At 40.2% G+C, this 57,671-nt stretch carries 48 protein-coding genes, 3 pseudogenes and 1 riboswitch (1 of these 52 running past the window's edge); of the genes and pseudogenes, 17 read left to right on the plus strand and 34 right to left on the minus strand.

Annotated features, from left to right (window positions below):
• The coding region (locus tag EP737_RS19720; RefSeq protein WP_165350868.1) for a Gfo/Idh/MocA family protein at window positions 1–616 on the minus strand (616 nt) is incomplete at its 3' end.
• Window positions 617–820: 204 nt separating this feature from the next.
• On the opposite strand from EP737_RS19720, the gene EP737_RS19725 reads away from it, so the two are divergent.
• Window positions 821–1,657 carry a helix-turn-helix domain-containing protein gene (locus EP737_RS19725; protein ID WP_129730168.1) on the plus strand — a complete coding sequence of 279 codons (837 nt, stop codon included), beginning with the start codon at window positions 821–823 and terminating at the stop codon, window positions 1,655–1,657.
• Window positions 1,658–2,305: 648 nt separating this feature from the next.
• On the opposite strand, the gene EP737_RS19730 is transcribed toward EP737_RS19725, so the two are convergent.
• From EP737_RS19730 to gltC, 5 genes and pseudogenes are all read right to left on the minus strand, one after another.
• Entirely contained in the window at window positions 2,306–2,767 is a 462-nt protein-coding gene (locus EP737_RS19730) for a (2Fe-2S)-binding protein (RefSeq protein ID WP_129730254.1), read from the minus strand.
• A 2-nt stretch (window positions 2,768–2,769) separates the two neighbouring features.
• Complete coding sequence (locus EP737_RS19735) at window positions 2,770–3,609, minus strand: FAD binding domain-containing protein (RefSeq protein WP_129730170.1); 840 nt, start codon at window positions 3,607–3,609, stop codon at window positions 2,770–2,772.
• Entirely contained in the window at window positions 3,606–5,945 is a 2,340-nt protein-coding gene (locus tag EP737_RS19740; RefSeq protein ID WP_129730172.1) for a xanthine dehydrogenase family protein molybdopterin-binding subunit, read from the minus strand. The genes EP737_RS19735 and EP737_RS19740 overlap by 4 nt, the downstream gene beginning before the upstream one ends.
• 82 nt (window positions 5,946–6,027) lie before the next feature.
• A pseudogene (locus EP737_RS19745) lies at window positions 6,028–6,293 on the minus strand (cation:proton antiporter domain-containing protein); the annotation flags it as partial.
• Window positions 6,294–6,331: 38 nt separating this feature from the next.
• The gene (gltC, locus tag EP737_RS19750; RefSeq protein ID WP_129730174.1) at window positions 6,332–7,237 is read right to left on the minus strand and encodes a glutamate biosynthesis transcriptional regulator GltC; all 906 of its coding nucleotides are present in this window, start codon (window positions 7,235–7,237) and stop codon (window positions 6,332–6,334) included.
• 176 nt (window positions 7,238–7,413) lie between these two features.
• Between gltC and gdhA the strand changes: the two genes are divergently transcribed.
• Window positions 7,414–8,796 carry an NADP-specific glutamate dehydrogenase gene (gene gdhA / locus EP737_RS19755; RefSeq protein WP_129730176.1) on the plus strand — a complete coding sequence of 461 codons (1,383 nt, stop codon included), beginning with the start codon at window positions 7,414–7,416 and terminating at the stop codon, window positions 8,794–8,796.
• A gap of 498 nt (window positions 8,797–9,294) precedes the next feature.
• Here the strand turns inward: gdhA and EP737_RS19760 are convergent, their stop codons facing one another.
• On the minus strand, window positions 9,295–9,510 hold the full coding sequence (locus EP737_RS19760; protein WP_205650984.1) for a hypothetical protein: 216 nt from the start codon (window positions 9,508–9,510) through the stop codon (window positions 9,295–9,297).
• Window positions 9,511–9,938: 428 nt separating this feature from the next.
• Between EP737_RS19760 and helD the strand changes: the two genes are divergently transcribed.
• From helD to EP737_RS19775, 3 genes are all read left to right on the plus strand, one after another.
• The gene (helD, locus tag EP737_RS19765) at window positions 9,939–12,281 is read left to right on the plus strand and encodes an RNA polymerase recycling motor HelD (protein ID WP_129730178.1); all 2,343 of its coding nucleotides are present in this window, start codon (window positions 9,939–9,941) and stop codon (window positions 12,279–12,281) included.
• Between the two features lie 136 nt (window positions 12,282–12,417).
• On the plus strand, window positions 12,418–12,924 hold the full coding sequence (locus tag EP737_RS19770) for a DUF3189 family protein (RefSeq protein ID WP_129730180.1): 507 nt from the start codon (window positions 12,418–12,420) through the stop codon (window positions 12,922–12,924).
• 747 nt (window positions 12,925–13,671) lie between these two features.
• Complete coding sequence (locus EP737_RS19775; RefSeq protein WP_129730182.1) at window positions 13,672–14,364, plus strand: hypothetical protein; 693 nt, start codon at window positions 13,672–13,674, stop codon at window positions 14,362–14,364.
• Between the two features lie 354 nt (window positions 14,365–14,718).
• On the opposite strand, the gene EP737_RS19780 is transcribed toward EP737_RS19775, so the two are convergent.
• The 6 genes from EP737_RS19780 to EP737_RS19805 all read right to left on the minus strand — a co-directional run bounded on the left by EP737_RS19780 (window position 14,719) and on the right by EP737_RS19805 (window position 21,962).
• A complete protein-coding gene (locus tag EP737_RS19780) occupies window positions 14,719–15,132 on the minus strand; it encodes a vitamin K epoxide reductase family protein (RefSeq protein WP_165350869.1) in 414 nt (137 codons plus the stop codon).
• Between the two features lie 5 nt (window positions 15,133–15,137).
• Window positions 15,138–15,662, minus strand: a complete 525-nt coding sequence (locus EP737_RS19785; protein WP_129730186.1) for a TlpA family protein disulfide reductase — start codon at window positions 15,660–15,662, stop codon at window positions 15,138–15,140.
• Entirely contained in the window at window positions 15,659–17,860 is a 2,202-nt protein-coding gene (locus EP737_RS19790) for a peptidase domain-containing ABC transporter (protein ID WP_129730188.1), read from the minus strand. The genes EP737_RS19785 and EP737_RS19790 overlap by 4 nt, the downstream gene beginning before the upstream one ends.
• Window positions 17,835–21,074 carry a type 2 lanthipeptide synthetase LanM family protein gene (locus EP737_RS19795; protein ID WP_165350870.1) on the minus strand — a complete coding sequence of 1,080 codons (3,240 nt, stop codon included), beginning with the start codon at window positions 21,072–21,074 and terminating at the stop codon, window positions 17,835–17,837. Before EP737_RS19795 ends, EP737_RS19790 begins: the two co-directional genes overlap by 26 nt.
• Before the next feature lie 207 nt (window positions 21,075–21,281).
• On the minus strand, window positions 21,282–21,422 hold the full coding sequence (locus tag EP737_RS19800) for a type A2 lanthipeptide (RefSeq protein WP_129730192.1): 141 nt from the start codon (window positions 21,420–21,422) through the stop codon (window positions 21,282–21,284).
• A 390-nt stretch (window positions 21,423–21,812) separates the two neighbouring features.
• Entirely contained in the window at window positions 21,813–21,962 is a 150-nt protein-coding gene (locus EP737_RS19805) for a type A2 lanthipeptide (protein ID WP_129730194.1), read from the minus strand.
• 318 nt (window positions 21,963–22,280) lie between these two features.
• On the opposite strand from EP737_RS19805, the gene EP737_RS19810 reads away from it, so the two are divergent.
• The 3 genes and pseudogenes from EP737_RS19810 to EP737_RS19820 all read left to right on the plus strand — a co-directional run.
• Window positions 22,281–23,756 carry a sensor histidine kinase gene (locus EP737_RS19810; protein WP_129730196.1) on the plus strand — a complete coding sequence of 492 codons (1,476 nt, stop codon included), beginning with the start codon at window positions 22,281–22,283 and terminating at the stop codon, window positions 23,754–23,756.
• A 52-nt stretch (window positions 23,757–23,808) separates the two neighbouring features.
• On the plus strand, window positions 23,809–24,384 hold the full coding sequence (locus EP737_RS19815) for a response regulator transcription factor (protein ID WP_129730198.1): 576 nt from the start codon (window positions 23,809–23,811) through the stop codon (window positions 24,382–24,384).
• A 29-nt stretch (window positions 24,385–24,413) separates the two neighbouring features.
• Window positions 24,414–24,530: pseudogene (locus tag EP737_RS19820) on the plus strand (HU family DNA-binding protein); the annotation flags it as partial.
• Between the two features lie 867 nt (window positions 24,531–25,397).
• Here the strand turns inward: EP737_RS19820 and EP737_RS19825 are convergent.
• On the minus strand, window positions 25,398–25,814 hold the full coding sequence (locus EP737_RS19825; RefSeq protein ID WP_129730200.1) for a helix-turn-helix domain-containing protein: 417 nt from the start codon (window positions 25,812–25,814) through the stop codon (window positions 25,398–25,400).
• Between the two features lie 1,333 nt (window positions 25,815–27,147).
• Between EP737_RS19825 and EP737_RS19830 the strand changes: the two genes are divergently transcribed.
• Together EP737_RS19830 and EP737_RS19835 are read left to right on the plus strand one after the other, a co-directional pair.
• Window positions 27,148–27,594, plus strand: a complete 447-nt coding sequence (locus tag EP737_RS19830) for a hypothetical protein (RefSeq protein WP_205650985.1) — start codon at window positions 27,148–27,150, stop codon at window positions 27,592–27,594.
• 209 nt (window positions 27,595–27,803) lie between these two features.
• Window positions 27,804–28,850, plus strand: coding sequence for an FUSC family protein (locus EP737_RS19835; protein ID WP_129730204.1), 1,047 nt, complete (start codon window positions 27,804–27,806; stop codon window positions 28,848–28,850).
• A gap of 274 nt (window positions 28,851–29,124) precedes the next feature.
• Here EP737_RS19835 and EP737_RS19840 read toward each other — a convergent pair whose 3' ends face one another.
• The 4 genes from EP737_RS19840 to EP737_RS19850 all read right to left on the minus strand — a co-directional run bounded on the left by EP737_RS19840 (window position 29,125) and on the right by EP737_RS19850 (window position 32,627).
• A complete protein-coding gene (locus EP737_RS19840; protein WP_246040319.1) occupies window positions 29,125–29,787 on the minus strand; it encodes an RNA-guided endonuclease TnpB family protein in 663 nt (220 codons plus the stop codon).
• A 15-nt stretch (window positions 29,788–29,802) separates the two neighbouring features.
• Window positions 29,803–29,940, minus strand: a complete 138-nt coding sequence (locus EP737_RS26335; protein ID WP_246040320.1) for a helix-turn-helix domain-containing protein — start codon at window positions 29,938–29,940, stop codon at window positions 29,803–29,805.
• A gap of 365 nt (window positions 29,941–30,305) precedes the next feature.
• Window positions 30,306–30,527 carry a helix-turn-helix domain-containing protein gene (locus tag EP737_RS19845; RefSeq protein ID WP_129730205.1) on the minus strand — a complete coding sequence of 74 codons (222 nt, stop codon included), beginning with the start codon at window positions 30,525–30,527 and terminating at the stop codon, window positions 30,306–30,308.
• Between the two features lie 282 nt (window positions 30,528–30,809).
• Window positions 30,810–32,627 carry an APC family permease gene (locus tag EP737_RS19850; RefSeq protein ID WP_425455938.1) on the minus strand — a complete coding sequence of 606 codons (1,818 nt, stop codon included), beginning with the start codon at window positions 32,625–32,627 and terminating at the stop codon, window positions 30,810–30,812.
• 200 nt (window positions 32,628–32,827) lie between these two features.
• Window positions 32,828–32,968, minus strand: a riboswitch (cyclic di-AMP (ydaO/yuaA leader).
• A gap of 240 nt (window positions 32,969–33,208) precedes the next feature.
• On the opposite strand from EP737_RS19850, the gene EP737_RS19855 reads away from it, so the two are divergent.
• The 7 genes from EP737_RS19855 to EP737_RS19885 all read left to right on the plus strand — a co-directional run bounded on the left by EP737_RS19855 (window position 33,209) and on the right by EP737_RS19885 (window position 40,840).
• Window positions 33,209–34,174: a processed acidic surface protein gene (locus tag EP737_RS19855; protein ID WP_165350871.1), complete on the plus strand. Its 966-nt coding sequence runs from the start codon at window positions 33,209–33,211 to the stop codon at window positions 34,172–34,174.
• Between the two features lie 8 nt (window positions 34,175–34,182).
• Window positions 34,183–34,761, plus strand: coding sequence for a class D sortase (locus EP737_RS19860; RefSeq protein ID WP_129730211.1), 579 nt, complete (start codon window positions 34,183–34,185; stop codon window positions 34,759–34,761).
• Window positions 34,762–35,479: 718 nt separating this feature from the next.
• On the plus strand, window positions 35,480–36,169 hold the full coding sequence (locus EP737_RS19865) for a response regulator transcription factor (protein ID WP_129730213.1): 690 nt from the start codon (window positions 35,480–35,482) through the stop codon (window positions 36,167–36,169).
• A 6-nt stretch (window positions 36,170–36,175) separates the two neighbouring features.
• A complete protein-coding gene (locus EP737_RS19870; RefSeq protein WP_129730215.1) occupies window positions 36,176–37,519 on the plus strand; it encodes a sensor histidine kinase in 1,344 nt (447 codons plus the stop codon).
• Window positions 37,520–37,707: 188 nt separating this feature from the next.
• Window positions 37,708–38,190 (plus strand): PepSY domain-containing protein, encoded by a 483-nt coding sequence (locus tag EP737_RS19875; RefSeq protein WP_205650986.1) that lies wholly within the window; start codon window positions 37,708–37,710, stop codon window positions 38,188–38,190.
• 291 nt (window positions 38,191–38,481) lie between these two features.
• Window positions 38,482–39,078 (plus strand): beta-class carbonic anhydrase, encoded by a 597-nt coding sequence (locus tag EP737_RS19880; protein WP_129730219.1) that lies wholly within the window; start codon window positions 38,482–38,484, stop codon window positions 39,076–39,078.
• Between the two features lie 16 nt (window positions 39,079–39,094).
• Entirely contained in the window at window positions 39,095–40,840 is a 1,746-nt protein-coding gene (locus EP737_RS19885; RefSeq protein ID WP_129730221.1) for a SulP family inorganic anion transporter, read from the plus strand.
• Window positions 40,841–41,771: 931 nt separating this feature from the next.
• Here the strand turns inward: EP737_RS19885 and EP737_RS19890 are convergent.
• From EP737_RS19890 to EP737_RS19965, 16 genes and pseudogenes are all read right to left on the minus strand, one after another.
• Window positions 41,772–41,993, minus strand: coding sequence for a hypothetical protein (locus tag EP737_RS19890; RefSeq protein ID WP_425455937.1), 222 nt, complete (start codon window positions 41,991–41,993; stop codon window positions 41,772–41,774).
• A gap of 140 nt (window positions 41,994–42,133) precedes the next feature.
• A complete protein-coding gene (locus EP737_RS19895) occupies window positions 42,134–43,033 on the minus strand; it encodes a DMT family transporter (RefSeq protein WP_129730223.1) in 900 nt (299 codons plus the stop codon).
• A gap of 3 nt (window positions 43,034–43,036) precedes the next feature.
• Complete coding sequence (locus tag EP737_RS19900) at window positions 43,037–43,585, minus strand: bifunctional transcriptional activator/DNA repair enzyme AdaA (protein ID WP_129730225.1); 549 nt, start codon at window positions 43,583–43,585, stop codon at window positions 43,037–43,039.
• Between the two features lie 401 nt (window positions 43,586–43,986).
• A complete protein-coding gene (locus EP737_RS19905; RefSeq protein WP_129730227.1) occupies window positions 43,987–44,514 on the minus strand; it encodes a dihydrofolate reductase family protein in 528 nt (175 codons plus the stop codon).
• A gap of 99 nt (window positions 44,515–44,613) precedes the next feature.
• Window positions 44,614–44,753, minus strand: a pseudogene (locus EP737_RS19910) (IS1595 family transposase); the annotation flags it as partial.
• Between the two features lie 326 nt (window positions 44,754–45,079).
• On the minus strand, window positions 45,080–46,429 hold the full coding sequence (locus tag EP737_RS19915; protein WP_129730229.1) for an LLM class flavin-dependent oxidoreductase: 1,350 nt from the start codon (window positions 46,427–46,429) through the stop codon (window positions 45,080–45,082).
• Between the two features lie 21 nt (window positions 46,430–46,450).
• Window positions 46,451–47,305 carry a MetQ/NlpA family ABC transporter substrate-binding protein gene (locus EP737_RS19920; RefSeq protein WP_129730231.1) on the minus strand — a complete coding sequence of 285 codons (855 nt, stop codon included), beginning with the start codon at window positions 47,303–47,305 and terminating at the stop codon, window positions 46,451–46,453.
• Window positions 47,306–47,378: 73 nt separating this feature from the next.
• Window positions 47,379–48,032 (minus strand): methionine ABC transporter permease, encoded by a 654-nt coding sequence (locus EP737_RS19925; RefSeq protein ID WP_205650987.1) that lies wholly within the window; start codon window positions 48,030–48,032, stop codon window positions 47,379–47,381.
• Window positions 47,971–49,053 carry a methionine ABC transporter ATP-binding protein gene (locus EP737_RS19930; protein ID WP_129730233.1) on the minus strand — a complete coding sequence of 361 codons (1,083 nt, stop codon included), beginning with the start codon at window positions 49,051–49,053 and terminating at the stop codon, window positions 47,971–47,973. The genes EP737_RS19925 and EP737_RS19930 overlap by 62 nt, the downstream gene beginning before the upstream one ends.
• A gap of 43 nt (window positions 49,054–49,096) precedes the next feature.
• A complete protein-coding gene (locus EP737_RS19935; protein WP_129730235.1) occupies window positions 49,097–49,933 on the minus strand; it encodes a MetQ/NlpA family ABC transporter substrate-binding protein in 837 nt (278 codons plus the stop codon).
• 290 nt (window positions 49,934–50,223) lie between these two features.
• On the minus strand, window positions 50,224–51,534 hold the full coding sequence (locus EP737_RS19940; RefSeq protein ID WP_129730237.1) for a homocysteine synthase: 1,311 nt from the start codon (window positions 51,532–51,534) through the stop codon (window positions 50,224–50,226).
• Window positions 51,535–51,880: 346 nt separating this feature from the next.
• Window positions 51,881–54,154, minus strand: coding sequence for an arylsulfatase (locus tag EP737_RS19945; RefSeq protein ID WP_129730239.1), 2,274 nt, complete (start codon window positions 54,152–54,154; stop codon window positions 51,881–51,883).
• 24 nt (window positions 54,155–54,178) lie between these two features.
• Entirely contained in the window at window positions 54,179–54,958 is a 780-nt protein-coding gene (locus EP737_RS19950; RefSeq protein ID WP_129730241.1) for an ABC transporter permease, read from the minus strand.
• A 20-nt stretch (window positions 54,959–54,978) separates the two neighbouring features.
• Window positions 54,979–55,758 (minus strand): ABC transporter ATP-binding protein, encoded by a 780-nt coding sequence (locus EP737_RS19955; protein ID WP_129730243.1) that lies wholly within the window; start codon window positions 55,756–55,758, stop codon window positions 54,979–54,981.
• A 13-nt stretch (window positions 55,759–55,771) separates the two neighbouring features.
• Complete coding sequence (locus tag EP737_RS19960; RefSeq protein ID WP_129730246.1) at window positions 55,772–56,803, minus strand: ABC transporter substrate-binding protein; 1,032 nt, start codon at window positions 56,801–56,803, stop codon at window positions 55,772–55,774.
• A 30-nt stretch (window positions 56,804–56,833) separates the two neighbouring features.
• On the minus strand, window positions 56,834–57,671 hold the 3' portion of the coding sequence (locus EP737_RS19965; RefSeq protein WP_129730248.1) for a formylglycine-generating enzyme family protein. 137 nt of this gene lie beyond the right edge of the window; the window shows 838 of its 975 coding nt (coding positions 138–975); the start codon falls outside the window, past its right edge; its stop codon occupies window positions 56,834–56,836.

Below are 57,671 nucleotides of genomic sequence, written 5' to 3' on the forward strand. Positions count from 1 at the left end.
TGATATCACCAAGGATAAACTGGGAAATGCTAAGTAGGTGAGAACCAAGGTCGCCCAGCGCACCGCTTCCGGAATGTTTATTAATATGACGCCATGTGATTGGTAATGTTGGATCTAGCAATCCATCCTGATCGTACGTTCCGGAGAATCTCATAATTTTGCCGAGTTTTCCAGAAGAAACAAGTTCTTTAATATAAGCGTTTGCAGGATTCATAACATTGTTATACCCAACATAATTCACAACGCCCTTTTGCTTAGCAAGTGCAGCTAATTCTTTTGACTGCTCTGCGGAAAGGGTAAGTGGCTTTTCACAATACACGTGTTTGCCGTTTTCCAAAGCTGCTTTTGCAACCTCATAGTGGAAAGCATTCGGTGTAGCAATATCGACAACATCAACCTGTGGATCCGTAACAACTTCTTGCCAGCTCTCAGCCCATCTTGAGAATCCAAACTTTTCGCATGCCAGCTTAGCTGCCTCAACATTTACGTCAGCTACCACTTCAAAAACAGGTTTTCCAAATTCAGGTCCAAATAACATTAAAGCGTTTGCAAAAGAGTTGGTATGAGCCTTCCCCATCCATCCAGCACCAACAAGTCCTATTCTTACTTCCTTCATACGTCTCTCCCCTTTTATCGTTACTATTACTTATTGCTTTTCTCTACCTCAGTTTAATATAATAAAAATGCAAATACACTAAGTGATGTTGCTTATTTACTTAATAATATTGCTATGATATTTACGAGGGGATTTTTTACATTTTTTAATTACTATAATTTTATGATTAAATGTATAATTCATTTTGAATTAAAGGAGAACACTATGAAGATCATTGAAAAAGGTGTGTTACATCAATCTGAAGTCTTCTTTCATATTCCCAGTGAATTTGCGAAGAATGCGCTTTACTGTTTGCATGATTCTGGACTATTCCACTGTAACGATAAATATGTCGTGGAAAGAGACAATTACAGCAACTATCTTATTATGTTGATTAGAAGAGGGTCCATGACCGTTAGATATGGAGATCAGGAATTTCAAGCGCAAAAAAACACTCTCGTTTTTCTCAATTGCCATCAACCGCATATGTACCGAGCAAATGAAAATCTGCTCTTCGAATGGTTTCACTTTTCGGGCATTTCTAGTCAGCATTATTTTGATTTTCTCTTTGAGAAAAATGGCTGCGTTTTTTCAATCGAGAATAATTTTGTTATTCCAGAATGCATGAGTCAAATTCTTCTTATGGCCGAAAAAGGCAATATCAATGAGCATTTTATTTCGATGAACATTCATAAAATTATGTACGAATTGAATGAGATCTCAAATGAATCAACAGATATTCAAGAAAAAATTATCCTAAAAGCCATTGCATATATTGAAAGTCATTTTAATCTAGAGATCAATCTAAAGGAATTAGCGCATTATGTCAATTTAACCCCTTTTCATTTTTCACGTGTATTTAAAAAATATACCGGATACTCACCGTATGAATACGTTATTAACTTTCGGATAAACTATGCGAAAAAATTGCTTCATAACACCCAGCTGTCCATTAAGGAGATCTCTATTGCAGCAGGATTCAATAGTGACACCCACTTTATGACAACATTTAAAAAGCATACGAACCTAACACCAAAGCAGTTTCGCGAAATCCAATTTTAGAAAACGCTTCACTCACTATCCAAACGAACTGAGAATGCAGAGCAGCCAGCAATTCCATGAAAGGAACAACTGCATGGAATTGCTCTTTGTTTAAATTGAATAAAAAGAATAATATAGCGTAATCCACAAAATGATTTATAACTTTCATCAGGTTTTTCGTGCAGGATACCCCGACTTCAAGGAATGTGAAGGGCGTCGCCCAATGAGTAAGTCGGGGAGGAATGCGTGTTTTTGCGTCGCGCAACATTCCAATGCTGCATTTCCTCCTTTACGGTATAATTTTAGATAAGAGAGTAACCGTTGGGCGAATCGTCGCTACAGGCACTCTTTTTGTTCTTTGACAACCTAAGATATGAGGTTGGTTGCAGGAATACGTTGCAGCCGTAAAATCTTAGACGTAACTCGTCTGCCTAGTACGTGTGGAAATTTGAGTACTGCTACTACTAGGCAATGCCGTGCGTAACGGTTGCTACTTGAGCATGTCTCTTGTAGCAGGGCGACCGTCAATACGCCCATGATGCAGAGGACACTCCAAGGTAGGAGGTCTTAGACCGTCAGTACTGCTGGTCACTCGCAAGCCCCCACTTCAAGTGTAGCTAAGTGGTGGGTAGTTGACGCACTGAATTGGCACAAAACGAACAAAAATATTTATGTAACGTTGCCTTTTAATACATACTTTACAGCTTCTTTAATCTCCTGGTAACTGGTGCACCGGCAAATATTAGAACTCAGCCATTCTTCCAGCATCTCGTCAGTTGCGTTAGGATGCTGGTTCACGAGTGCATGTGCATTCATAATAAATCCAGATGTGCAATACCCGCACTGGAACGCCCATTTCTCAATAAATGCATGTTGCATAGGAGCGTTTTGTAAGCCTTCGATTGTCGTGACCTGTTTTCCGCGTGCATCAACAGCCAGCATCATGCATGACTTATTTGGCAAACCGTCTACAAGCACCGTACAGGCACCACAATCCCCATTCTCACAGCCGCGCTTGGCACCCGTTAAATCGAATTTACCTCTTAATATGTCTAACAATGTATCTGCCATTCTTACAACTGTATCCCGCTGTTCGCCATTGATCGTGAGGGTTAATTTTATATGTTTGATGTTCAAGAGCTCACCCCTTCTAAATATGTTAAAGCATCGTATAAAGTATTTTGCAGCACAAATACACGATACTCTCTAGAGCCGCGTATATCCTCTAATACAGGAGCAGGAATACAACGAACTGCCCTTTCAATTCGATCTTCGAGAGTTGCACTTTTGTTGTTTAATTCCATTTCCATGGCAGAAGAACGAAATGGGAAGTTACATAATCCGCTAATCGCTACCCGTATGGAAGTATCTGTTCTTAATGCTGCAAGTGTAATAAGTGGATAATCTACCACCTCAAGCTTCCTTTTTTTCACAACATAAAAAGGCATTTTCGTATAGTGAGCATCTGTTATAATTTGCACGAGAAATTGTCCTGGGTTTAAACGCAGCTTTTCTATGAAAATCTGATGTATAGGAACATGTCGAATCCCGTCTCTGCCTGCAATAACTAAAATACTATCTGTTAGCAACAATGGAAGTACGGCTTCACGAAAGATGATATCGCTAGCTAGATTTCCTCCTAATGTAATTTGATTTCGCGATGTACGATCGGCTATTTTCACAGCTGTTTCTCCAAGGAACGGAAATATTTTCGATTCTGCAAGTTGTGTTAAGGTAAGCGTTGCTCCAACGACTATAGAATTTTGCTGAAAAGTCAGAGTATTACATTCAGGAATTCCTTTTAAATCAATGACTGCCTTTGTAAAAATCAAATTTAGCCTTCCGAGTGTAAGGATCTCTGTTCCACCACTGTAATATAATGGTTGTTTCCCTTCTTGATACAGCCTATCGAACAGCTGCACTGCCTCCAATATTGAATAAGGAAAATAGCCTTCGAAATCGAATGGCATCATTGGAATCTATCTCCTCCTTGCTTTTTCGTTTTCCAAATATACTCTGGAGTAAGAGGTAATTGATGAAGGGAAACATCGGAAGCAACGGACAAACTATTTGCTACTGCGGCTGGCATCCCCATAATGCCATGTTCTCCAAGACCCCGGGAACCAAACGGGGAACCATCAACTGGATTTTCAATGAATTGTACGATATACTTGGGTTGCTCCCCATAATGAAGCACTTTATAAGAGCGAAACTGATTGGTTAACACTCTACCCTTGTCGTCATACTTAAATCCTTCTCTCGTTGCAAAGCTTAATCCCATACTCATCGCACCCATTATCTGCGTTTCAGCACCTTTTTGATTTAAAATCTGCCCTGCATCTGCAACACTTACAGCACGGATTAACTTATAAGTATAGTCCCTTGTGTCGAATTCAACTTCTACTGCTTGTGCAATCACGCCCCATTCCGGTCCCGGATTTCCCTTTCCCGTTTCCCAGTCAAATGTAATTCCTTCAACTATGTATGTTCCCCTTCCAACAACTTGCGGTCCTGCGACTCTTCCATCCGGAAATGTATAGCCTAGGACAATTTTAGAGAAGTCCACAGAATGATGAGGTGCAGCCTTCATATATACTTTTTTATTAGCGATTTCCAACTCATCTACTGAAATGTCCAATAAAACAGATGCTGTTTGCTTTAATTGCCTAATCGCGTCTTCTGCTGCTGCAAGAACTGCCTTTCCGGAAAGATATGTTGTACGGCTCGCCACTGTCTCATAATGGTCTGGCGCCACCTGCGTATTTACTTCCATTTGAATATGCACATCATCTGCGCTCATATTCATTTTTTCTGCAACCATTTGTGTTAAAACGGTTTTTGTCCCCTGCCCCATTTCAATTGCTGCACAATTAATATTTACACTGCCATCTTCGTTAAAAGTTAATATGGCACCCGCTCCAGCATGTGACGGTGTACTCCCATTCTTCCAAGCACAGCCAATTCCTTTTGCCCGTACTTTCCGATCTGAAATTTGAATGTGCTGCCCCTCTTCCCAATTCATAAGCTCCTTTAGCTTCAATAAGCATTCCTTGATATCTCCGAGATTACTTTTAGTCAAAAGAACTTGTGAAGGGGACGTGTCGCCTGGCTGTATTGCATTTTTATAACGAAATTCTAAGGGACACATTCCTATTTTTTTTGCCAGGATATCGATGGTTCGTTCTGTAACGAATGCAGACTCAGGACGCCCGAACCCTCGAAAATCTGTTACATAGGGATGGTTGGTATACATCGATAGTGAATCGCACCATACATTTTCTATGGAGTAAGGCCCTGTGCAATCATATGTAGCAGCCTTAGTAATAGGGATTGCCCTTTCTGCATATGCACCGCCATCAAATAAATACAAGAGCTCTAGTGCCTGTAATTTCCCATCTTTTGTACACCCCATTCTAACCTTTGCATATAAACCCAAATGAACAGGTGATGTAACAAAGTCTTCTTCCCGGCTATTACGGATCTTCACCCTTCTTCCCCCTACAGCCAAGGAGGCAACATAAGCCAAAAATTCTAATTGCACATTCGTTTTTGCACCGAATGATCCGCCGAGTAATGGTACATGGACATGCACCTTTCCTTCATCAAGATGAAACGTTTTACTTAATTGTTTCTTAATTCCAAACGGTGCATGTGAGGCAGAGTGTACAATAACATCTCCTGATTTCTTGATCTCTACCTCGGCACATCTTGTCTCAATCGCCGTGTGGTCAGATTGATTAAAGGAAAACACTTCTTCTACAATCACATCACACTGCGCAAACCCCTCCGCAATATTTCCTTTACGGATTCTCATTCTATTCGCTATATTTGTACCTGGCTCCGGTCGCACTTGTGAAGTAATTTTGTATTGTTGTAATTGTTCATGAACAAGAGGCGCACCCTCTTGATAAGCCTGCAAAGGTGAATTGACTACAGGCAGCTCTCTATATGTAACACGTATCAAAGAAACTGCTTGGGCAGCAATTGCTTCGCTATCTGCTATGACCATCGCAATCGGCTCCCCAAAATACCGTACCGTGTCAAAGGCAAGAATTGGGCGATCTACAAGGGTAGTCCCAACTAAAAGCGGGTAGTCTTTACCCGTCACAATCATACGGACACCATGTACCCCCCAAGCCTCCCCTATGTCAATCTGATCTAGGTAAGCATGCGCATAGGCGCTTGTCAAAAGCTTCACATGTAATGTACCGATTTCCTGTTTGTCATCGATATATTTTACTCTCCCGGTAACCTTATCCCAGCCTTCTTTCTTTGGAATACTCTTTCCAATCACGCGATACTGTTCCATTTGTTCCCCCCTTATGACACACCTTTATAAATTCATATTAGTTGACCAACCTTTTTAGACGTAATTCCCTATACTATGGAGAATCTCCTCTGGACACGATATTAGGCCGATATTGGAAGAAGCTTTATGGGATAATCCTGTTCTTCTGCCTGCCATCATACCTGCCACAAAGTTGCCGATAATCGTTAAAAGAACAGCTCCTAATGCAAGCCACACGAATTCACCTAACGTAAAAGGATCGATACTTAATCCGAAACTAAAAAAGAAAATGGCGCCAAAGAAATCTCAAAAAGGCACGACAAGATGTTCGATTCGGTCACTGTGCTCTGTTTCAGAAAGAACAAGACCCTGTACCACATTTGCACCAGAACCTCATTACGTAATAATCAACGCTTAAAATCATCGGATCTCCTGAAAAATTCCTGAAGAAAATTATAAAATAATTTTTCTGTTGGAAGCAGTATCCGTTCTTTCGGAGTGATCACGCCTACTGTTCTTGTTACATTTGGTTCAACCAATGGTATTTTCACTGTTGAGCGTGGAAAGCTATCGACTAATGTGACTTCTGGCATGAGAGTAACACCGAGACCAGCTGAAACTAATCCTTTTAATGCATCAATATCATCCCCCTCAAAGGCAACGTGTGGCGTAAAGCCCAGCTCCTGACAAGCATTCACAACAAGATCTCGAAAGATATAACCTTCAGGTAATAAAACGAATGGTTCTTCTGCTAGTTCCCGAAGCCTTAGGGAGGACCTTTTCGCAAGCGGGTGGTGAAGTGGCAAAAGAGCCAAAATATTTTCCGTAAATAATGGTTTTTGTTGCAGCTTTTTTTCTTCCAAAGGCAGTGGACCGATTAGTGCGAGATTAAAATCTCCTTTAATAACATTGGTGATTAAGTCGCGATAAAGTGCTTGTTTCAGCTGAAATTTAGCTTCAGGATAGCGCATTCTAAATGCATAGATCACGGTTGGTAATGTATGTGCAGCTAAGCTAATCGGAAATGTAATGCGCACGGTTCCTTTTTCCGGATCTAAATATTCTTCAACCTCACGTCTCGCATCATCCATCACATTCATGGCATGCTTCATCCGTTCAAAAAATATTTTTCCGATTGGCGTTAAACGAACCCTCCGTCCGTCTCTGATAAACAAATCGACTCCTAATTCATTTTCTAAATTTACAATTTGTCTGCTTACAGAAGATTGTGCTACATGTAAAGAATCTGCGGCCTCGGTTACATGTTCGCGAATAGCAACTTCCATAAAATAGCGGATTTGTCTAAAGTCCACTTTATATCCCCCTCATCTCTTAATGCAAAAAACGCATTAATATTATCGTTTCTTTATATTGATTCGATTATTTGTTTGACTATAAAATATTCTATAATAGCAACGTTGCAAATACCTAATCATAAGAATATTTTTTAAATTTCTATTATTAACCAATAAATAGGAGACTAATATACATGATAACACTTGAAAAAGATCAATCAACGCATACAGAAAGTGTGCAAAATTATGTTAATCAAGTATTTGAAACCGTTAAAAAACGAAATCCCAATGAAAGTGAGTTTCATCAAGCAGTTAAAGAAGTGTTCGAGTCTTTGATACCGGTTCTCGCTAAGAAACCTGAATATATCCAGCACGCCATCCTCGAAAGAATCGTTGAACCTGAGAGAATCATCTCTTTTCGTGTACCGTGGGTTGATGACCAAGGAAATGTTAAGGTGAATCGTGGATTTCGCGTCCAATATAACAGTGCAATTGGTCCATATAAGGGTGGATTAAGATTTCATCCATCTGTCAATGCGAGTATTATTAAATTTTTAGGGTTTGAGCAAATCTTTAAAAACTCTTTAACGGGTCAACCAATTGGCGGCGGCAAAGGTGGTTCTGATTTTGACCCTAAAGGAAAATCAGATGGAGAAATTATGCGTTTTTGTCAAAGCTTCATGACAGAGCTTAGCAAATATATCGGACCTGATACAGATGTTCCAGCTGGTGACATCGGTGTTGGAAGTAAAGAAATTGGCTTTTTATTTGGACAGTATAAAAAAGTGCGTGGCGGCTTTGAAGCAGGCGTTTTAACTGGAAAAGGCATTGGTTACGGCGGAAGTTTAGCTCGTAAAGAGGCGACTGGATACGGCACAGTTTACTTCGTTGAAGAAATGTTACAAGATCGGAATCTTAGCTTTGAAGGCAGTACGGTTGTTGTATCAGGATCAGGAAATGTTTCAATCTATGCGATGGAAAAAGCGATGCAGCTAGGTGCTAAAGTAGTGGCATGCAGCGACTCCAATGGATATATTTATGATGGAAATGGCATTAACTTAGAGACTGTTAAACGCATTAAAGAAGTAGAAAAGCAACGTATAAGTGCTTATGTAACTGATCATCCTCAAGCGATTTATACAGAAAATTGCAATGGAATTTGGACAGTACCATGCGATATCGCTTTACCGTGTGCTACTCAAAATGAAATCGATCAAGCGTCTGCAGAACTATTAGTTTCTAATGGAGTAAAAGCCATTGGTGAGGGTGCAAACATGCCTTCTACATTAGAAGCTATCGAGATTTTCTTGGAAAACAATGTTTTATTTGCCCCTGCTAAAGCGGCGAATGCTGGCGGTGTTTCTGTATCAGCATTAGAAATGGCTCAAAATAGCGCTAGACTCTCTTGGGCGTTTGAAGAAGTCGATAGCAAATTACACGCGATTATGAAAAACATATATCAGAATAGCAAGAAAGCTGCTCAAGAATACGGCGCTCCTGGTAACCTTGTTATCGGTGCAAACATTGCCGGATTTGTAAAAGTAGCTGATGCTATGATTGAGCAAGGTGTTATTTAATATTTTATTATAATAATGGTATCTCTCCCCCATTGCAGTAAGGCATTGGGGGCATGAACTCCGATTCGATCTATTAAATGGTCATTAGTTGTTTAAAAAAAAAATTTATTATTGTGGTAATTGAAATTACAGTCTCATGCAATCTTTAAAACTAGATCCCAGGACGTCTGTACTAACCCCTCCCCTGCTCTACTTGATGCTTTTTCATCCTCTCTTTTCGTTAAATTATCCTTCTCTTATCTTCCATAAAAACAAAGTTAAAAATTTTTGATATTACATCCAAATAAAGAAAACTCGCTGATTGGCGAGCCCTGCCCCCTGGGCGAAGACAGAGGCGTAGTTGCCCTTATACTGTATTTCCAAAATTTCCGACTACGTCGAATTCGCTTCTAGCTGGAAATTTATACTTTCCTACAGTGTAAAAAAACAGCAAAGCCCATGTCAGCCACTCAGCTGACATGGGCTTTGTCCCCGATCAGATATGAAGAGTAAAAATTTTCATCTTGAAGCTTGTACTGCTAAAGAAGTTTTTCTGACTAATCCATAATAGGAAACGAGTGCCAAAAAACTAGCTGAAAAAATAACCACTCCCATTGGAACAGCTGTATGTTCACCTGCTATTCCCACAAGCGGAGCAGCCAATGAACCAAGCACAAATGGCAATAAACCTAATAATGCAGAGGCGCTTCCGGCAATATGTCCTTGTGTCTCCATTGCTAATGAAAAAGAAGTCGTAGCAATAACTCCGAGGGAGCTTACTAAAAAGAATATAGGAATAACGACAGCTAACAGCGGCGCTTTTAAAATAAGAGCTATTAGTAATACAGTTGTTCTCGCCTTTCTGTAAAAACAAAGATTTTCTATTAAACTCTTTAAGAATCCTTCTATCCTGTAGCTATTGAAGCGTTGAAAAAAGAAAAAGATGCCATTAAGCATCTAAATAAGACAAGTGAAATTTGCAATCAGTATGATCTATCATATGGCATTCATGCCAAATCCATTGATAAAAATAAAAAACTGTGGTAAATTGATATAGAAACACGTTTTATTTTAAATTAAAACATAGTATCCCAATTATTATTTTACATTAAAAAACCCCTTTAGTCAATCCCTATTTTCATTTTTTTAAAGGAGTGCTTGATATGAACAAAGAACTGCGGCAGGAGCAAGAACGAGTGGACAGTGTCATGGAGACAATTACGGAGCTAATCGGCAAGTTGGAAGACGAAACCGTCCGGCGTCGGCAAGAAGTGGTTGATATCCGGAAATACTTTTGGGATGAGGTTAAGGTGAATACAGATACTTTCGACGATTATCTGGAGACAATCATCAGCTTGAGACAACAGGCTCAAGTCCTGTCCGTAAGCCAAAGCACCCACAAGCAAGCCTTCAAGCGGTTGTCCGCACTGCGCCGTATGCAGGAGGTGCCTTATTTCGGCCGAATCGATTTCATTGAAGAAGGAACTTCCGCAGCGGAACGAGTCTATATCGGAATCTCCACCCTCACGGATACAAGCGGAGAGAACTTCCTTATCTACGACTGGCGAGCGCCGGTCTCGAGTATCTACTACGATTACCCACCCGGTCCGGCCGAATATGCTACACCCGGAGGCGTAATCCATGGCAAGCTGGAGAAAAAGTGGCAATATATCATTCGCGGCGGCATTATCGAATCGATGTTCGATACCAGTCTCACTATTGGAGACGAGATTTTACAGCAGGTACTTGGCAAAGGCACCGACACACATATGCGCAGCATAGTGGCTACCATTCAACAGGAGCAAAACCGGATCATTCGGCACGATCGCGGACGACTGCTCATTGTGCAAGGTGCGGCTGGCAGCGGCAAGACATCGGCCGCCCTGCAACGGATCGCTTACTTGCTCTACAAGTACCGAGACAGATTGAAAGCCGATCAAATCATACTATTTTCGCCTAACTCGATGTTTAACAGCTATGTATCCAATGTATTGCCCGAACTCGGCGAAGAGAATATGCAGCAGGTCACATTCCAGGAGTACTTGTACCATCGGCTCAGCAACACATTTCAAGTCGAGGATCCTTACGAGCAATTGGAATATGTGCTGACTGCATCGGATACCCCTTCCTACCAGACTAGGGCTGCGAGCATCCGCTTCAAAGCATCAACCCGTTTTTTCGAGACGCTCAAAACATACAGACAGTCTCTGGAATTATCCGGCATGTTATTCAAAGGAATTAAGTTTAGAGGAAAAACGATTGTCCCCGCCAAGCAAATCGTGGAAAGGTTTTATAGCAGCGATACTTCGCTCCGCTTTCACAACAGGATTGAGAAATTGACGGATTGGCTCAATGAACGAATGAATGAAGTGGAGAAACATGAACTGGCTAAGCCGTGGGTACAGGAAGAAATCGAGCTGCTTAGCAACGCGGATTATCAAAAGGCTTATACCTACTTACTGAAAAAACGCGGCTTGACGGAAGAATCGCTTAACAATTATGAGAGCGAGATCGAAGCGCTCGGTCGAATGATCGTCCGTAAGAAGCTGAAACCGCTGCGCGAACGGATCCGCACACTTCGTTTCGTCGACATTAAAGGAATATACAAGCAGCTTTTCACCGATCCAACGCGGATCAAACCATGGATAGAGGGCAACACACCCGAGGAGTGGACGGATATTTGCCTATCGACAGTGAAAACGCTGGACGAAGACAAGCTCTTTTACGAAGATGCTACCCCATTTTTACTGTTGAAAGAGCTGATTCAAGGCTTTCAGACGAATACCTCGATTAAACACGTGCTTGTAGACGAAGCGCAAGATTATTCTCCGTTTCAATTTGAGTTTTTGAAACGGTTGTTTCCTTCGGCAAAGATGACTGTACTCGGCGACTTTAACCAGGCAATATTCGCCCATGCCAGCGAAATGGTCGATTTCCACATGCTTACCGGATTGTACGGACCGGATGAAACGGATGCAATCAACTTGACCCGAAGCTACAGATCCACAAGGCCGATTGTCGAATTTACACGCGGACTCGTGCCCGGTGGCGAACAGATTACCCCCTTTGAACGTGATGGCGAGAAGCCTGTGCTGACGCAATTATCCGATCACGCCGAACTGCACCGCTGCATCGCTTCCAAAGTCACAGACTTGCAAAATCAGCAGTATAATACGATCGCGATTATATGCAAATCCGCTGCGGAAAGCACCGCCGCATACGAGGCACTAAGCAACGTCAAAGACATTAAGCTTGTAAAGAGCAGCTCGCTTGAATACGAGCAGGGCGTTGTCGTCATACCAGCATATTTGGCTAAAGGCATCGAATTCGACGCCGTCATCATTTATGACGCATCTGTGCAAGTATATGGTGATGAGAGCCTGCGCAGATTGTTCTATACTGCCTGTACCCGGGCTATGCATCACTTGCAGCTTTACAGTGTTGGCGAACCGAGCCCCTTTTTGCTTAGCGTTGCACCAGAGAGCTTACTTCTGAATTTGACTTAACAAGGAACTGGTCAGGGATTCTTACTGGAATCAAATGCTATTTAACATGATAAGAGCCAAAGAAGCACCTGCTTTGATTAACAGACAAAACAAAAGGTGATAATAGGTATAAATAAATACCACAAAGGATGATACGGTGATTTATATATATAATGATTTTGGTGGAACACATACCACTTCTTTGGCAGCAGCTTATCATTTGAAAAAATTGCCTACGGACCGAAAATTGACTAAAGAAGAAATATTATCTGTTGACTATTTCAATAAGCTGACCACTTCTGATATGGGAAAGATTATTTTTCATGGAGTAGATGAGGATGGAAACTCTGTTTATACAATCGGTCGAGGGGCCTCCAAACATGTTGTTTCAGCCTTAAAAAACCTAAGTCTATTATTGCAGGTTAAGTATCAATGTCATGAAAATATCGTTTTTTCCAACACATCACCAACTGTTCCATTTGCTATGACAATTGGAGGATTATTTTCCAGAAGGTTAAAAATCGATTTCATTGGTGTACCATTATTAATTTTAGGCGCCAAACAATGTTGTAATAATATCCTTCGGCTGGTTGAGCACACAAAACAAATAGGAAAGTCGACGACTGAAAAAGTAACTGTATTAGAGAATACAACCTTTAAGTAACAGGTTGTATTGTACAGTAATGTTGTAACAATAGATAACTCTTAGTTTTCCTGTATTTTATTTACATTTTATGCTATTTTTTTCCGGTAACAAATTGGCTGAGTGTAACTATTATGTACAAAGTAATAAGTGTGACCGTCCGAAAAACAGAGTCTATCGTATTTCTCATATTTTAAATTCCTTTTTTAGTTTTTTTATCACCATGGCTATAAGTTAGTTAGCGATTTATATAAACAACCATAGAATGCCTTAAAATATGAAATATATGTATGAGAATTAACGTTCAATAACATTGGTTATGTGAACACGAAAGCCTCCAGTTCGCTTAATTAGAGAGCTTTTGGCAGGCTCTTATGTATATTGAATCCCGATAATTCCATGTTACGTAAACTAATATGTATAAGACACATTGTTCGAATACAAAGAAAAAAAAGCTATACTTCTACGTAATGTAGCAATATAGCTTTTTTCTTTTAGAAACAACAAATCAAATGTGCGACATAGCCTTCCAAATAGATCCAGAGGGCTGTTCATCTATTCCAAACCTCACTGCCATTTCTGGGTTGGTCCTTATATCAGATGTAGTGAGTAAGAAACCCACATTAGTGCATAAAAAAGGGAAATTAATGAAATTTTTACATAAAAATACTTAAATATCTATTTAATTGAGGTAATATAGAATCGGTAGCTATTAACTTAGTAATCAATAATGACTAAGTACATGACTGAACCAAGGAGATGAAGCTTATGTCAGGATCGACACAGGTGGCTCGTTCCCACCTTAGTGCTGCAGCCCTCGTGATTTCAGGAATATTATTTGTACTTTACCCAGCGATCCGTCCCTTTTCCGATGAAACATCCTTACAAGGCGCCGCAGCTTTCGCCTCTGCCGAATGGCTGGTGGCGCATATTCTAGCCATGATCGCTTTCACACTACTACCGCTTGGTTTACTTGGGTTTTATAACTCCTTACAAGAGGGAGCCGTGAAGTCGCTAGCGTATTGGTCTGTCATCATATGTTGGATAGGGATAGGTCTAACTTTGCCTTTTTATGGAGGAGAAGCGTACGGTCTACACGCTTTAGGGCAAGAGGCAATAAAGCAACAGAACCCCGCTTTGATTAGCCTAGCAGCTGACGTTCGTTCTGGTGCAGGTCTTGTTATGTTCCTGATAGGACTCCTCCTACTCGCCATTGCTGCGGTTATACTTGCTATCGCGATTTGGAAGTCCGGCAGGTACCAGAAATGGAGCGGCATCCCCTTCACTTTTGGAATGTGGCTGTATATTCCGCAATTCTTCGGTGGGCAACCGCTCCGAGTTGCACATGGACTGCTTGTCGCCCTTGGTTGTCTATGGATAGCGGTAGGCTTATGGAAGCAAAGCAACCAAAATAACAACCAGAAGACAAAGTCAAGCACTTACATCACTGGAAAATCCTGAATGTAGCTCTATTATCAGTCGGCTATTCAACTAGGTAGCTGGCAAAGATTTTCATAGTCTGAACCTGAAGATACAGATTGAAAAGCAAACAGATTCATCCTTTTTATGATAAACATCCTCCAATCAAACACAGGGGATTCTGGTGCAAAAAGCTCAACACAATTGCAAGCAATCTACTGATACTAGTTCATATCCTACGTTTTTGATAAATTACCTTTGCACCAGAAGCATTTTTGTTACTGAACTTACATTTCCTGCTCCATCTTTCGCTGCTACCTTCAACACCGCTCTCTTCTAAATTTGGACAAAAAACAAAATAGCATGGTACTTCCTGTTTCCTAAGCAGCAGGATTATTAATAACCCGAAGACATGCTTCTTCGGCAGTCCAACCAGTATAAAATATTTAATACAACTACGCAGCCTAGAGACACTATACACCAAAAGCAAATTGCATGTATCCAAAAGAGTTCTGCATAAGTTAAATAAATAGAAAAAATGAGTCCAATACTCAGAAGAATGCCGAGCAATAACCGGTTGATTTTATCAGAGAGAATCGGAATTTTGCATAATAAACTAAATACTGACAAATAAAACAAGATTCCCAGAAAGGAAACCGGCATCGAACCGATTTCCGCATACTGGCTGCTATTCACTGTTTGGCAGTCCCCAACCGGACAGACAAATCCCCCCAACTGTTTGGCAAAGTAAAGATAAACTGAAATCGCCCATCCAATGCCGGCAACCACTTGACCAAACAACCTTGTCATCCCGATCATCCCTTCTTCAGCTCATCCAGCATTTTTAAAAATTTCCCTTCATCGAAGCCATCCAGCCGCTGGATGACCTTTCCCTCTTCATCAATCAGATAAAAGGTTGGAAAGACTTTGATCTTTAAATCCTTCTGTATTTGTTCATCAGCGTAAACGATTGGAAACGGAAAAGCATGCTCTGCTTTCACCTGCCTATACGCTTCCTTCTCCCCTTTTCCAACCATCACAAAGTGATATTTTTGCAGAATGTCTCTGTTTTTCTCTAAGGTAGGATAGGTACTTTGGCAAACCTCGCAATCAATTCGGGCAACCATGACCACATAACGCTTTCCCTTCCATGATTCTAAACGAAATGAATCTCCTTCTACCTCTTCGCCGCTTATTTGCGGAAATGCCTCTCCTTGCTTAATTCCCCCCAAATTTAAAAAGACTTGCGCCACTACTCCCGGGTTATTCATAGCCCAAATTCCTACAAGGGGAACAATCGCCATCATAAAAAGTAGAATCCATCTTTTATTGCTCTTCATAAAGATACCCCCTCATTCTGTTGCTCGCTTATCCGGTTTCGGTAAAACTGCGCATAGTGCCCGTTGTTTTGAAGTAGTTCATGATGAGATCCCATCTCTACAATTTCCCCCTTATCCAGCACAATAATTGTATCCGCATCAAAAATGGTGCTTAAACGATGCGCAATCACGATACGGGTGCAGCACAGCCGGGCCAAATTCTCCTGAATACGTTGCTCTGTTGTAACATCTAGTGCACTTGTCGCTTCATCCAACAACAAAATGGCAGGCTGGTGTGTTAAGGCTCGAGCTAAGGCAATCCGTTGCTTTTGGCCGCCGGAAATATTACTTCCTGTTTCTGACAGCAATGTTCCATACTGCATTGGCATTCGCATAATATCCTCATGTATTTCTGCCAATTCAGCCGCCTTCCGGACCTGTTCGGGTTTCAATTCAGGATTATGAAAGGAAATATTTTCATAAATGGACCGATTGAAAACTGTCGTATGCTGCATTACTACCCCCATTTGTTTTCTTAACATTGTTTTGTCCAAGTTATTTACATTTTCGTGATCGAACCAAATAGAGCCTTCAGTCGGGGGATATAGCCCCAATAACAAGCAGGCCAACGTACTTTTTCCAGAACCGGATGACCCGACAATGGCCACCTTCTGACCGGCCCCGATATGAAGCGATACATTGCGAATGACCTTTGGACTAAATGGACTGTATTGAAAGCTCACATTCTCTAGTCGGATTTCCCCGTTGAGTCGATACACATCGCCTTCGCTTTCCTTACTCTGTTCAACAGGAGCGCCGACAATATCCATGATTCGATTAAAGTACGTTCCCATAACAGCCATTTGTGTTCCTGTCGTTACTAACGAATACAAGGGAACTAAAAATCCGATAGCAAGTGAATAAAACCCGAACATGGTTCCGACTGTCATGTTTTGTTCAAGCACCTGCCAACTTCCCATCCACAATAGAAGCAGCGGGGCAGCATATTTAAGTACAGAGTTGATTGTTTCCATATAAGCCGTTGTGAATCCACGCTTCTCGGCCGCTTTGAGCTGCTCCTGAAACAGTTTCGACCATTGCTCATAAGCAAGCCTTTCCGCCCCCTCCGATTTCACGGCCAAAATGCCATGTATCGCTTCCGTCAAATAACTGGCCGCCGCCGTTTGGCGGAGAATCTCTTCTTGGGTCAGACGCTTGATCTGTGGATTTCCGATAAGGAGCACCGCGACCTGCAGAGCTCCCACCAACAGAATATAGCCTGTCAGTATAGGGGAATATCTCAGCATATATAGCAAAAACATAATGACCAATCCACCGTCTAACACGATGTTGACAGTTCGGGAGGAAAGAATCTCGCGAATCATCATATTGCTGTTTGCCCGTAAAATCAGGTCACCGCTCGTTCTCAGTTGAAAAAACTGGTAAGGCAATCGAAGCAGCCGATCAAAAAATCGGCTCATCAAACGCAAGTCTAATCGGTTCTGTAATTGAACAAGAATCCTTCCTCGAAGCAAGGAAATAATGGTATACACTATCATTAAAGAAATCATGCCGATCAGCACTTGCCCCATATAAGTCGCATCCTCCGGGAGAATGACATAATCCAGCAAATACCTTGTAGCCATTGGTGTAATCAATGCCAGCAATTGAATCCATAGGGTCCAGACTAGTACGAAGGAAACCAACCAGGACTCGTTTTTGAGAAACTGAAGGTATTGACGCCAGACTGATTCTTTTTTCCATCTTGTAAAGGAAGGTCCTGGCTGCAAGAGGAGAACCGTTCCCGAGAATTCCTGTTCGAGTTCCTTCAAGGAGAGAATGCGCCGGCCGATTGCCGGGTCGATAATAAACACCCGATCCCCCTTGATTTTCTGCAACACGACAAAATGATCACCTCGCCAATGCAAAATAGCAGGTAAAGGCAAGTGTTGCAATTGTCCGGCTGCTGCCCTATGGCCGCTGCCCGTCATACCTAGGGATTGTGCAATATCCCGGAGAGTGCGCAGGTTCGTTCCATCCCTGCCCCCGCCGCCCCGGTCTCGAAGCTCCGATAGAGGGACTTCGCTTTTATAGTAAGAAAAAATCATTGCTAAACAGCATAAGCCGCACTCTGATTGCTCCATCTGTTCAATAAACGGAACCTTGGAGCGTCTGGTGATACGAACAGGATTTCTAGAAGCGGATTTCGTATCTTCCATTGTTATGCTCTCCTTTTTCTTTTCGTGTAGGGCCGGCCAACGTTAAAATAGAAGGAACAGCATCCGGGTCAGCAAGTCTTAACAGGCCGTAGCCAATTCCAGCCAATCCTGTCATCAATCCAGGTGTTTCTAATCCATGCGGAATACCGCAAATCCACCCGTTCATTTCAGCTTCCTGCAAAACGCGAGTTCCACAGGCTAAAGCTGTTCTTTTCCAGGACTCCTGTCCGGGAAGCTCTCCAGCGAGAAGCATTGTATCTATATTTCCTAAATCCCCGTGGCACAGGCAATGACTTACCCCAAAACCATTGCGCAGCGTCGTATCCAAAGCAATCTCAATCTCCTCCCGAATCGTGTCATCAGGATACAACTGGTAGGATTTGATCCTCCCCATCGCTATCCCAGCCGCCCCATGGCACCACTTAATCGCTGCCGTGCTGGCTGAGCGTTTCAATTCATCAGGACGAACATCAGCCCAGTTCCCGGTTTCATGCTCAAACAAAGTTCTTTCAAAGGCCAATGCCTGCCATGCAGCCTCTAGAAATCTTTCATCGCCGCTCACTTTAGACAATTCCATCAGGGCCCATGAAAAACCCGCTGCTCCATGCGCGAGCCCGCCTATCGGAACACACCCTTCCTTCTCAAATGCCCAGCCAATCCCTGTTTTTAGATTCCTAGCCTTATTGAGTAAATGATCTCCCGCTTTCCGGGCTATATCCAATGCTTCTTTGCTTTTGGTTAAATGATAGATTCTTAATGCTACTACGATTACTCCCGCAGAACCGGCCAGTAAATCGTACAGCGTATCCTGCTCAATCAGCGGTTCTATTTTTTGGAGCAAGCGCAAAGCCTGATCCATAAGCTCCGGTTCCTCCCACAACAAAGCTAAATGACTTAAGACATACGAACCGGCCGCCCAGCCGTTAAATGCGGAGATGGATGGCAAGGTGAAATCCGCTTCCCAGAAGCGATAGGCTGCCCGGATCGCCGCACGCGCCGCTTCTTCAAATACCGGATCCTCGCTTTCTTGCGATAAATAAGCAAAAAACAATGCCATTCCAAGAACACCATCGTACAGACTCGCGTCCATCGGAGTAAACATTAATTGTTCCCACTCATCGGACCCTAGCCCGATCCAGCATATATCACTTCCGTCTTCCCCCCAAATGGCCTGATCCAGCAAAGTCTTTCCGATTCCAACCGCAGCGTCCAGAAACTGCTTCCGGTCGGCCGGGTGCCTAGGCGTCTTCGATACAGCCCGTAAAGAAGTTGGGGAATTTGAAATATCTCTTCCGGCAATCGTTGTCATGGACATACGGATAAAGTGGCTTTGCTTCTTACAATCTTCTAAACTAAATCCTTGCAGTCTTTCAAGTACCAGCTCCAGAGCAGTTTGCTGGTAAAAATCTTGGATTCTCTTCCCTCGTCCATCCCACAGATCCCGTGAGTTTGCCCTGCTGTGAAACATAGGAATATCTCCCCGCAGCATATCCGCCGTTTCCGACGGAACAAGCCCAGCTATAGAAGGCTGATGCTCCACCGCCCGCCACATGAAGTCAAATAGTTGGACACGGGAGAGCCCTTCCTTCAAGTAGTTTGGATGCAGACTAGCATTAAGCATTGTTGCATAATTATACGTATGTCGAACAACCGAACGGACAGGATCATCAGCAAAGGACAGCAAAGGGCCTTCCTCTGTCATAAGCTCCTCTCGATAATCGATAAAGAGCTTGTAGGTTTGTTGAAATCCCTCAACAAGCTCTTCAATATACAACTCCGCCCTTACCTCTTCCCCATTCAACTTCGGACGATTGTGGCCGCCTTTTAAGAAGCCCTTCGCCTGCACTAATTTCATTTGATCTGTCCGGATATGCTCATAGCGGTAAACTGGCCGGGGCAGCTCTTGGCCTGCGCGTCCTCCGATTGCGCTTACCTCCATCCCGCGAAATGTCCCTGATTTAAACAGTGACACCGGCAGCATACCGGTCCTAAGGACAGATTGATTCAGGATTCGGGCCGCATTCTGCAATGCACTTGCTTCCGTCTCTTTCATCGGAGCTATATTTTGAAACAGCGCCTCGACATCAACCAGAAATGGATGTTCCCCGCAGGCCATCACATTTTCCAAATGAAAATCTGTTGCATATAGCAAATAAAGTACAGCTACATAGCCGCCCATCCGTTGGTAAAAGCGGCTGATTTGATCACGTGTTTCGCATCCTTGAGGCTCTATCCACTCTTCCCAGCCGTAGTCGGGACGAGACAGAATCTCTAAGGTACGAAATGCTGGATGGCTTCCCCGTTCATTCATCCAGCGGAGAAATTGTTGGAAGTGAATATCCGCAGATAGAGATCGAGGCTTATAAACAAGCTGTTCTCCTGAAGAAAAACGGAAAATCATGACACTTCGGCCACGGTTATGCTGATCCCCTGCCTTAGTATCAATGTCAACCAATTCACGAAAATCACCATTGAACATGTGTGTAATAGCTTCATGATCCTCTAAGAAGCGCTCAACCGCCTCCAGCAACGCAAAAACCAAATCATTTGTGCCCTCCGCTAGCAGACGGGCCAACGTCGGATACTCCTGCAGAAGCTGATATATCGCCTGTTTTTCCTGCAAATTCTCGCGTACAAATGATTCAAACCGGGCTTCTGGTGTATCCCCCTTCAATTTCTTTTGAATACGGGCTACATTCAGTTCGTAAACCAACACCCGACCAGCCATTGCATGAATATGCTGATGAACAGCTCTTACAAGAACAGAAACAAGCTCTGATATTTTAAAAGGCAGTTCAAGCCGAGACTTACTCCATTCTTGGCATTGATCCAGCACTTTCCTCTTCCCCCAGGCCATAAATGGAACCATAAACGGATAGAACGGGGATTGGGAACGATCGATTCTCTTAATCTCCTCTTCTGTTAAAGAAAGATCCACAGAAAAAATGCATTCCAAGATTTTAAGCCATTCTTTTTCTTTATATGGGATCGGTTCATTAGCTCCACCCAGGATTTTCTGAAACGCATGGTAGTCAAGGCCGTCTTCCTTTAAACGATATAGCAGCAATTCCGGAGTCAATCCCGTACGGCTGCACCATTGACGAACATGCCTTTCCCCATCCTGTTCCGGGATGGAGGAATTCATTTTTCGTTCTGTCAAATACAAAGCGTGATTCCAACTAAGAAGATTGGTATCAGAAGATTTGATTACCACCTGCATCACTCCTTACCCTTATTATGCTTATCAAAGGCAGGGGAATCTCCCTGCCTTCGTTTTGTTCGTTAACATCCGTAGCCAAATGTATAGGAACAAATCCAACTGCAAGGCATACCATCTGCTCTGCTTTTTGGCCGCTCATAAAAGAAGTTAATTATTAAACGGTCTTCCTTTTCCAACTTTGCCGTGCTATCAATTTTTCTTCTAACAGGTCCATTCACAATCTAATGTATAGGTGCAAATCCAACCACAGCCGACAGGTCTTCCTCCTGCCACTTGCTCCAATTCTTCATCACTCATAGAAGGGATCAATTCTTGAAGCTCTTCCTTTTTCCATTCCGCCATTTTGCATTCCTCCCTATAGTTTCTCTAGGGCCATTCGGCTCTTTGATTATGCAGGCAGCACTGCTTCTGCATCTGTAAACCCATCCTAAGGAAAACTTTTATATGAAGAAGGATGGTTTATGATCTCCCCTTCTTGCATGGCCCCGCATAGGCTTTATTTAGTCTCTAAAAAACCATAAAAATTCCCCAAATCCAATATAGCCAATTCTAAATGGACAGTTTATAATATTAGATTAGGAGAATTAACTAAAGCATCTTCTTAGCAAATAGAAATATTTTCAGAAGACATTATTACATAGCCATTCTGGTTCATGGCACGTTCTTTTTTCTATTACTCTTTGCTGAGTCTTTAATTACCAAAGACAGGGGAGTCCCCTGTCTTCATTCTTGTTAGCACCCGCAGCCAAATGTGCTCCAATCACAGTCCAATGTATAGGAACAAATCCAACCGCAAGGCCGGCCGCCTGCTACCTGTTCCAACTCTTGATCACTCATGGAAGGGATTAGCTCTTGAAGCTCTTCTTTTTTTAATTCTGTCATTTTTAATTCCTCCTAATATTTTTATTTGAAAGCCGACTGGCCTTCGATCAACCAGGAATTTTTTTTCCTGATCTGACAATTTGATTATAAAAGGAGTCATTTGATAAAGGGAGGATGATTTATTATCACCCCCTGCCCTAAGCTAATCATCATACCGGGACATTCTGGAAGGTTCCACTAGGCTCAACATGGCAAATACGATATATACTACTTTTCCGATTGTAATTGTCAAAATATTTAAAATTTTATTAGGCATATACACATTAGGAAATATCCTATAAGGAAATCACGAGAAACTATTTCAAGGGGGATATCTGCATGACTCTATTCTATATAGGCATGTTCACTGGGTTATGGATCATTGGAACCGTTTTATTGGTGAACAACTATAAAAATAAATATACCTGTTGGATGAGCGCCTTGTTCATTATCGCAGGATTTGCCAGCTTTTCTGTTGTGGTGAACCAAACCGTGCTCCCATTCTTGCGGGAACAGGAGGATGGATCTTTTTGGGTGATTGAGTCCATCCGCATTATGACGATTGTACTTTGGGGAATAGAATACCACTTTCTCCCCTACCTATTCTTAATGAGTGGGATTGTTTTTACAGATCGTTTTTCACGCAAACTGCAAAATGGGCTGGCACTTCTCCTTTTAATCCCGATTATTCTCTACATTATTTATGTTCCGCCCATCTACCCAGAGGCAAAATTCGGAGGAACTCTCTTCAAAATTTTATCGGGCGCCTATTTTGGTGGCGGTGTTCTCTTTTATACGATCAGTTATATAAGGGAGAACAATCCTTCCAACAGGAGAAATCGATTCAGAACGAATTTTGTGGTCATCGCCATTTGCTTTGTGTACGCCTCGGATTATTATGGCCTGAATTATTTCCTAATTGGTAAAAGGAGCTTGGAAATATCAAGCAATAATTTATGGCAGCTTAATTTTCTCATTGTCATCTGGCTCATCCTGTTTTTTATTTACTTCAGTCTGAGATATGGATTTATGGGGATCAAGCTGCGCATTGAACAGCAAAAATTGGATTTTTCTATGCGATCACTCACGCAGGGGACTGCCATCCTTAACCATACATTGAAAAATGAAGTACAAAAAATCAATTACTTAAGCGAGAAAATCAGGGATTCTATCTCCAAAGATTGTAAGGACGAAGCATTGCAAGACATTGCAAGCATACTGAAGGTTACGGATCACATGCTGAGCATGGTCACCAGAATGAAGGAAAAAGCGGATGAAATCATCTTAAAGGAACAACCTCAGCAGCTGAGGGCGCTGTTAGACATGCAACTATCCTCCCTAGGCGCCATTTTGCAAGAAAAACATATCTTATTTCTCAAGGATTATCGGGTAGACCCGGAGCTTGTTTGCGATCCTGTACATATCCGGGAAACCTTCAGTAATATCTGCCTGAATGCGATTGAATCAATGGAGGAAGGAAAGGGTTGTTTGGAGATTACCCTAGCTGAATGGAAGAAAGACGTGATCATTTGGGTTAAGGATAATGGAACCGGCATCTCAAAGGAAAATTCCACTAAAGTATTCGACCCTTTTTTCACTACAAAAAAAGGGCCATCCCACTATGGACTAGGTCTTAGCTATTGTTACAGCGTCATGCAAAAGCATGGAGGGAACCTGCAAATTCTAAAAAGCGAGCCGGGGGAAGGCACCCTTATGGAGCTCCGCTTTCCTCGAAAGCGGGTTCTACATTGGAGAACAGATTCATTGAACTCCTCTGCCCAGGGGGTGACAGAATTTCACCCTCCCGTAACTTGAACTATTGTCGTACACTAATTGAAATTGATTCTACTAACAAGGGGGGACACAAATGGGACACGTGATTAGAGTCATGCTGGTCGAGGACGATGAATTTTGGCGTCAACAGCTCTCTTCAGATTTAAACAAGGAAGAAGATATTCAAGTGGTCAAAGCGGCTGTTACCAAGCAGGAAGCCCTGGAAGCCTTCCAAACGATGGAAATCGATGTGATTTTAATGGATATCAATTTGACCGAAAATCAACTGGACGGCCTCGACGCCACTAGGGATATTTCGATGAATAAAGAGCTAAACACTAAAATCATTATGCTTACTTCCCTGACAGATAAAGAGATTATTTTAAAATCCTTTCAAAACGGCGCCGTTAATTATATTACAAAGTCGAGTTTTCAGGATATTGTAAAGGCCATACGGGAAGCTTATGCCGATGTGCCTTCTATTCATCCAGATGCCGCTCCAGTAATGCGGCACGAAATCCAATTGATGCTCCTTACGCCAAGTGAGCGAGAACTCTACGAATTACGGGAAAAAGGATATAATAAAACACAAATGTCACAGATGCTTCATAAATCGGTGAATACTATTAAAACTCAGCTACGAAGTATCCGGAATAAGTTATTAAAATAACAACTACAATTTAGAAAAAAGCAACTACTGTCCAATTCATTGGATTCAGTAACTTTGCGGTGCATGATCGAGCAGCTCGCATCGGGTACAATCCACAAGCAGATGATGAAATTGAGATTCTAGAAAGTAAGATTCCAGCATTTTAACCCAGTAAACAGCCGAAAGATGTGGTTAAACAAGGAATTACATCATCCAAAAAAGATGGCCTTCTAGCTTGAACTAGGAAGCTCTCTTTTTTGGCTTACATCTAAATATAAAAATAATATCCATTTTTCTTGATAATAAGTTTTAACTTACTTAAATTATTACAGCAATTGAAATTACAACTCCGAATCATCTTAAAAAATAGGTTAGTTAAGGAATTTGCACTAACTCCTTCCCTGTCCTACTTGCTGCTTTTTTTCATCCGCTCTTCCTCATATGATCTTCGTAAACCCTTGCGGTTAGGCATGGGCATGTTATCAATCTCTGTACTAAAAGTAAATAGGGTCATAAAAAGCCGAATTCCCTCCTACATCACAATCCCTCTAGACACAAAAAGACGTTACGACTCCGACATCCTGAAAAATCATGAAAGAAAACCTGACATAAACTCACATCGTTCGGAAAATCAATAGTATGATACTTGTATCACTACTAGCCATAACACAAGGAGGATGACCAATATGAAGTTGCATCTAGCTAACCTAAAGAAAAATACTCTCTGTTTATTAGAAGCTGTTTATGTATATCTCCTATTTATTACCATGGAAACAAGAATGACCTTTGAAAATATCAACAGGGCAAAGTAGAAACTCCCCCATTTATCATCCAATTAAATCTTATATACGCTCTGTATCGTAATAATGAATATAAGATTTCCCTCAGTTGATTTAGGTTGTTCATAAAGATTAGGAGCTAACTTCAGGTTTCGTTCATTTCCTGTTTTAAAAACAGTTGAATTGGTTATTATTTGCACTACTAGCTAACCACATAACCACTTTTTCAAGTATGCATTCTCCATACGTAAACGCTTATTCTCCACTTGTAATGCCTCTAAAGAGCCTGGTACAGGCTGATTCTTCTGTTCTTTCTTCTTCATGATGGATGCCCCTTTGCTTTTGTTGTAGAGCATCAATCTCTCCTGTATCAAACAATTGCTTCCACTTCCATACTGTACTGTCAGAAGGAATGTTGAAAACCACTGCCGTTTCTGTCGTAGACGTCCCTGTTCGTTCTAAGTAATTCAGTGCGTCCATTTTAAACTCCAAAGAGTGATTTGTATATCGTTGTCGAAAGGCTGTCGGACCATTTTTACGAAATTGCCTTACCCACTTCTTCAACATTGTCGTGTTCAAATTGTGTTTTCGAGCTACGCCCTTGTAGGAATCCTTCCCCTCCAAATACTCTTGAACAGCCTTTAGTTTTGTCTCCAATGTATATTTGGTCATAGAAAAACCGCACCTCCAATTGTTAGACGTGTCTAACAATTGGGGGGGCAGTTCATTTTATACATCCCCTTTTTTCTTACTATTCGTATCCAGCTTTTATATTAATGATATTATCCAACAGAAACAGCATTAATACTTCTTATTGCGATACGAACAACACCAGGAAAACCATTAAAATTAGTAAGAAGTACTGTACCATTTTGAAATCCTTGAAAAATGCCGCTTGCGGGTCTCTGGGCATCAAATTGTAAAACAACACGAGTCCCTGGACTTAATGTTCTAAAGAATTGCACAAGATTACTAGTTCCAGCAACGTTATTTCTATTATAACTATCGTAACTTATAATAACTCACCCCCTTAATTAGCTAGTTAGCACATCGTTAGTACATCATATGCTAGTTTTGTAGATAAGGTATAGGTGAAAGTAATAAATATCAATATTTTAGTGGATAAACTGCGCATATTCGTCATGTCGCGTAAACTATTAGAGTTTAGCAGCCAACCGAATATGACGTTAGAACGGTCTGTAAAAGCTGCAATGACATGGGGTTTGAAGATGATATCACGAGCTAAAGAACCGTTACAGTCATAAAATGAACGTTACAACGATATGATAGAACACTTCATACGCCTAAAAGAACATAATAAAAGACAGGAAGCTTTTGATCGAGAGCTACTGAAGAGAAGCAAAGTCGGATTGCAAAATTATTTGGAAAATAAAAAAGAAAACAGGCCCAAAAAAACAATGCCATCTGCGAAGGCATTGCTTTTTTATATGGGGGAACCCTTCTAAAGAATGAAAAAAGGTTCAGTTATAAAATGCACAAATACGTCTTATATCCCTAGATGAGGTAGCACACGCGTTTGAACGTTTTTATACGTTATAAAAATAAAGAAAACTCGCGCGGATTGGCGAACCCTGCCCTTGGGCGAAGACAGAGACGCAGCCCTACTTATACTGTACTCCTAAAATTTTTCACTACGTCGCATTGTCTTCCGGCTAGAAATTTATCCTTTCTTAAAGTGTAAAAAACCACCCTTTGGGAGCTATTTGTTGACATATATTCGAAAGCAAAAGTAACGGACATCAGCCCTCTCCCACTAAATTTATGCACAAAAACATTAGCAATTACAATTAGACATGCATACGCTATAATGTAACGACAAAACTTCAGATTCAGGGAGGGAACATAATGAGATGCTTCTGGAGTGGGAGAGAAAATTGCAGCTGTTGTCCTAAGGAAAAGAAAAAGTCCTATGACTATTCCTATAAAAAATACTATGTTGAAAAATGTCATTGCAAATGCTGTTTCGAACCTTACTACAAAAAAGATGACAACTGTGACCACAAAAAAGATTATCATACCCATCATAAATGCGATGACTGTAACCGCAAAAAAGATTACCACGTCCATTATGAATATGATGACTGTGACCACAAAAAAGATTATCATACCCATCATAAATGCGATGACTGTAACCGCAAAAAAGATTACCACGTCCATTATGAATATGATGACTGTGACCACAAAAAAGATTATCATACCCATCATAAATGCGATGACTGTAACCGCAAAAAAGATTACCACGTCCATTATGAATATGATGACTGTGACCACAAAAAAGATTATCATACCCATCATAAATACGATGACTATGACCACGAAAAAGATTACCAAGCTCAGCATAAATATGATGACTATAGTCGCAACGGAGATTACTACTCTTATTATAGACTGTAGTCACAAAAACACTACTAATCGAATTGAGTTAGTTTAAACCGCATTTTGTAATGTGGTTTTTTCTTTTTTTAGTTGGGCTACCGTTAGGCTATCATTCATCACTGGAAGTTCGACTATCTGCTGCATCGGTGAAATAAAATTGTAATAAATTGCTTCTCTCTAATGCATAGTAAGTAGTATCGAGCTGAAGGAGCTATAACATATCGAAAATATAGGTAAAATTATGCTTCGAACAAGGGAGTTTTTATGAAGAAAAATATAGGTACACAAAAGACCGGGCTATTAAAAGGACTAATATTAATAACAAAAATATCTTTAGCTTCCGGAGTATCATGGGAATTATCGAAAATGCTAGGATCAAACCATCCCTATTTGGCACCATTGACCGTTATTCTTTCTATACAAGAAACTGTCCAGCATTCTGCCATATATGCTTTCTACAGAATTATCGGCACTATTTTTGGAATTGCTGTTACCATTTTTATTATTAGCCATTTAGCGATAAACGGATGGACGATAGGATTATTACTGTTAGGAGGAATGTTGCTCCCAGTGATACTAAGGGTACATAAAACCATCATACATCAAGTGGCTTTAACCATTTTATTAGTCTTTGTCTTCGTGCATAAAACAAATTATTATGTCTCAGATCGAATCAAAGATACTATCATAGGAGCACTGATTGCTATTATCATTCATATGGTGGTTTTTCCACCCAATTATGTGAAAGAGGCTCAGCAGACATTACGTCAATTTGGATTTCATCTTGTACAACTGCTTGAAAAAACAGCTCATTGGGTAAATACTAACTGTGATCCTGTTAAAGGACAACATTTAAGAACTGATATAACAAAGCTACTTCAGGAACTTCATCAGGTGCAAAAAGATTTTAGGATGGCAGAAAAAAGTTTGAAACTAAATCCATTTGTTAAGAATAAAAAACAACTATTAAAACAAAACGAACAGTTCCTCTCGCAGTTAAAGACAGGATATACTTATATTTCCAATATACTAGACACATTCAGTGATTGGTCCAAAACCGATTTTATTTCAAAACTTGACCAACAACAATGGACTACTCAATTACAAATGATAGGGGCATACATAGAAAAGCAACTCAAAGAGGAGCCTGCAAACTATCAAGATCCTACGATTTTTAAATCCGGCTTAGACTTATCTTCGATTTCTATACAAATCAATATCTCATCAGAATTAGAGCCCTATAGATATCAATTAAGTTTATATAATGACACACTCAAATTCATTCAGAGCTTAAGAAAAGGACAACAATAACCAATAGAAGGGCTCCTACTATAAGGGAGTTTTTTTACACTGTAAAAAAATATAACTTTCCAGGGCAATGTCTAGCTCCCAAGGCCCAAAATGGCAGACCTTAGGAGCTTTTCTTATGTTGTATACTCTATACATGTTCAGTTTACATCATCTCCACTTTTCCGAAGTCAAGCAAAGCCTATTCTGTTCTGATTATTGGTTTGAATTGACACTCCCACAGCTGAAGCAGTGGGATTCTAGACCCCACGCCGTTAGACATAACGTTTCTCAACGGTCAATCTGTACGAGCATTGACTATTTTCTCATGAATTTTCGCTACTTTTTTACGTTGTTTATTCCAATTAGAGCTATTGTATTTTCGTCTTGATAGAATTTGTTGTGCTTTTACTAGTTTATTTTCTAATTTCCTTAACCACTTTGGATTTTTAACTTTCGTTCCATCAGAAAATACAGCAAAATCTTTTAATCCAACATCTATACCCACTTGAAAGAGTGAAGGTTGTACAAATTCAATTTCTTGCTCTGTTAGGAGCGAAACAAAATACTTTCCTGCTGCATTCATACTGACTGTAGCAGACAAAATTCTCCCCTTTACTTGTTGAGTGGAAACAAATTCAACGAGCCCTAACTTTGGGATTTTCATAAAACGGTCTTTTTCAATTCGAATCGTTGGACCACTTTTACTATAGTTACATTTGGATGTATAGGAATGCACCTCATTTTTCTTACTTTTAAACTTGGGTTTCCCTTTCTTCTTTTGGTAGTATTTTTTAAAGGATTCCCCTAAATCTTGTAGAGAGTTTTGCAAAGCAGTAGAATCTGCTTCTTTCAACCAATCCAATTGTTTTTTCAGTTCTGTTAACTCTTTTTGTTCTTTCGCTGTATTAAAAAAATCCGATTTCCATCGATTTTCAAGAAGTTGTCCGTTTTGAACCATTTCCTCAGTTATATATCAATAAGCATCTTTTTTCTTTTGAGCACCTAAAGCTAGGTTCCAAATATAACGACAGCATCCCAACGTTTTATGTATTAATATTCTCTGTTCTTCAGTGGGATAGATTCTAAACTTATATCCTTTGTGTATGTTCACTCCCTCACCACTAGTACATACGTTCTGTTTTTATTATACAAAATAAGGAAATATTTGAAAAGTAGTTTGAATAGAAAAAATAAAAAAATCAAACAATTGACGTACCTAAAGGTACGCCTTGTTTGACCTCACTTTCATCCCACACCTAAAGGAGTGGGCTTTCCCGTTCGGAAAATCTGTAAAATAGTATCGGGAGTCGATGTATTTAAGAGACTGCCAAAAACCCTCCAGTTCAACGACCTGGAGAACTTTTGTGTTCACATAAGCATTCTGATCTTAAACTGTAATACATTCTTGTTTATCTCTTCTATATTTCTATCCTATTATTTTTGCACTAGAGTCATTTGTGAAATATGATCCGGATTTTATAGGTTCAAGGATTGAAAGAATTCTGTTAAGGAAAACCCTAATGCGAGACAAATCTTCTGCAAAGATGATATTGTCGCACCACGCTGGCCTCGCTCAACCATTCCAATAAAGTTTTTATGCAATTGAGATTTTTCAGCAAGATCCGCCTGAGAAAGCCCATTACTCATCCTTGTTGTTTTAATCGTATTTCCTATTTTTATTAATAATTCCTTTTCCATTTAGATCCCCCTTAATACATCACATTATAAGATAATACCAATGACTTCCTCTTATCCTCTTCGTTACGTGCATCTAAGAGGATTTTTCCGATCGTTACTCCTTCCAAATAGCTTTTTAGAAGATAGAGCCCGAATACATACCGGTAAGTAATTGAAGGATTGCCACAAAGGTACGAGCTTATTAAAGAGTAGGAAAGAGGAGTCTCCCCTCTTTCTTATCGTTAGTTCAGTTGACATAAAATTTGGAAGCGGGAGTTAAAATCTTTTATATTTTGTATAGTCCTATTTTTTTAGTCTATAAGGTACGGTAGTTACAATCACATTTTTTTGATAAATAAGGTAAAGTCTTAATAGTAAACTTGATTGGTTATGCAATGCATCATGCCATCTCTTCTTTGTAATGAATTGTGGAATCAGTACGGTTACTGTGTGATTGCTTTCAGCAGCCTTTTTCATAGCCAAATCGATAAACCTAGCAATAGGTCTCGTCAAACTCCTATATTCGGAATGTAGCGTGACGAGACGAATATCTGGCTTCCATTCCTTCCATTTTTCCTCCATCCGTTTCTCGCTTTCAGGATCAAAAGCGACATAAACGGCAATGACCGTATCACCGGTTAACTTGGCATAGTTCAAGGAATTTTCGACTACTTTTGTAATCCCTGCAACGGGCACAATGACAACATTTCCTTCCCACTGCAAGACTTCTTCTTTACCTGGTGCGATCCTCAGCTGTTCTCCCACGGCCTCATAATGATTTTTAATTTTATGAAACGCGTAGATAATGATTGGCAAGAAAATCAGGACAGACCAGACTTGAGCAAATTTTGTAATGAAGAAGATGAGCACAACCGTTAAACAAATCAATGTGCCAATTAAATTGACAATCATTTTATACAGCCAACTAGCAGGTTTTTCTCTGATCCATTTTACGATCATACCTGTTTGCGACAGTGTGAAAGGAATAAATACACCAACTGCGTATAACGGAATGAGTTGTTCTGTTTCCCCTCCAAAAGCAACAATCAGCAAAATAGATGCAATACCAAGTATGATAATCCCATTGGAATAGCCAAGTCTATCACCGCGAATCAGAAACATTCGCGGTATGTACTTGTCTGTCGCTAAGTTAACCGCTAGCAACGGAAAAGCAGAAAAACCGGTATTCGCTGCAAGTACGAGAATCAGAGCAGTAGTTCCTTGCACAATGTAATACATAAAATTTCTTCCAAATACTGCAGATGCCATTTGCGATACTACTGTTTCCTCATGTTTAGGTGTGATTCCTAACCAATAGGCGAGAAACATAATACCAGAGAAAAGAATGGCTAAGATGAATCCCATCATCACTAATGTACTGACGGCGTTTCTTGCAGCAGGTTCTTTAAAGTTAGGGACGGCATTCGAAACCGCTTCTACTCCGGTAAGAGCAGAGCAACCAGATGAAAAGGCCCTGAGTAATAAAAATAAACTAATACCAGGAACTACTGTCCCTACTGGTGTATGTACATTAGTTGGTGCTTGCCCGCTTAGTATTTGCCACACTCCTGTACCGATGAGAATAAGTAACGCCAACACAAATAAGTATACAGGATACGCTAGAACAGAGGCTGATTCTGTTACACCCCTGAGATTCAAAATTGTAATTAATACAACTAATGCAGAGGCAATTGCCACTTTATGATCATGAAATTGCGGGAACGCTGATGTAATAGCATCTGTTCCAGCTGATACACTTACAGATACAGTTAAAATATAATCAACTAATAAAGACCCTCCAGCAATAAGCCCAGCATTTTCCCCTAGATTATTTCTTGAGACAATGTAAGCACCCCCGCCGTGGGGATACGCATAAATGATCTGGCGATATGACAAAATCAGGGCAGCTAGAAGAACTAACACCCCAATGCCAATCGGGACCGAATACCAAAAGGCAATGAGACCAATGGTAGATAACACAAGTAAAACTTGCTCTGGTCCATAAGCGACAGAAGAAAGAGCATCTGATGATAAAATGGCAAGAGCCTTTAATCTCCCTAGTTTTTGTTCTCCTAATTCCCTCGTTTTGAGTGGTCTTCCAATCAATGCTTTTTTTAACATGGAATAACGCACAACGTTTCCCTCCATAAAGTTATAAAGTAAGAATCAATCTATTACACTACAAATCTAATCCGTTCAACTACAACGACTGTGATACAATCATCCTTTAATGACGCCTAATACCATAAATTTATCTTTTGATCAACACAAAAAGAACACTAAGGCGGTTCTCAGTGTTCTTTTCAGACAACACAAAGCAAACCTCCTCTCCAAACGCTGATGAGGTTAGCTGTCGGATTCGGGCTTTGAGAGTAGCCCTACCTTCTTTCGAAGGATTCACCCCAAGTGACAATGCACAAAAATGGGTCCCCCACTCCTTATGGATTAAGCGGTATAAGGTATGATTGAATGTAGATATTAAGTTAATTCTCTAGATAATATACTCCTGTAAAAATTATTTGTAAAGTAAGATTGTATTAATTCTTTGTTAATGACACTGTCCATCCATTCAATAAAGAACATTGAGATGCTTGCGAAATGGCAGAATGACATAATGGAATTTTTAACAATTTCTTGTATGAATTCCCAACCCAAAACAGATGATAATACCTGTTGAACATTTATACTATGGAGGAGTTCGTATGAAGAAAGTATTAGCTATTACCCTGACGTTTTTAATGTTACTCCCGGTGACGAGTCACATGACTCTGGCAGCACCACCTGAGAGCGAAGTTAATCAGATTCTGAATGAGCTGGGATGGACCCGGCAGGAACTAGAAGACTATTTGTCCTTTTATGAAATGAACCTAGATGATTTTGAGACAGCCGAGGATTTACAAGCTATGTTAGGAACTCCTATCACAGACGAGAATCTGAACGATTTGCTCAAGGACTACAGCTTAACTCGTGAACAACTTAACTCGTTATTAGCGGAGTTTGGAGAGAGCTTAGATGATTATAAATTTATTGAAGACTTAGATAATGCTGTTGATTTTTATGTAAACCACGATGAGGAAATGGAAGAATCAGAGGCACTCCTCTCCCAGATTGGATTAACGGAAGAAGAAGTTGACCGTTTTTTTAATTATCTGATCTCCTTAGACGAAACGGCCTTAGAAACAGAAATGGAAAACATCGAAAAGAACTTAGCGCCATTTATGGAAATGGAAGATTTAACGCAATTAACTCCGGAACAAGAACAAGCGTTGGCAGATATTTGGAAAGACATGCTGAATGCGTTCCACCTGAAAGCGAATTTCTATCTCGCAGGGAAAAACGGAACGAAGACCGCTGTCTCGTTCCAAGATCTGATGAAGCTTGAGACACTGAACGGGAAGCAATTGCTAGTCGAATTATCTGATTTACAAGGAAATCTGCTTCTTGATATGCAGTTATCAGAGGAAATGCTAAGTTCTGACTTCCTTTTAGATTCTGGAAGTGAATTAGCCGATGTTGGGGATTTGGCAGGTGAATTAACGGATCAGCTGCATTCTGGCAAGCTGCCGAATACAGCTTCTCCTTATGGACGCAATATAATGGTAGGCTTCATCCTCATTTTACTCGGGTCGTTGTTTTACGTTCGCTTCAAAAATCCAGAAAAGGTTTAACTATACGTATGTGGCAAAGACTTGTTTCAGCAGGAGTCATCCTCATGGGCTTAACCATACTACTGTATAATTCATACTGGTTAACAAAAGGACTGACGATGTATGAGGAGCCTAAAAGGATGTTGAACCAAAGCGATATTAAACAGGGGAATCATCGTATACAAAAGCTACATGAAGATACACCTGAAATCGGAGAAAAAATTGGAGTTTTAACAATCCCCAAACTAGAACGGTCAATCCCGATTTATCAAGGAACCGATGAAGAAATCTTAAAAAAAGGGGTGGGACATTACGCACGTAGTGTCCTACCTGGCAACAAGAATAATGCAGTACTATCAGGACATCGGGATACAGTCTTTCGGGAGTTAGACAAGGTCGGCAAACATGATACATTGATCGTGACCACCGAGGCAGGGGAATTTTTGTATAAAGTTAAAAAGGTGAGAATTGTTGATAAAAATGACCGTACCGTCATTGTACCAAAGCCTAAAAGCACTCTAACAGTAACAACCTGCTACCCATTTAGCTTCATTGGAGACGCACCTAAAAGATATGTGTTAGTAGCGGAGTTATTAACTAAAAAGTAACTTACAAAACATTGAATTCCCCCCTCCTACGCCACGCTTAGAGGTAGGGGATCCCTAAGTATAAAAACCTTTCAGCCTCTAATTGATTAGGCTCCGCCCGTCATTCCAACGCTTGGCAGTCCAAACGACTTTGCAGCAAACCTCCTGCAAGGTGAATCCGTTTGCGATTGCTAAGCCTTTTCTATTTTTAGAAGCATTTATGTCAGCGTTGTCTTCCTAACCGCAAGATTCACACTTAAATGATGTTTGTATTTTTCGGTTCTCTTTCGCTGTAATGTGCCATCATTATTAATAAATTCATCTACAAAGATAAAAATATAATATTTCTTCATTTCACCGGTTATAAAGAAAAAAGATTATGTTAATGCTTTTGCACCAAAACTCTTTGTTGTATGAGACGAGACAGTTAGAGGATATATAAAATAAGGTTCTCATATATACCAAAATAGTAAATAAGTACCTTATAAGTATAAATGTATTATATTATCTAACTAGTACCAATTAAATGTAGAAAAGTTTGTTAAATTTTGAGCACTACAACCACACTTTTGGTGAGCCCTGTCCCCTCCCCTAGGCGAAGACAGAAGAGCAGCCCTACTTATACTGTGTTCCTAAAATTTCTGACTACGCCGGACTCACTTCCAGCTAAAAATTAATACTTTTTAAAGTGGAAAAATTAACAAATGCAGGAACAGCAATAAGGATGGTGACTTAATTCATGGATAACGAAAAAGTTTTAATTATTGAAGACGAAACAAAAATTGCGAGAATCATTAAGCTAGAGCTTGAACACGAAGGGTACAAGGTGGAAACAGCTGAAACCGGCATAACAGGTCTTGAAAAGTTTAGTAACAATCAATGGAACCTTGTATTACTAGATGTTATGTTACCTCAGTTAAACGGGATGGAAGTACTTCGGAGAATTCGGGCTTCAGGGGATATGACACCTGTCATCTTATTAACAGCAAGGGATTCTATTCCTGATAAGGTAAGCGGGCTTGATCATGGAGCGAATGATTATATCACAAAGCCGTTTCAAATTGAGGAGTTGTTGGCAAGAATCCGTGCGTGTTTACGAATCAATCAAATGATGGAAAAACGGATAGACGAGCAAATTTTAACTGTGGCAGATTTAAAGGTTGATAAAAAAACACGAATGGTAACACGCGACACCACAAATATTGAATTGACGCCTCGAGAATTCGATTTGCTTGTTTACCTGATGCAGCATCAAAATCAAGTACTAAACAGAGAGCAAATTTTAACGCATGTCTGGGGCTTTGATTACTATGGAGAGACAAATGTCGTAGATGTATATATTAGGTACTTGCGCAAGAAAATTGATTATTCCTTTGATTCTCCACTTATCCATACAGTGCGTGGAGTCGGATATGTTGTAAAGGAATAATATTTTATGAATATCCGAAATAAAATCCATTTGTTCTCAACTGTTTGGCTGCTATTGATCAGCCTTGTAATTAATACATCCATTTATTTTTTATTTTACAAAATTACAACGAACGATAAATTAAATCATGTTCGTTTACAGGCTGAAACTACTGCTGCAGCAGTGAAATCTGCTACGAGTCACACGAATGTATCTGATATTTTAAAAGCACGTTTACCGTTGGATGGAATGATTCGTGTTGTGAATGAGGACTCACATTCCATTATAACCATTACAAAAGAAACGAAATTTACGGAACTTACACCAACTTTTAAAAACTCACAATCAGTTGAATTAAAACCAATCAATAAAATTCAATATGCCATTGCAAGTTTTCCAATCATATGGAGCGATGGAAGCATTGTGATGTTAGAAGTTACAGAAAGTTTGGCATCTACATATGACAGTTTGAAAATCTTGAAACTCGTGTTAACTGTTGCTTCACTTGTTGTTCTCATTCCATCATTTTTAGCTGGCAGAATGCTCAGCAATATCATTTTAAAACCAATCAATTCCATGATTGAAACGATGGAGGAGATTCAACGAAAGTGCATATTTAAAAGGATTGAGCTAAAAACACAATCAAAGGATGAATTATATAAATTGGGAAGCACGTTTAATAAGATGATGGATATTTTGGCAAAAAACTTTGAAAAACAACAACAATTCGTTTCTGATGCTTCTCATGAATTAAAAACACCGCTAACTATCATTGAAAGCTACGCAAGCATGCTGAAACGATGGGGAATGAACGACCACGATCTATTAGAAGAATCTGTGGAAGCAATCTATTCAGAAGCTGTCAGAATGCAAGAAATGACAAAGCAAATGCTGATGCTTGCAAATCATGATGCAGAATGGAATTTAGATATACAAGAGGTAAACCTTGTTTCCCTTAGTAAAGAAACAAGTAAACTCCTTAAAAATGTTTATGACCAGAACATTTCTGTATACGCTCGATATGATAGAGTAATTGCAAGTGCAGATGAGCAGAAAATGAAGCAACTATTATTTATCTTGCTTGATAATGCGTTAAAATACAGTACATCATCTATTGAGCTACATGTTGGCTATGAGAACGATCACATTTTTCTCACCGTAAAGGATCATGGCATCGGTATACCGAAGGAAGATATCCCCCATATTTTTGATCGCTTCTATCGGGTCGATAAAGCGAGAAACCGAGAAACTGGCGGAGCTGGGCTAGGTTTAGCAATTGCAAAACGAATTGTAGATTCTCATAGAGGAAACATAGATGTCGTTAGCAAAGAAGGAGAAGGAACCAGCTTTACTGTAACTTTACCGAAATAATCAATGATTTCTCATCCATTTTTCATGCTTTTTAAGAGAAAATATCATGTTTGTTATTGAAAGAAAACTTTCTTATCAGGTGAAATCATATGAACCCCAAAACATTTGTTTTTCTTTTCAGTCTTCTCATAGTTGTGTTCATTGTTACCGATGTTCAGCAACTATTTGCAAATAAGGACCAAGAGATGTTGACTGCTGCAAAAATAAAAACAAGCATTAAAACAAAATATCCAGGAACAATCAAGGATATAAAGCTTAGTGAAACAGACGGAAATCAAATATACATAGTAGATTTACAAGATCAGCATAGGGCATATGCATTAAAAGTAGATGCTTATTCAGGGACGATTTTACATTTAACACAAGTGAAAAAAGATACATCTAAACATTCAGTAAACATTGAAAACGGAGTGAGTGCCGCTCTTGCTTCTGGAGAAGAGAAGGATGAAGAGTTGGCCAACAATGCAACGCCTCAAGTGGCAATTAGTTTAGATAACGCAAAAGAAATTGCCCTTTCTAAAGTAAAAGGAACATTCAATAGCATTGCTTTAGAGGATAAAAATGGTTCCTTTATATATGAAATAGAAGTTGAAACAAATAAAAAAGAAGCGGTAGACGTAGATATCAATGCCTATACCGGAGAAATTCTTTCCATATCGTGGGATGATTGATCTTCCCAGTGGAAGTGAAATGAAACAAAGCAGAATTGAGTAAACAATCAGGATCTAAGCAGTAGAGGGAGAGCTTTAGAAGTTCTCCCTCTTTCTTTGATCTCTAACGAATTTCTCATCATTTTCTAATCTTTCTATTATTTCCCTCTAATTTAAAAGCCTTAAGGTAAGGTTAAGCATAAATGAAAGGAGAGAGCTTAGAAATCTACATGTTTACATAGCTTTTTGCAGGATACTTACTTCAAATTTTGATGTTGAGAGAAAACCCAAAAATAGAAAGGGGAAAAATAAATGTCTACTATCTCTAGAATTTTAGATTACAACAATACTTTTGTAGGTCAAAAAGAATATCAAGAATTCCACACTACGAAATATCCGGATAAAAAACTAGTCATCCTCACTTGCATGGATACGCGCTTATTAGAATTGCTTCCAAAAGCAATGGGATTGAGAAATGGGGATGCTAAAATTATTAAAAACGCTGGAGCGGTTATCTCTCACCCTTTTGGCAGTATTATGCGCAGTATTCTTGTAGCCATTTATGAATTGAAAGCTGAAGAAGTATGTGTAATTGGACATCATGGATGCGGCATGGTAGGTCTTCAATCTTCTTCCATTCTTGAAGCAGCAAAGAAAAATGGGGTTAGCGAAGAGCGAATCGATACCCTATCGAACGCTGGGATTGATTTATCTACATGGCTGACAGGCTTTCAATGTGTAGCGGAGAGTGTCACAAATAGTGTCCATTTAATCAAAAATCATCCTTTAATGCCAGATCAGATTGCCGTGCATGGTATGGTCATCCACCCTGAAACGGGTAAATTAGATCTTGTTGTCGATGGATATGCCAATGTCAATTCTGAAAACAATGAAATACTTAGTAGGTAAAGGAAGGATGTTATAAATGAATACCTCTAACAGATTTTATGGATACAATGTAGGCCATTTTCAGAAAGACCTCGTTGCTGGATTAATAGTTGGGATTGTAGCGATTCCTTTAGCGATGGCTTTTGCCATTGCTTCCGGGGTAAGACCGGAGTACGGAATCTACACGACGATTATTGCCGGAATTCTTGTTTCTCTCTTAGGCGGTTCCAAATATCAAATTGCGGGCCCGACCGGGGCGTTTGTGCCTATCCTGTTTGGAGTTGTCATGCAATATGGCTATGAGAACCTGTTAATTGCCGGATTTATGGCAGGAATTATCCTCATTCTGCTGGGAGTTTTCAAGCTTGGGAGATTTATTAAATTCATCCCCCGTCCTGTTACGATTGGATTTACTGCAGGAATAGCCGTTATTATCTTTTCTGGGCAAATTGCGAACTTTTTAGGACTTCGCAATATTGAAAAACATGAAGAGTTTCATTTGAATATGAGAGAAATCATCATGAATCTAGAAACGATAAATATATACAGCGTAATGACTGCCTGCATTTCCCTAGCGATTGTTATCTTAACGCCAAAGTTTTTCCCCAAGATTCCTGGAGCGTTACTGGGGCTAAGCGTATCTAGTGTAGTGGCTATCTTCTTCTTTCCAAATCAAGTCGCAACCATCGGTTCGACTTTTGGGTCAATCCCAAGTCAATTACCAAGTTTTCAATTTCCTGATATCACATGGGAAACGATTGTCATGCTTTTCCCTGCTGCTTGCGTGATTGCAATGCTAGGGGGAATTGAGTCCCTTTTATCTGCCCTTGTAGCAGACGGTATGACGAACGGTAAACATAACAGCAACAAAGAGCTGATCGGACAAGGGGTAGCTAATATTGCTACAACATTATTTGGCGGGATTCCCGCCACAGGAGCGATCGCAAGAACGGCTACTAATATAAAAAACGGGGCAGTTTCTCCTATGTCCGGAATTATACACGGCCTCGTTGTGTTGCTTGTGTTACTACTTTTAGCACCTTATGCGTCTCATATTCCGCTGGCAAGCATGGCGCCTATCCTAATGTTTGTAGCATGGAATATGAGCGAACGAAAAGAATTTGCACATGTGCTCAAAACCAAAACAGCTGATTCTGCAGTGCTGCTTGTTACGTTTCTTCTGACCGTTTTTACCGACCTTACAACAGCTGTTGGAGTCGGATTGCTCTTAGCCGTTATTGTATTTGTAAAGAAAATGAGCGCGGCTCTAATCATTTCAAAAGTGTTGCCGGATCCATCTGATAAGCAGGTAAAACCCGAGATTGTTGAAAAAGGATCTAACTGTCCTCAAATCAACATTTACACAATCGAAGGCTCGTTATTTTTTGGATCCACCGAAGTATTCGAAAAATCGATTGAGAATATTCTTCAATCTAAGCCAAAAGTGTTACTACTGCGCATGAGTAAAGTTTCCTTTATTGATACCTCTGGGGAAGCAATGCTTTTAAATATTGTGAAACAATTCAAGGAACAAAACAGGACCATTCTTATCTCTGGTATTCAACAACAACCAAAGGAATTGCTTTGGAAAACCGGATTGCATCGGGAGATCGGCGAAAAATACTTCTTTGAGCATACTGGCGACGCAATCAACTACTCATTGGCACAATTAGAGACTAAAAAGTGTATAGGTTGTAAACAGTTTGCTTTTAGTGAATGCTCCAAATTGTCTCAGCAAACCGTTAAGACCAACCAAAAGGAAACGAAGTTGCTGATGACATAATGTTAAAACTGTTGGGTAATAGCAAATTAAGGTTCCGCTGTAAAAGCAAAAAGGCTTCCTCTTCTGAAGCCTTTTTGTCTATTTATAAAGCTATATAGATCCCTCTAACACCCCTTACCCTGCTGCCGACACACTAGCTCCAGATTCCCCTTCCTCGTTTACATTAGAGCCATTTCGTTTAACTTCATCTTCGTGAATTTCAAACCACTGAGTAAATTCATTCATGTAAAGGGTTATGTTTTTTATTAACGTGGAATTCCCTCACCTTACATAACAATTCTTTTAGACACAAAAAACCCCATTACAACTCCGGCAGCCTGCAGCATAGTTTCCTATATCTCGTCCCCTTTTCTTAATCTGCAAGGGATACAAAAACCATGAGAGAAAACCTGACACAGACCCACACTGTATGGACAAACAATAGTATGATACTTGTATCCCTACTAGACACAAGGAGGCCAACTATTATGAATACATTTCTAACAAACCTAAAGAAAAATACCCTATGTCTATCAGAAACTGTTTATGTATATCTCCTGTTCCTTACCATGGAAACAAGAATGGCTTTTACAAACATCAACCGGGCAAAGTAGAAATTCCCCCGTTTATTATGTAAGGAAACTTTATATAAACCAGACCGAAACGTTAAGGCTTGGAAGAACCCTTATGAGAGATCATTTCATTTCTTTTAAATATGTGTTTTATCGTAATAATGAATATAGTCTCGAATCCACTGTTTTCGAGTGGCTGCTGAACACAGTTATCTTTCCCAATTGTTTTTTCAGACAAAAAACACCTCTATATAGTCGTATCCAATGGAGTACGGTATAAGAGATGTTTTTCATTGTTCTATTCTAATATACTACATAATTCTACGATCATTGTACCTATACTAATGATTTTTTAATCAATAGAAAGGATACTACTACATCTACATCTTAATTCGTTTCATAAAACCATGATGCTTTTTAATGCATTCAGTTCCAACAATGCTTCCCACAAATCCAATTAATGCACTTGATGAAATCATTTTAATTACATAATAAAGACCTGTACTAGTAATACAATCGAGGATTAAAAATGTTTTGATTGTGGAACCTTTAATTGTGTAGAAAACAACTTGATTTTGTTTTTTCTTACGCAATACTGTCACACACCTTTATGTTTTTCTAAAGATATGCTTTAAAAAGATTGTCTTATTCTACTAGTCTAACCCCAAGTTAAAAACTAGTTATTATTCATAATCAAACTAGCAAGAATTCCTCCAACAATTCTTTTTTTTTGGAAGTTCCCTTACATCTGCACTCGTTTGTGTGAAGACAGTGCTTGTAAGCGAATGTCTGAAATCAGGAACACGCTTGCCAAGATGATAAGGAGTCCTATTACCATACCTACTGTCACCTGTTCATGGAGGAAGAAACTCCCCCAAATCATTCCGAACACAGGAATGAGAAAAGTAACACTTAATGTCTTGGTTGGTCCTATGCTATCAATGAGATAGAAGTATAACAGGTACGCAATAGCTGTACAAAATAAAGCCAATCCGATGACTGACCAAACAGCAACGGCCGATATAGAATTTGTGGAAGCAGGCAGATGTGTAAGTGTAAACGGCAAGAGAAGAAGCGATGCTCCTGCTTGTTGCCCCGTAGCTAACGAAAGCGGTGGAACACCTGCAAAAGCCTTCTTTGCATACACGCCTGCAAAACCATAGGAAATGGTCGATAAGACTGCAAGACAAACGGCGATAAGTGTCTCAGTGGTAAACGGCATAGAACTCCACCCCACTAAAATGACAACCCCGCATATCCCCATCATAATACCAAACCACTTTCGCAAACTCAGCGACTCCTTCATCCATCCCCATACAACTAAAGCAGTGAACAATGGAGTGAGGGCATTAAGAATAGCTGACATAGAAGCAGTTAGGTGAAGAGCAGCTGTTGCAATCAGCGTAAAAGGAATAGCCGCATTTAATGCCCCAATGATTAAATATTGCTTCCACAGTTGTTGGAACTGGGCGGACTGTTTTGTGAGCATCAAATATAAAAGCAAAGCTACTGCCGCAACGGTAACTCTTCCCTGAATGGTGAGGAAGGGCCCAAATACAGGTGACGCAATGCGGATGAACAAAAAAGAAGCTCCCCATAGTCCTGCAAGTCCCAATAACGCTAGTACATCTTTTAATTTCATGATTTACCTCCGCATTCTATATTCCGATGGCGTGTAACCCGTTTGCTGACGGAACACATTGGAGAAATGAGCGGAGCTTGTGTAGCCAAGGTCATGGGCAATGTCTGTTATAGTCTGTTCTGTGGTTTGGAGACGTGTCGAGGCTTCATCGATCCGCAATTTTGTAACATATTCCAATGGAGACATGCCTGTGTTTCGTTTGAAGACCCGTTGCAGATGGTATTTGCTCACCCCAACATGTAAGGAAATTTGCTCTAAGGTCAAGGCATGATGATAGTCCCGCTCAATCAACTGTTTGATGGATTGAACCAACTCTTCTTCGTTTGATTGCAGAAGGTTGGGCCGACATCGTTTGCAAGGGCGGTAGCCATCCGCCATCGCTGCAGACACAGAACTATAAAACGTCACATTTTCCTTTAAAGGAACCCTTGATTTGCAAGAAGGTTTACAACAGATTCCTGTGGACTTAACCGCATAGAAGAACAGACCATCGTATGCTTCTTGGCAATGAATCACAGCATCCCACATGACCTCTTCGTTTAAAAAGCTCATATTAACACCTCATTTCTCGGTATGCACATTATAGCAAGATTCACGCGATCCCTCATTCGATTTCTTGCTCTCTCATTCTAAGTGTTGCGCTGAATACCATATTCATGACAGAATCAGCCAAAACACCCCCTTCAATCCTGGGTAAATGGTCGATCATTCGTTTGTGTTATAGGAAACTTTAAAGTATTAATTTGATGGGCAGCAAAATAATAGGTTCTGTTAAACTAAACTGTTGATATTTGCGTATTAAAAAAGACTGTATAAAACTAACAGTCTTTTTTAATACGCATGCGTTAGTTATATAAATATAAACATGTATTAATTTCCGAATGGGTTTCGGTAAAAAATGTAGTTAAAAAGGAAAAAATCTTCCCCTACTAAAAAGGGAAAGATGATGAAAATTATTTTTTCACATAATGAAGCATAGCAAGTTGACCTAATTTTTCTGCTTTCGTTAATGTGTATTTTGAAGTAATATCATCTCCAGTATAGAGGGAGATTCCCTTCCCTAAAATAATAGGGGCAATGGCTAGTTGGAATTCATCAATTAAGTTTTCCTTAAAAAACTCACGAGCTAAATTTCCTCCACCAATTAACCATATATCTTTACCAGGCTTTTGTTTTAAATTTTCAATAAAAGTTTTGACCTCTTCATCAATAAATGAAGCATATTCATCCGTTCCACTCACAGATTTAGTAAATACATAATTTTTATAATTACTATACGGATATTCTATATCAAATCCACGAATGACATCATAAGTTGCTTTTCCCATAATAACGGTATCAATTCTTGCAAGGAGTGAATTGTAGCCAGAGTCTCCTTCTACTTCTGTTGATTCTAACCATTCTAATGTGCCATCAGTATTTGCAATATACCCGTCAATTGAAGTACCAATGTATAAAATAATGTTACGCTGTTTTTTCATGTGAATCTCCCTTACTTTGTTTCAGATTATAAAATCAGGACAATTTGTTGGTTTGTTAAATGGTGTTCACATAGAGTGGTATTAACAAACACCTCTAAGACGAGTTTCTCTCATTTCATTCACAATTGAACCGTTTGAACAAGTGGAAAGAGCCTATTTTTCAAAGTCCAAAACAACTGTTCTTGCTGACGAGTGTCAATTTTATTGATGTGATTTAGTAGATTACGAAAGGATTTCAGGCGGTCAAACACACTCCTAATTGATTTCTTTAAATTTATTATAACCAAAGTTTTCGTGCTTGTTAAAAGTCAACAATCTTTTCTTAAAGTCCCCGACTACATCGAATTCACTTCTAGCTGGAAATGTATACTTTCCTGCAGTAAGAAAAAGGGATGCACCTTTTCAACGGTTGCATCCCTCTTAAGCTTAAGGCATTCATTTAAATCGTATCAGGAGGTTTGTGAACTAGATTATTAGTGGGCATTCTCATCATCTAAGTCAGGACGAAACTATTTAAATGATAATTGAAGTTTAATAAGACTGTAAAAATAATTCTCTTAACAGATTAACCTTGAATCTCCTGCTTTTTCTGTATGAATTGGTTTTGCGGTATTTTGAGACCAAGATTTTCTCTTAGTGTGTCACCTTCATATTCAAAGCGGTACAACCCTCTTTCCTGCAGAATCGGAACGACTAACTCAACAAAATCTTCAAGGTCATAAGGAAGCAGCGGAAATTGGATCATAAATCCATCTGCAGCTTTTTCAGTAAACCATTTTTCCATTTCATCTGCCACCTGTTGAGGAGTTCCGATAAAGCCGTCTTTTTTTGCTGCCCCGAAAAACCTTGTGTAAAGTTCACCAACCTTTAAATCCTCCTCATCAATGATTTTTTTCATTTCAAGGAACTGGCTTTGAATGCTGTTCACTGGTGGAAACTCGACTTCTTTTGCCGAAGCAGTTAAAGGGTATTTTGAAAAATCCACATTGCCCATATAGCCAGAAACAAATTTCAAAGCTTCATATGGATCCAGCCCTTTTTGCAATTCATTATATTTTTCCAGTGCGATTTCTTCCGTTTCCCCTACAATCGGTGAAATACCATGAAGGATGAGCAGTTCATCTTCGCTTCTTCCATATTCGGGGAGCCTTGATTTTAACTGCTTGTAAAATCGTTTCGCTTCCTCCATATCGTCACGGTGGGCAAATACAATCTCTGCTGTCCGTGCCGCCAAACGCTGGCCTGGCTCAGATGATCCTGCCTGGATAATGACTGGCTGCCCTTGTTTGGAGCGAGCGATATTTAATGGACCCTTAACCGAAAAATACTTGCCCTTATATTGAAGCTCATGCATTTTTTCAGAATCAAAAAACTGACCGGTTTCCTTATTGTATATAAAAGCATCATCTTCCCATGAGTTCCATAATCCCTTTACCACATCAACAAATTCTTCGGCACGCTCATAACGGTGGTCATGCTCCCAATGCTTTTGTAGGCTGAAGTTTAAAGCTGTTTCCCCTGTTGCATCTGCGGTCGTCACCATATTCCAACCCGCTCTCCCTCCGCCGACATGGTCAACTGACGCAAATTGCCTGGCTAGTATGTAAGGCTCATTGTACGTTGTCGAAGCCGTTCCTGCGATCCCGATCTTTTCCGTAGCGGCCGCCATTGCCGTGATAATCACAACTGGATCAAACCTGTTTAAAATCTGGGGATGTGATTCTTTATTTACCGCCAAACTATCAGCGATAAAGGCAAGATCAAATTTTCCCCTTTCTGCGATTTGTGCATATTGAATAAAAGCGGCTGGATCAATACTTGCGTTCGGCTTTGCTTTTGGATGCCGCCATGAGGCAACGTGCATCCCTGTTCCAATTAAATAAGCAGCAAGCTTTATCTGCCTTTTCTTTGTCATTTGCCTCACTCCTCTTTCCAACTACTTTGTTTTAAAGGTTTCTTTGTACGTGCTTAATTCCTTTAAACTAATAAATGTAGGGATATAGTTGCCTTTATACGTTTTTGTAATGAAATTCGCTGTTTCTTCAGATTGATAGATAGATACCAATTTTTTTAATTCTGATCTGTTTTGATCTTTCTTATTAGTAGCGATAACGTTAATATAGGGCTTGGCGGTTTTGCTTTCATGAATCAGAGCATCCTTCAGGCTGAGACCTGCTTCAACGGCAATACCGTTATTAATAATAGCTCCGGCAGTATCCTGCATCACGCGAGGAGTATTCGCTGCCTCAACCGGGATAATCTTAAACTTTTTAGGATTTTCCTTAATCTTATCCTGCCCGCCATTGCCGTCGAAATCATCTGTGACCTGAATCAGCTCTGCTTCCTGCAGGAGTAAAAGTGCCCGTCCCCAGTTAGGCGGGTCATTCGGAACAGCGATTTGAGCTCCTTGCGGAATGTCGTTGATTGACTTATATTTTACAGAGTATAAACCAAGCGGAGCGATGATCGTTGTGCCAATTGGAACAATATCAGTCCCATTTTTCTGATTAAATGCATCTAAATAGGCAACATGCTGGAAGGCATTTACATCAATATCGCCTTCTACTAAGGCTTGATTAGGATCATAGGCAGAAGAAAAATTGACTAATTTAATGGTTAAGCCTTCCTTGGCAGCCTTTTCCTTGATAAACTCCCAGGTCCGAAGCTCTGAATTTCTGATGCCTACCTTAATGGTTTTGCTGCCCTTTTTTGGCTGAACTGATGTCTGGTTTGAGCACCCGGTGATAATAATGGCAAAAATAATCAACAAAGGGAAAAGCCATTTTTTCATTTGCTGTATCCTCCTTTCTAGCACGTAATCTCTATTTTCGCTTGGATGTCTCAACACTTTGAATATCATAAACTTACACTCTTCTCATTTTTCGTTCGAGGAGATTGCCTAATGATTGAATCCCCTGAACAATAAGTACAAGAATGACAACGGTGACAACGATCGTAATCGTACTAAATCGCTGATAGCCGTAGGTGATTGCTAAATCACCTAGCCCGCCGCCGCCAATGGCCCCCGCCATCGCTGTTGCGCCAATTAAGCCAATCGTTACAGTCGTGATACTGAGAAGCAGCGATGGAAAAGCTTCAGGAATTAAAAAGCGGAAAATAATTTGGACCGGAGAAGCCCCCATCGCCTTAGCCGCTTCAATAATTCCATCATCCACTTCGAGTAAGGAATTTTCTACCAGCCTCGACATATAAGGTCCAATATGTAAAACAAGCGGAACAATCGCTGCTGTTGTGCCGATTGAGGTTCCAACTACAAATCTAGTAAAAGGAATAATAGCGACCAACAAAATAATAAAGGGAATCGAGCGGAAGATATTAACGATTGGATTGACAATAGCAAAAATCCAGCGATTTTCAAGAATATGTCCTTTTCGTGTCACCACAAGCAAAATGCCTAGCGGGACACCGATTAGTGTACCAAATACCAATGAAATGCTAACCATGTATAAGGTTTCCCACAAGGACGTGAGAATCATTTGCGGACTTACCTCCAACATTTCCGATGACCTCCTTAACTTTTACATTCTGCCGGGCAATATAGTTCTGGGCCTTTTCCACTTCTATTTCGGCACCTCGCAATTCTACAATTAAATGCCCGAATGGTACACCTTGAAGCTCATTTATATTTCCAAACAGGATATTGGCTTCTACGTCAAATCGTTTGGCTACTTGCGAAATGATTGGCTGTCCGGAGTCGATTCCGAAGAACTCCATTTTATAAATCTTGTGGTATTGATTACCGGTCTCCAGCAGTCTCAATACACTGGCGGGAATTTCATCACGGACGACCGACCTGACAAAGTTTTGTGCTGTTACTGTCTGAGGATGGGAAAAGATATCAAGTACACTTCCTGATTCAATTATTTTTCCGTCCTCCATCACGGCAACCCGGTTGCAAATCTGCTTGATGACTTCCATTTCATGTGTAATGATAACAATCGTAATCTGGTATTCCTCATTGATCCTTTTAAGGAGCCGGAGGATTGACTCGGTTGTCTGTGGATCGAGTGCCGAAGTCGCTTCATCACACAACAGGATCGAAGGGTTAGTCGCCAGGGCACGCGCAATCCCAACCCGCTGTTTTTGGCCGCCGGAAAGCTGATTGGGATAGCTTTCCAACTTATCCTCCAAGCCGACAAACCGGACAAGGTCTTCCACCCGTGGTTTGATTTCTTTTTTCTTCATTTTACTTAGCGAAAGCGGCATAGCGACATTTTCAAATACCGTTTTTGACTCCAGTAAATTAAAATGCTGAAAGATCATCCCAATATTCTTCTTTGCCTCGCGGAGTTTCTTTTCAGAAAGCTCCGCCAAATTTTTGCCGGCGACAAGTAATTCGCCGGTGGTTGGGTACTCTAGCAAATTAATTGTACGGATCAAAGTACTTTTTCCTGCACCACTGAATCCGATTACGCCAAAAATATCTCCCTTTTCCACTGTCAATTGGATATTCTTTAATGCTTCTATCTTTTTCCCTTTGCTTTCGAATACCTTGGAAACATTGTTAAATTGAATCATGCTGATCCTCCTTATCCCATTGACCAATTGACATGCTGCAAACTTAGAATGCTGGCACTACTGCACCCTGATATTTATCTTCAATAAATTTTTTCACTTCATCGCTTGTTAGTGCATTTGCCAACTTTTGAATATTTTCATCATCTTTTCTAGACTTTTTAGTAACCAAAATATTTACATACGGTGATTGGTCACCTTCAATAATGAGGGCATCCTTTTTTGGTTTAAATCCCCCTTCAAGGGCGTAATTTGTATTGATAGCAGCGGCTTCAACATCATCAAGAGAACGTACAAGCAGCGGACCATCTACACCAATAAACTGAAGGTTCTTTTCATTCTTGATGATATCTTCTAGCGTAAAATCAAAGTTGTCTTTCTGCTTTTGTTTCAGTTCAATTAACCCATTTGCCGCAAATAGCTGCAGGGCGCGGGAAAAATTCACCGGGTCTTTAGGAACCGCAATTTTTGCCCCATCTGACAAATCATGAATCGATTTAATTTTTTTTGAATATACACCGAATGGTTCAATATGTATTCCTTTTACACTGACTAAATCAAGGCCGCTGTCTTTATTCACCTGGTTTAAGTAGGGAGTATGCTGAAAGTAATTAGCATCTAGTTCCCCATCTGCTGTTTGCTGGTTTGTTTGAATTCCATCGTTGATCACCACGATATCTAATCTAATTCCTTGTTTTTTGAGCGTCGGTTCGATAAACTTTAAAATTTCTGCGTGCGGTGTAGAGGAAGCCCCTACTTTTAGTACTGTCTCCTTCTGTGAACTGCTGGTAGCTGTTGATGAAGTTTTTTTGTCAATGCCGCAGCCCGCCAAAACACCGATTAATAAAAGGATTGGTAAAAATAGTGAAATCATCTTTTTCATATACTTGCCCCCTTTTTTCCTTCTATATAAAAATCTCAATTTGCATGGTAATAAAGAAAACTCGCCGATTGGCGAACCCTGCCCTTGGGTGAAGACAGAGGCGTAGCCCTACTTATACTTTATTCCTAAAATTTCTCACTACGTCGAATGGTCTCCTAGCTAGAAATTTATACTTTCTTAAAGTGTAAAAAATAAAAGAGACAAAAACGTTCTGCCGGCAAACCGCCTACAAAATGTTTTGTCTCCAGATGTCTGGTTGACTACTAATCTATTTGTGTTGATTAATTCTATTACTTCACTGCTTGTTGTACCTCTTGACTAGCCTTTATTGCCTGTTCAAGGTCAAAGATAATATCGTCAATCGATTCAGTCCCAACTGATAAACGAATTAAACCAGGGGTAACTCCAGTATCTAATTGCTCTTGGCTGCTTAATTGTTGATGGGTGGTGCTGGCTGGGTGAATAATTAATGATTTTGAATCTCCTACATTGGCTAGGTGTGAAAAGAGCTGGATAGAGTTAATGAGTTTCTTCCCGGCCTCCACTCCTCCTTTAATTTCAAAACTTAAAATTGCCCCTTGCCCTTTTGGCAGATATTTTTTTGCTAGGTTGTAAGAAGAATGGCTTTCCAAACCAGAATAGCTGACCCATTGCACAGCTTCATTTTTTTCTAAAAAGCGGGCTACTTCTAAAGCGTTCGTGCTGTGCCGTTCTAATCTGAGATGCAAGGTTTCGAGTCCTTGAAGAAATAAGAATGAATTAAATGGTGATAAGCTTGAACCAAGATCTCTTAACAGTTGAACCCTTGCTTTAATAATATAGGCATTTTCTCCTGCAGCTTCCGTATAGACAAGACCATGGTAGCTGGGATCTGGTTCTGTCAAACCAGGAAATTTTCCACTTTTTCCCCAGTCAAATTTACCGCCGTCTACAATGACTCCTCCAATAGAGGTCCCATGACCACCAATAAATTTAGTAGCAGAGTGAATCACGATATCAGCACCAAAGTCGATTGGCCGAAGAAGATATGGAGTTGCAAACGTGTTATCGACAATCAAGGGAATGAAATGATTATGGGCAATTTCAGCAACAGCTTCAATATCTAAAACATCCCCTTTTGGATTTCCAATTGTCTCAGCATACACCGCCTTTGTTTTACCCGTAATAGCTTTTTCAAAATTTTTCGGATCACTGCCGTCAACAAATTTAACAGTAATACCTAGTTTTGGAAGTGTATGTGAAAATAGGTTGTAGGTGCCTCCATAAAGGCTTGCAGATGAGACAATTTCATCGCCAACCGTTGCAATATTTAAAATAGAATTGACGATTGCCGCTTGACCGGATGCAACTCCAAGGGCTCCAGTGCCGCCTTCGAGTGCAGCGATCCTTTTTTCAAATGCGTCAGTTGTTGGATTCATAATCCTTGTGTACACAAATCCTTCTTCTTCTAAATTAAAAAGCCTTGCTGCATGGTCACTATCATGAAAAACATAGGATGAGGTTTGATAGATAGGAACTGCCCTTGAAAGTGTTGCTGAATCTACTTTCTGACCTGCATGGACAGCTAAAGTTTCAAGCTGAAACTCTCTTTCAATTGTCATAATATTTTCCTCCTAACAAATATTTGGTCCTAGATTGTTTCTTACTCAAGAAAATCATTTTTAGCAGGTGTATGCTATTCATGAAAAAGGTGTTTAATCAACCGGTTGACTAGCTGCCGCTACCCTGAGAAGTTATGTAAAAAGAAAGAGGCTCCCAATTCAAGGTAACGTTCCTTGAACTGAGAGCCTCTAGCTGCCTAGTCGGCTGATATTCCTTGTGGAATTATTTGTATTTTAAATCATACAATTCTAATCTGTCAAGTATGATTTAAAAGAAATATAGGGACGGTTCCTCCCGCTACTATTCCGACAAAAATAACCACCAGAACCTCTTTGAAAACCACTTTTATTCTGTTGCAAGTTCAAATTCAATAGCAGCCTCTAAATCTGTTTGATAGCCTCCTAGAGTATAGATGACTTTTTTCAGGTTCCCATTAAAAGCAAATGGAACTTGATAATCTTGGCTAACAGGACTTTGCTCGTTTTGACCCACATGGAACAGTCCTCCAAAATAGCCAAGAGCTGAAATATCAGCAAGTCGCCCCTCTCCTATCTCCTGCTCTCCAGAAAATAATTTCCCTACACCTTCATTTTCGCCATCTTTAACAAATAAAAATCGTAATACTGAAGGTTCGGTTGGTAGCTCTGTTGTTGATTGAATGACATACTTCCTTTTATTAGAAACATTATAATGGAAAACTAATCGATTATCTTGAATATAAAAGGCATATCCCCTAGAGCTGTCCCCATGTGCAACAATTACTCCTTCCGTTGTCTTAGTAAATTGTTCTATCTCTGCCCTGATTTCAAATGATTTATTTCGTAAATCTGGCGCCAGCGAGGCGTGAAAACTCGTTTTAGATGGGTAGAACACCCGTTGGATTGGTCCTACGACTTCAGCAAGATTCCCTCTCATCGCTCGGAGTTTACCTTGTAATGAACGCCCATCTAATGGAAACACCTTATTCTTCTCCGCTTCCTGCCACCAAAGATCAATGAGTTCTTTTAGCTTCTCCGGATACTTCTTTGCCAGATTATTCATTTCAGAGTAATCAACATCCACATGGTATAATTCCCAATCATCTTCTTCGAAGAGAGTATCTGGCTTATGTGCAGCTACTGCTTTCCAGCCCTGACGCCAAATAGCCCGGTTACCAACCATCTCATAAACCTGAACCTCTTTACGTGTTGATTCATCAGAATGATTGAAGGAGTATGCAAGACTAATCCCATGAATCGGTTGTTGTTTAATACCTTTAAATGTTTCAGGTGCCTCAATTCCTATTAATTCAAGTATGGTCGGTACAATATCAATAACATGGTGGTATTGTCTGCGAATACCGCCTTTGTCCTTAATCTTTTCTGGATAGTGGATAATGAGTGGGTCCTTTATGCCGCCCGCATGTACAAAGGACTTGTACCATTTTAATGGAGTATTGCCAACCTGGGCCCATCCAGCAGGATAATGGTTGTTAGCCGTTGGACTGCCAATTTCATCAATGCGGCGCAGCTTCTCCTCCAATGATTCTTTTTCATCCCCCTGCCCCGCAATCCAAGAGTTGACCGTACCTTCATCACCACCCATTGCGCAAGCCCCATTATCAGAAAGAAGAACGATTAATGTATTGTCCAATTGTCCAATCTCTCGTAAAAACTCTACAAAACGACCAATATGATAATCAGTATGCTCTAGAAAACCCGCGAAGGCCTCCTGCATTCTGGCAAACAAGCGCTGTTCATCTTTACTTAAAGCATCCCAGGCCTTTACGCCAGGGTTTCTTGGCGGTAATTTTGCATCTGCGGGAATAATACCGAGTTCTAATTGACGTGCAAACCATTCTTCTCTGATGACGTCCCAGCCTTTGTCGTATTTTCCTTTGTATCTATCAATATACTCTTTTGGAGCATGGTGCGGTGCATGTGTTGCCCCATAAGCAAGATAGGTAAAAAACGGCTTATCTGGAGCTGCCGATTTCTGATCACGAACGTACTCAATTGCTTTATCAGTTAAATCCTCGGTTAAGTGGTACCCATCCTCTGCCCGCTTCGGCTGTTTAATCCGGCGATTATCTTCAACTAGATCAGGCTGCCATTGACTCGTTGCACCCGCTAAAAATCCATAGAAATGCTCAAAACCGCGACCAAGCGGCCAGTTATCAAAAGGACCTATATTTGTTTGTTCCTTGCCAGGTGCAAGATGCCACTTTCCAACAGCATAGGTGCTATAGCCTTTTTCCACCAGAATTTCACTAAGTAATGTCGTATCCTTTCCTATTTTCCCCCGAGCATTTGGGAATCCGCTATCGTACTCTGATACGAAAGACACTCCAGTCGCATGCGGATTTCGACCTGTTAGCAGCGCAGCCCTAGTAGGAGAACAAATAGCGGTTGTATGAAAGTTATTATACCTAATACCGTTTTTCGCTAATTTATCTATGTTTGGAGTTGAAATATCTGATCCGTAGCACCCTAAGTGGGAAAAGCCTAAATCATCTAATAAAATTACTACAACATTAGGCGATCCGTGCGGCGGTCTCGTCGGCTGAGGCCACCACAGAGTGGATTCCTGTACGGTTTTTCCTATTACGCCTTGGAATGCTTCTGTATACTCTTTAGCCATAACTAAACATCTCCTTTATAGTTGTTATTTATTTTTACTGACAACTGTACTCACAATTCCATACCGTGAAAGTGTTAAGCGACCGATATGATTAAGTAAGCGGTCCATGAAAAATCCCATGATCCCTAAAGTGAATAGGCCTACAAAAATCCAATCTGTTTTAAAATACAACCTTGAATTCCAAATCATAAAACCTATTCCTTCGTTCGCCGCAACCATCTCCGCTCCAATAATAGCCATAAACGAAGATCCCATGGCTAGCCTTGAGCCCGTAAAAATGTACGGAATTGATGCCGGAATAACGACATGAAGCAAGATTTGCCAATCTGAAGCTCCTAAACTGCGGGCGGAACGAATTTTATCCTCTTCAATGGCAAGAACCCCAGTCATCGTATTGATGACTACGATAAAAAATGTTGCGTACATAATTAGAAAGATTTTCGATTGCTCTCCAATTCCAAACCAAAGCATAAACAGAGTAATGAAAGCAAGCGGAGGTATAAAACGAACAAAATTAATTAATGGGTCCAATAACGTCCGAATGCTGGATACTTTTCCTATTAGGAGTCCCATCGGAATTGCGATAAGATTCCCAAGCGTCCATCCGACTAGAACACGTAAAAAACTAATGCCCATATAGCGAAACAATGAACCATCTGCTGACAAATCAACAGCGCCCTGCAGTGTGGCTAAAGGCCCCGGTAAAAACTGAGGATCTGAGATACTAGCTAAACCTGTCCATAATAGAAGCACAATGAACCAGGTAATGACACCCGATTTTATTATTTTTTTATAAAAACCCACGTAAATTGCCTCCTCACTTATTATTCATCAAAGTGATTTTGTATTTTCCGATAATACTCATGAAAGTTCATATCTGTGATGTCTCTCGGATATGAAAGATTGGTATCATAAATAGTAGTAATTTTTGAAGAGGGACCAACAGACATAATCCCAATTCTTTGACCTAGCAGGAGTGCCTCTTGTATATCATGCGTAACAAAAATAACCGTTTTGCTTGTCTCTCTCCATATTCTTATTAATTCTTTCTGCATGGTCCTACGGGTCATTGCATCGAGTGCTCCAAATGGTTCATCCATAAGCAAGATGTCCGGATCATTTGCTAATACCCTTGCCAACTGTACCCTCTGTTTCATCCCCCCAGACAACGCCTTTGGAAACTTATGTTCATGGCCAGATAACCCTACTAGATTAATATAGTGTGAAGATAGTTCCTGTCTTTCTTTCTTAGGAACTTTTTTCATCCGCAAACCAAACTCCACATTTTCTTGAACGGTAAGCCAAGGAAATAACGCTCCATCTGCCTGCTGAAATACCATTCCTCTATCACGCCCAGGCTGCTTGATTTCTGTCTGATTTACAGATAGTTGTCCGTCTGTTTTCTCAATAAATCCAGCAATCATATTTAGCAAGGTAGATTTTCCGCAGCCACTCGGTCCAAGCAAAATAAAGAACTCTCCTTCATGGATCTGTAAATTTACATTGTCCAGAATATAATGAGACTTAGCATCTTTACCCTCGGAGAACGTTTTTCGTAAATTTTCTATGTAGATCGCTGTTGCTGCCTCAGTTAATACTGTCATCGCTCCCACCCCTTTATTTCTCGTAAGTGACACTTTCAGGCAATGCCTTTTTCAAAGGTTCAACCGAAATTTTATCCTTTAGTTCAAACTTTTCCTTCAAGATCCCCTTTTGTTCCAACCATGATTTCATATCTTCTAAATGCTTACCATCCTCTTTTGTAAAACATAAAACGTAATTAGTACGATTAATATCCTTTACAACATCCTCTTTAGGCAACTTTAATTGTTTAAAAGCAATATCAGCTGTTTCTTTATGATGCGTGTTTACATATTCCACTCCTTCATTGATCGCTTTTAAAATGTCGCGAACAGTGTCAGGATTTTTTTCTACAAATGAACGCTGCATAATTAAATAACTATCCACTTGAACACCTGAATCGGAAACATCAGCAATTTCTTTAGCCCCTGCTATACTTTTGAATTTATCTGTTAATGCTCCACCAATCCAGACAGCATCAATATCCCCTTTTTGCATTCCGACAATTGCTTCATCAGGTGTACTATAAGGTACATATTTAATGTCATTTTCAGAAATATTGTTCTTTTCTAGATATTTATCCCACACATATTCATATACAGTTCCCTTCGCAACTCCTAAACGTTTTCCTTTTAAATCTTGAGGCCCATTAATATTTCCTTTAACAAGCAGCTGTGTCTCCTTCGAGGTTTCTTTAGTTGCTCTCGTTAAAGTACTAACAATGGTCATGTCTCCCTTGCCAAGTGAATTTAACAAGGCGTAATCAGCTGCACTTCCTGTTTCTGTCCGATTGACTAGCAATGCGTTAATTGTGTCAATTCCATAAGCAAAGTTAGAAACATCTGCATCAATTCCATACTTTTCAAAATATCCATTTTCCTTGGCGGCACGGATTTGTAAAGAGCCTCCTGCAGCGGTGTCTAATCCCATTTTGACCTTAATCATTTTCTTGGACTTTCCTTCCTCAGCTCCTGAGCTTTCTGTGGCGGTATTAGAGCAAGCCGCTGCAAGAAGCAGGACAATGGATGAAACAATAAATAAGCAAATTCTTGAAAGTTTCCTGTTCATAGTAAAATTCTCCCTTTTTTTATCAATCTATTAATTTATTTCTCTGTCTGTTATGTCTGCTGCACAACGAAAGCCCATATGCCCTGTTGAGCTATCTGGCGTGTTGGATGTTCTTGCTGCAACACGGTACCGATTACAGTAGGAATCATGGCACATGTAGGATCCTCCTCGGATTACTCTGCTTTCTCCTTGTAATGGGCCTTTTGGATTGTCTTTTGCATCATACAAATGGTAATCGGGACTAAACCAATCAGCACACCATTCCCATACGTTTCCCGACACATTGTATAACCCATAGCCGTTTGGAGGGAAGGATTTAGCGGGTGCTGTCCCCTTATACCCATCTGCTGCAGTATTAACATTTGGGAATTCTCCCTGCCAGATATTGCAGTAGTGCTCACCATTAGGAAGCAGTTGATCTCCCCAAGGATAACATTTTTGAAAAAGACCTCCTCTAGCTGCATATTCCCATTCTGCCTCTGTCGGTAATCGCTTTCCCGCCCAAGAACAGTATGCATTCGCATCGTTCCACGATACATGCACAACCGGATGATCTAGACGTGACAGAATGTTAGAATCCGGTCCTTCTGGATGCTTCCAGCAGGACCCTCTAACCATCCACCACCAAGGAGTGCCTTGCACAACACTGCTAACTTGGTTGGCTGTTTGTTCAGAGACAAATTGATAAAATACAAAGGACCAGCCATATTGTTCAGCTTCCGTTATGTATCCAGTATCGGTCACAAACTCTAGAAACTGCGAATTTGTTACCGTACACGCATCAATAAGGAATGAATCAACTGTCACACTTCGAATTGGTCCTTCCCCGTCAAGAGGAAAGCCTTCTCTGCTATCGGTTCCCATTAAA

The sequence above is a fragment of the Ectobacillus funiculus genome (assembly GCF_004138295.1).
Taxonomy (GTDB): Bacteria; Bacillota; Bacilli; order Bacillales; family Bacillaceae_G; genus Ectobacillus; species Ectobacillus funiculus.

Excerpts from the sequence above, each read along its gene's own strand:
- EP737_RS19725 (WP_129730168.1), top strand. The coding sequence starts at position 821 with ATGAAGATCATTGAAAAAGGTGTGTTACATCAATCTGAAGTCTTCTTT.
- EP737_RS19735 (WP_129730170.1), bottom strand. The coding sequence starts at position 3,609 with ATGATGCCATTCGATTTCGAAGGCTATTTTCCTTATTCAATATTGGAG.
- EP737_RS19740 (WP_129730172.1), bottom strand. The coding sequence starts at position 5,945 with ATGGAACAGTATCGCGTGATTGGAAAGAGTATTCCAAAGAAAGAAGGC.
- gdhA (WP_129730176.1), top strand. The coding sequence starts at position 7,414 with ATGATAACACTTGAAAAAGATCAATCAACGCATACAGAAAGTGTGCAA.
- EP737_RS19760 (WP_205650984.1), bottom strand. The coding sequence starts at position 9,510 with ATGGAGACACAAGGACATATTGCCGGAAGCGCCTCTGCATTATTAGGT.
- helD (WP_129730178.1), top strand. The coding sequence starts at position 9,939 with ATGAACAAAGAACTGCGGCAGGAGCAAGAACGAGTGGACAGTGTCATG.
- EP737_RS19775 (WP_129730182.1), top strand. The coding sequence starts at position 13,672 with ATGTCAGGATCGACACAGGTGGCTCGTTCCCACCTTAGTGCTGCAGCC.
- EP737_RS19780 (WP_165350869.1), bottom strand. The coding sequence starts at position 15,132 with ATGACAAGGTTGTTTGGTCAAGTGGTTGCCGGCATTGGATGGGCGATT.
- EP737_RS19785 (WP_129730186.1), bottom strand. The coding sequence starts at position 15,662 with ATGAAGAGCAATAAAAGATGGATTCTACTTTTTATGATGGCGATTGTT.
- EP737_RS19790 (WP_129730188.1), bottom strand. The coding sequence starts at position 17,860 with ATGGAAGATACGAAATCCGCTTCTAGAAATCCTGTTCGTATCACCAGA.
- EP737_RS19800 (WP_129730192.1), bottom strand. The coding sequence starts at position 21,422 with ATGGCGGAATGGAAAAAGGAAGAGCTTCAAGAATTGATCCCTTCTATG.
- EP737_RS19805 (WP_129730194.1), bottom strand. The coding sequence starts at position 21,962 with ATGACAGAATTAAAAAAAGAAGAGCTTCAAGAGCTAATCCCTTCCATG.
- EP737_RS19810 (WP_129730196.1), top strand. The coding sequence starts at position 22,281 with ATGACTCTATTCTATATAGGCATGTTCACTGGGTTATGGATCATTGGA.
- EP737_RS19815 (WP_129730198.1), top strand. The coding sequence starts at position 23,809 with ATGGGACACGTGATTAGAGTCATGCTGGTCGAGGACGATGAATTTTGG.
- EP737_RS19825 (WP_129730200.1), bottom strand. The coding sequence starts at position 25,814 with ATGACCAAATATACATTGGAGACAAAACTAAAGGCTGTTCAAGAGTAT.
- EP737_RS19830 (WP_205650985.1), top strand. The coding sequence starts at position 27,148 with ATGACAACTGTGACCACAAAAAAGATTATCATACCCATCATAAATGCG.
- EP737_RS19835 (WP_129730204.1), top strand. The coding sequence starts at position 27,804 with ATGAAGAAAAATATAGGTACACAAAAGACCGGGCTATTAAAAGGACTA.
- EP737_RS19840 (WP_246040319.1), bottom strand. The coding sequence starts at position 29,787 with ATGGTTCAAAACGGACAACTTCTTGAAAATCGATGGAAATCGGATTTT.
- EP737_RS19845 (WP_129730205.1), bottom strand. The coding sequence starts at position 30,527 with ATGGAAAAGGAATTATTAATAAAAATAGGAAATACGATTAAAACAACA.
- EP737_RS19850 (WP_425455938.1), bottom strand. The coding sequence starts at position 32,627 with ATGTTAAAAAAAGCATTGATTGGAAGACCACTCAAAACGAGGGAATTA.
- EP737_RS19855 (WP_165350871.1), top strand. The coding sequence starts at position 33,209 with ATGAAGAAAGTATTAGCTATTACCCTGACGTTTTTAATGTTACTCCCG.
- EP737_RS19860 (WP_129730211.1), top strand. The coding sequence starts at position 34,183 with ATGTGGCAAAGACTTGTTTCAGCAGGAGTCATCCTCATGGGCTTAACC.
- EP737_RS19865 (WP_129730213.1), top strand. The coding sequence starts at position 35,480 with ATGGATAACGAAAAAGTTTTAATTATTGAAGACGAAACAAAAATTGCG.
- EP737_RS19870 (WP_129730215.1), top strand. The coding sequence starts at position 36,176 with ATGAATATCCGAAATAAAATCCATTTGTTCTCAACTGTTTGGCTGCTA.
- EP737_RS19880 (WP_129730219.1), top strand. The coding sequence starts at position 38,482 with ATGTCTACTATCTCTAGAATTTTAGATTACAACAATACTTTTGTAGGT.
- EP737_RS19885 (WP_129730221.1), top strand. The coding sequence starts at position 39,095 with ATGAATACCTCTAACAGATTTTATGGATACAATGTAGGCCATTTTCAG.
- EP737_RS19895 (WP_129730223.1), bottom strand. The coding sequence starts at position 43,033 with ATGAAATTAAAAGATGTACTAGCGTTATTGGGACTTGCAGGACTATGG.
- EP737_RS19900 (WP_129730225.1), bottom strand. The coding sequence starts at position 43,585 with ATGAGCTTTTTAAACGAAGAGGTCATGTGGGATGCTGTGATTCATTGC.
- EP737_RS19905 (WP_129730227.1), bottom strand. The coding sequence starts at position 44,514 with ATGAAAAAACAGCGTAACATTATTTTATACATTGGTACTTCAATTGAC.
- EP737_RS19915 (WP_129730229.1), bottom strand. The coding sequence starts at position 46,429 with ATGACAAAGAAAAGGCAGATAAAGCTTGCTGCTTATTTAATTGGAACA.
- EP737_RS19920 (WP_129730231.1), bottom strand. The coding sequence starts at position 47,305 with ATGAAAAAATGGCTTTTCCCTTTGTTGATTATTTTTGCCATTATTATC.
- EP737_RS19925 (WP_205650987.1), bottom strand. The coding sequence starts at position 48,032 with ATGTTGGAGGTAAGTCCGCAAATGATTCTCACGTCCTTGTGGGAAACC.
- EP737_RS19930 (WP_129730233.1), bottom strand. The coding sequence starts at position 49,053 with ATGATTCAATTTAACAATGTTTCCAAGGTATTCGAAAGCAAAGGGAAA.
- EP737_RS19935 (WP_129730235.1), bottom strand. The coding sequence starts at position 49,933 with ATGAAAAAGATGATTTCACTATTTTTACCAATCCTTTTATTAATCGGT.
- EP737_RS19940 (WP_129730237.1), bottom strand. The coding sequence starts at position 51,534 with ATGACAATTGAAAGAGAGTTTCAGCTTGAAACTTTAGCTGTCCATGCA.
- EP737_RS19945 (WP_129730239.1), bottom strand. The coding sequence starts at position 54,154 with ATGGCTAAAGAGTATACAGAAGCATTCCAAGGCGTAATAGGAAAAACC.
- EP737_RS19955 (WP_129730243.1), bottom strand. The coding sequence starts at position 55,758 with ATGACAGTATTAACTGAGGCAGCAACAGCGATCTACATAGAAAATTTA.
- EP737_RS19960 (WP_129730246.1), bottom strand. The coding sequence starts at position 56,803 with ATGAACAGGAAACTTTCAAGAATTTGCTTATTTATTGTTTCATCCATT.